The 57,671-nt window shown below is 59.4% G+C and carries 48 protein-coding genes and 1 tRNA gene (1 of these 49 running past the window's edge); 26 read left to right on the forward strand and 23 right to left on the reverse strand.

All coding sequences use genetic code 11. The annotated features are described in order from the left end of the window. Positions 1-154: 154 nt before the first annotated feature. From V8J84_RS10210 to V8J84_RS10230, 5 genes are all read right to left on the reverse strand, one after another. Positions 155-229 (reverse strand) — tRNA-Glu (locus V8J84_RS10210). A 103-nt stretch (positions 230-332) separates the two neighbouring features. Then, positions 333-2,099, reverse strand: a complete 1,767-nt coding sequence (recJ, locus tag V8J84_RS10215; protein ID WP_339930732.1) for a single-stranded-DNA-specific exonuclease RecJ — start codon at positions 2,097-2,099, stop codon at positions 333-335. 74 nt (positions 2,100-2,173) lie between these two features. After that, on the reverse strand, positions 2,174-3,136 hold the full coding sequence (gene glpX / locus V8J84_RS10220) for a class II fructose-bisphosphatase (protein ID WP_339930734.1): 963 nt from the start codon (positions 3,134-3,136) through the stop codon (positions 2,174-2,176). Positions 3,137-3,234: 98 nt separating this feature from the next. Continuing rightward, positions 3,235-4,521 (reverse strand): homoserine dehydrogenase, encoded by a 1,287-nt coding sequence (locus V8J84_RS10225; RefSeq protein WP_339930736.1) that lies wholly within the window; start codon positions 4,519-4,521, stop codon positions 3,235-3,237. A gap of 56 nt (positions 4,522-4,577) precedes the next feature. Then, positions 4,578-4,916, reverse strand: a complete 339-nt coding sequence (locus tag V8J84_RS10230) for a hypothetical protein (protein ID WP_339930738.1) — start codon at positions 4,914-4,916, stop codon at positions 4,578-4,580. 75 nt (positions 4,917-4,991) lie between these two features. Between V8J84_RS10230 and V8J84_RS10235 the strand changes: the two genes are divergently transcribed. Continuing rightward, a complete protein-coding gene (locus V8J84_RS10235) occupies positions 4,992-5,579 on the forward strand; it encodes a TetR/AcrR family transcriptional regulator (RefSeq protein ID WP_339930740.1) in 588 nt (195 codons plus the stop codon). Between the two features lie 64 nt (positions 5,580-5,643). Here the strand turns inward: V8J84_RS10235 and V8J84_RS10240 are convergent, their stop codons facing one another. Further along, positions 5,644-7,947, reverse strand: coding sequence for a hypothetical protein (locus tag V8J84_RS10240; RefSeq protein WP_339930742.1), 2,304 nt, complete (start codon positions 7,945-7,947; stop codon positions 5,644-5,646). Positions 7,948-8,171: 224 nt separating this feature from the next. Between V8J84_RS10240 and V8J84_RS10245 the strand changes: the two genes are divergently transcribed. Beyond that, a complete protein-coding gene (locus V8J84_RS10245; RefSeq protein ID WP_339930744.1) occupies positions 8,172-8,831 on the forward strand; it encodes a thiamine diphosphokinase in 660 nt (219 codons plus the stop codon). On the opposite strand, the gene V8J84_RS10250 is transcribed toward V8J84_RS10245, so the two are convergent. The 3 genes from V8J84_RS10250 to V8J84_RS10260 are packed head-to-tail and all read right to left on the reverse strand — an operon-like array spanning position 8,776 to position 11,775. Further along, positions 8,776-9,684, reverse strand: coding sequence for a DMT family transporter (locus V8J84_RS10250; protein ID WP_339930746.1), 909 nt, complete (start codon positions 9,682-9,684; stop codon positions 8,776-8,778). The genes V8J84_RS10245 and V8J84_RS10250 overlap by 56 nt on opposite strands. A 35-nt stretch (positions 9,685-9,719) precedes the next feature. Continuing rightward, positions 9,720-11,093, reverse strand: coding sequence for an L-serine ammonia-lyase (locus tag V8J84_RS10255; protein ID WP_339930748.1), 1,374 nt, complete (start codon positions 11,091-11,093; stop codon positions 9,720-9,722). 1 nt (position 11,094) lies between these two features. Beyond that, the gene (locus V8J84_RS10260; protein WP_339930749.1) at positions 11,095-11,775 is read right to left on the reverse strand and encodes a glutathione S-transferase family protein; all 681 of its coding nucleotides are present in this window, start codon (positions 11,773-11,775) and stop codon (positions 11,095-11,097) included. 164 nt (positions 11,776-11,939) lie between these two features. Between V8J84_RS10260 and rpiA the strand changes: the two genes are divergently transcribed. From rpiA to V8J84_RS10285, 5 genes are all read left to right on the forward strand, one after another. After that, positions 11,940-12,728, forward strand: a complete 789-nt coding sequence (gene rpiA, locus V8J84_RS10265; RefSeq protein ID WP_339930750.1) for a ribose-5-phosphate isomerase RpiA — start codon at positions 11,940-11,942, stop codon at positions 12,726-12,728. Between the two features lie 134 nt (positions 12,729-12,862). Continuing rightward, positions 12,863-14,326, forward strand: a complete 1,464-nt coding sequence (locus V8J84_RS10270) for an FAD-dependent oxidoreductase (protein ID WP_339932032.1) — start codon at positions 12,863-12,865, stop codon at positions 14,324-14,326. Between the two features lie 72 nt (positions 14,327-14,398). Next, the gene (gene hflK, locus V8J84_RS10275; RefSeq protein ID WP_339930752.1) at positions 14,399-15,565 is read left to right on the forward strand and encodes an FtsH protease activity modulator HflK; all 1,167 of its coding nucleotides are present in this window, start codon (positions 14,399-14,401) and stop codon (positions 15,563-15,565) included. Then, positions 15,565-16,443 (forward strand): protease modulator HflC, encoded by an 879-nt coding sequence (hflC, locus tag V8J84_RS10280; protein WP_339930754.1) that lies wholly within the window; start codon positions 15,565-15,567, stop codon positions 16,441-16,443. Before hflK ends, hflC begins: the two co-directional genes overlap by 1 nt. Positions 16,444-16,710: 267 nt before the next feature. Next, on the forward strand, positions 16,711-18,150 hold the full coding sequence (locus tag V8J84_RS10285) for a Do family serine endopeptidase (protein WP_445285973.1): 1,440 nt from the start codon (positions 16,711-16,713) through the stop codon (positions 18,148-18,150). Positions 18,151-18,209: 59 nt separating this feature from the next. Here V8J84_RS10285 and V8J84_RS10290 read toward each other — a convergent pair whose 3' ends face one another. Continuing rightward, positions 18,210-18,734, reverse strand: coding sequence for a peptidoglycan-binding domain-containing protein (locus tag V8J84_RS10290; RefSeq protein WP_339930756.1), 525 nt, complete (start codon positions 18,732-18,734; stop codon positions 18,210-18,212). 203 nt (positions 18,735-18,937) lie between these two features. On the opposite strand from V8J84_RS10290, the gene V8J84_RS10295 reads away from it, so the two are divergent. Both V8J84_RS10295 and V8J84_RS10300 read left to right on the forward strand, forming a co-directional pair. Next, positions 18,938-19,261 carry a 2Fe-2S iron-sulfur cluster-binding protein gene (locus tag V8J84_RS10295; protein WP_339930758.1) on the forward strand — a complete coding sequence of 108 codons (324 nt, stop codon included), beginning with the start codon at positions 18,938-18,940 and terminating at the stop codon, positions 19,259-19,261. Next, a complete protein-coding gene (locus tag V8J84_RS10300; RefSeq protein WP_339930760.1) occupies positions 19,261-19,989 on the forward strand; it encodes a VCBS repeat-containing protein in 729 nt (242 codons plus the stop codon). Before V8J84_RS10295 ends, V8J84_RS10300 begins: the two co-directional genes overlap by 1 nt. On the opposite strand, the gene V8J84_RS10305 is transcribed toward V8J84_RS10300, so the two are convergent. After that, positions 19,986-20,750: an adenosylcobinamide-GDP ribazoletransferase gene (locus V8J84_RS10305; protein WP_339930762.1), complete on the reverse strand. Its 765-nt coding sequence runs from the start codon at positions 20,748-20,750 to the stop codon at positions 19,986-19,988. The genes V8J84_RS10300 and V8J84_RS10305 overlap by 4 nt on opposite strands. A 77-nt stretch (positions 20,751-20,827) precedes the next feature. On the opposite strand from V8J84_RS10305, the gene cobT reads away from it, so the two are divergent. Continuing rightward, positions 20,828-21,838, forward strand: a complete 1,011-nt coding sequence (gene cobT / locus V8J84_RS10310; protein ID WP_339930764.1) for a nicotinate-nucleotide--dimethylbenzimidazole phosphoribosyltransferase — start codon at positions 20,828-20,830, stop codon at positions 21,836-21,838. 4 nt (positions 21,839-21,842) lie between these two features. Here the strand turns inward: cobT and V8J84_RS10315 are convergent, their stop codons facing one another. Both V8J84_RS10315 and V8J84_RS10320 read right to left on the reverse strand, forming a co-directional pair. Next, positions 21,843-23,729, reverse strand: coding sequence for a cation:proton antiporter domain-containing protein (locus V8J84_RS10315; RefSeq protein ID WP_339930766.1), 1,887 nt, complete (start codon positions 23,727-23,729; stop codon positions 21,843-21,845). Positions 23,730-23,887: 158 nt separating this feature from the next. After that, positions 23,888-26,650 (reverse strand): hypothetical protein, encoded by a 2,763-nt coding sequence (locus V8J84_RS10320; RefSeq protein WP_339930768.1) that lies wholly within the window; start codon positions 26,648-26,650, stop codon positions 23,888-23,890. 169 nt (positions 26,651-26,819) lie between these two features. Between V8J84_RS10320 and V8J84_RS10325 the strand changes: the two genes are divergently transcribed. Further along, positions 26,820-27,533, forward strand: a complete 714-nt coding sequence (locus V8J84_RS10325; RefSeq protein WP_339930770.1) for an SIMPL domain-containing protein — start codon at positions 26,820-26,822, stop codon at positions 27,531-27,533. A gap of 41 nt (positions 27,534-27,574) precedes the next feature. Here V8J84_RS10325 and V8J84_RS10330 read toward each other — a convergent pair whose 3' ends face one another. Together V8J84_RS10330 and V8J84_RS10335 are read right to left on the reverse strand one after the other, a co-directional pair. Then, entirely contained in the window at positions 27,575-28,867 is a 1,293-nt protein-coding gene (locus tag V8J84_RS10330) for an O-acetylhomoserine aminocarboxypropyltransferase/cysteine synthase family protein (RefSeq protein ID WP_339930772.1), read from the reverse strand. Positions 28,868-28,982: 115 nt separating this feature from the next. Continuing rightward, positions 28,983-29,501 (reverse strand): DUF2239 family protein, encoded by a 519-nt coding sequence (locus V8J84_RS10335; protein ID WP_339930774.1) that lies wholly within the window; start codon positions 29,499-29,501, stop codon positions 28,983-28,985. A gap of 181 nt (positions 29,502-29,682) precedes the next feature. Here V8J84_RS10335 and V8J84_RS10340 point away from each other — a divergent pair, with 181 nt between their 5' ends. The 6 genes from V8J84_RS10340 to V8J84_RS10365 all read left to right on the forward strand — a co-directional run bounded on the left by V8J84_RS10340 (position 29,683) and on the right by V8J84_RS10365 (position 36,497). Continuing rightward, positions 29,683-31,023, forward strand: coding sequence for a M16 family metallopeptidase (locus V8J84_RS10340; protein WP_339930776.1), 1,341 nt, complete (start codon positions 29,683-29,685; stop codon positions 31,021-31,023). After that, positions 31,023-32,330, forward strand: a complete 1,308-nt coding sequence (locus V8J84_RS10345) for a M16 family metallopeptidase (RefSeq protein ID WP_339930778.1) — start codon at positions 31,023-31,025, stop codon at positions 32,328-32,330. The genes V8J84_RS10340 and V8J84_RS10345 overlap by 1 nt, the downstream gene beginning before the upstream one ends. Positions 32,331-32,408: 78 nt before the next feature. Next, complete coding sequence (gene mutL / locus V8J84_RS10350; RefSeq protein ID WP_339930780.1) at positions 32,409-34,238, forward strand: DNA mismatch repair endonuclease MutL; 1,830 nt, start codon at positions 32,409-32,411, stop codon at positions 34,236-34,238. Next, positions 34,235-35,404, forward strand: a complete 1,170-nt coding sequence (locus tag V8J84_RS10355) for a DNA recombination protein RmuC (RefSeq protein WP_339930782.1) — start codon at positions 34,235-34,237, stop codon at positions 35,402-35,404. The genes mutL and V8J84_RS10355 overlap by 4 nt, the downstream gene beginning before the upstream one ends. Before the next feature lie 34 nt (positions 35,405-35,438). Continuing rightward, positions 35,439-35,828 carry a hypothetical protein gene (locus V8J84_RS10360; RefSeq protein ID WP_339930784.1) on the forward strand — a complete coding sequence of 130 codons (390 nt, stop codon included), beginning with the start codon at positions 35,439-35,441 and terminating at the stop codon, positions 35,826-35,828. 9 nt (positions 35,829-35,837) lie between these two features. Continuing rightward, on the forward strand, positions 35,838-36,497 hold the full coding sequence (locus V8J84_RS10365) for an HAD family hydrolase (protein WP_339930786.1): 660 nt from the start codon (positions 35,838-35,840) through the stop codon (positions 36,495-36,497). Between the two features lie 63 nt (positions 36,498-36,560). Here V8J84_RS10365 and V8J84_RS10370 read toward each other — a convergent pair whose 3' ends face one another. Then, complete coding sequence (locus tag V8J84_RS10370; protein WP_339930788.1) at positions 36,561-37,211, reverse strand: ChrR family anti-sigma-E factor; 651 nt, start codon at positions 37,209-37,211, stop codon at positions 36,561-36,563. A gap of 13 nt (positions 37,212-37,224) precedes the next feature. Then, entirely contained in the window at positions 37,225-37,749 is a 525-nt protein-coding gene (locus V8J84_RS10375; protein ID WP_339932036.1) for a sigma-70 family RNA polymerase sigma factor, read from the reverse strand. A gap of 255 nt (positions 37,750-38,004) precedes the next feature. On the opposite strand from V8J84_RS10375, the gene V8J84_RS10380 reads away from it, so the two are divergent. Genes V8J84_RS10380 through V8J84_RS10400 form a run of 5 tightly spaced genes read left to right on the forward strand, consistent with a single transcriptional unit; the run spans position 38,005 to position 42,608 of the window. Beyond that, positions 38,005-39,303: an NAD(P)/FAD-dependent oxidoreductase gene (locus V8J84_RS10380; RefSeq protein WP_339930790.1), complete on the forward strand. Its 1,299-nt coding sequence runs from the start codon at positions 38,005-38,007 to the stop codon at positions 39,301-39,303. Continuing rightward, a complete protein-coding gene (locus V8J84_RS10385; RefSeq protein ID WP_339930792.1) occupies positions 39,300-40,055 on the forward strand; it encodes a DUF1365 domain-containing protein in 756 nt (251 codons plus the stop codon). The genes V8J84_RS10380 and V8J84_RS10385 overlap by 4 nt, the downstream gene beginning before the upstream one ends. Continuing rightward, complete coding sequence (locus tag V8J84_RS10390) at positions 40,055-41,281, forward strand: MFS transporter (protein ID WP_339930794.1); 1,227 nt, start codon at positions 40,055-40,057, stop codon at positions 41,279-41,281. Before V8J84_RS10385 ends, V8J84_RS10390 begins: the two co-directional genes overlap by 1 nt. Before the next feature lie 4 nt (positions 41,282-41,285). Continuing rightward, on the forward strand, positions 41,286-41,858 hold the full coding sequence (locus tag V8J84_RS10395) for a DUF3833 family protein (RefSeq protein WP_339930796.1): 573 nt from the start codon (positions 41,286-41,288) through the stop codon (positions 41,856-41,858). Positions 41,859-41,861: 3 nt separating this feature from the next. Then, positions 41,862-42,608 carry an SDR family NAD(P)-dependent oxidoreductase gene (locus V8J84_RS10400; RefSeq protein ID WP_339930798.1) on the forward strand — a complete coding sequence of 249 codons (747 nt, stop codon included), beginning with the start codon at positions 41,862-41,864 and terminating at the stop codon, positions 42,606-42,608. 41 nt (positions 42,609-42,649) lie between these two features. Here V8J84_RS10400 and V8J84_RS10405 read toward each other — a convergent pair whose 3' ends face one another. Genes V8J84_RS10405 through V8J84_RS10415 form a run of 3 tightly spaced genes read right to left on the reverse strand, consistent with a single transcriptional unit; the run spans position 42,650 to position 44,952 of the window. After that, entirely contained in the window at positions 42,650-43,693 is a 1,044-nt protein-coding gene (locus V8J84_RS10405; protein ID WP_339930800.1) for a saccharopine dehydrogenase, read from the reverse strand. Further along, complete coding sequence (locus tag V8J84_RS10410; RefSeq protein WP_339932038.1) at positions 43,690-44,292, reverse strand: glutathione S-transferase family protein; 603 nt, start codon at positions 44,290-44,292, stop codon at positions 43,690-43,692. Before V8J84_RS10410 ends, V8J84_RS10405 begins: the two co-directional genes overlap by 4 nt. Positions 44,293-44,304: 12 nt before the next feature. Further along, positions 44,305-44,952 (reverse strand): histidine phosphatase family protein, encoded by a 648-nt coding sequence (locus V8J84_RS10415; RefSeq protein WP_339930802.1) that lies wholly within the window; start codon positions 44,950-44,952, stop codon positions 44,305-44,307. Between the two features lie 174 nt (positions 44,953-45,126). Here V8J84_RS10415 and recQ point away from each other — a divergent pair, with 174 nt between their 5' ends. From recQ to pbpC, 4 genes are all read left to right on the forward strand, one after another. After that, entirely contained in the window at positions 45,127-47,163 is a 2,037-nt protein-coding gene (recQ, locus tag V8J84_RS10420) for a DNA helicase RecQ (protein ID WP_339930804.1), read from the forward strand. Between the two features lie 64 nt (positions 47,164-47,227). Further along, the gene (yaaA, locus tag V8J84_RS10425; RefSeq protein ID WP_339930806.1) at positions 47,228-48,004 is read left to right on the forward strand and encodes a peroxide stress protein YaaA; all 777 of its coding nucleotides are present in this window, start codon (positions 47,228-47,230) and stop codon (positions 48,002-48,004) included. 106 nt (positions 48,005-48,110) lie between these two features. Beyond that, a complete protein-coding gene (locus V8J84_RS10430; RefSeq protein WP_339930808.1) occupies positions 48,111-53,474 on the forward strand; it encodes an alpha-2-macroglobulin family protein in 5,364 nt (1,787 codons plus the stop codon). Between the two features lie 3 nt (positions 53,475-53,477). Continuing rightward, on the forward strand, positions 53,478-55,496 hold the full coding sequence (gene pbpC, locus V8J84_RS10435; protein WP_339930810.1) for a penicillin-binding protein 1C: 2,019 nt from the start codon (positions 53,478-53,480) through the stop codon (positions 55,494-55,496). A 3-nt stretch (positions 55,497-55,499) separates the two neighbouring features. Here the strand turns inward: pbpC and V8J84_RS10440 are convergent, their stop codons facing one another. The 3 genes in view from V8J84_RS10440 to V8J84_RS10450 are tightly spaced (at most 22 nt apart) and all read right to left on the reverse strand, a layout consistent with a single transcriptional unit that may run on beyond the window. Continuing rightward, on the reverse strand, positions 55,500-56,552 hold the full coding sequence (locus tag V8J84_RS10440) for a threonine aldolase family protein (RefSeq protein ID WP_339930812.1): 1,053 nt from the start codon (positions 56,550-56,552) through the stop codon (positions 55,500-55,502). Between the two features lies 1 nt (position 56,553). Next, positions 56,554-56,967, reverse strand: a complete 414-nt coding sequence (locus tag V8J84_RS10445; protein WP_339930814.1) for a YcgN family cysteine cluster protein — start codon at positions 56,965-56,967, stop codon at positions 56,554-56,556. Between the two features lie 22 nt (positions 56,968-56,989). Further along, positions 56,990-57,671: the 3' portion of a bifunctional riboflavin kinase/FAD synthetase gene (locus tag V8J84_RS10450; RefSeq protein ID WP_339930816.1), read on the reverse strand. Its footprint extends 257 nt past the window's final position; the window shows 682 of its 939 coding nt (coding positions 258-939); the start codon falls outside the window, past its right edge — the gene reads right to left on this strand; it ends in the stop codon at positions 56,990-56,992.

Genomic DNA, 57,671 nt, shown 5'->3' on the forward strand with positions numbered 1-57,671 from the left:
AACACGGAAAAACAGCCCAAAAGGACGCTCCATACACCCCTGCAAAGCCGCAGAAAGCGCGTAAATTCCAACAACCGCAAACACAAATACGCGCAGCATCAACGGCCAATCGCCTGATAGAAAAGGTAAATATTGCATTTTTGAGGAGTTCCAGTGGCAGTCCCTAGGGGAATCGAACCCCTCTTTCCAGGTTGAAAACCTGGCGTCCTAACCGATAGACGAAGGGACCGCATCTGGTGAGGCTGCTTTTAGGCAAAGCGGGCAGGCGGGGCAAGTGGATTTTTGCACTTTTCAGACCCATCGCGCATTTTTTTGCAGGGCATTTTTATGACCTATTGCGACGCGGGGGCGGCGTCTTCGAGACGGAGTTGAACGCTTTCACGACCTTGCCACAGATTGATCTCCAGCCGGCCTGCAAGGTGAAAGCGCCCGCCAGAGTGATTGATCATAAGCGGGCCAAGGGGGCCGTCCATTGCGCCAAAACTGATTGCGTCGATACGTGCGCCAAGGCCGTCGCCAAACGTGACCTTCAAGTGATTTGCACCGACCTGTTTGGCGAACAGAATTTGGCAATCAGGAAAAACAAAGCGTGGGGCGGGCGCGCCTGCTCCGAACGGTCCTGCTTCGTCCAGCTGTCTGACAAGATCGGGTGTTGCAGCCGCGGGCATGAGTATGCCGTCGAGGCGTAGATCTGCGGGGCCAATGCTGTCCGCTCCCTGACGCGCGAGCAGTTCGCCGATGCGAGCCATTGCAGGTTCAAGCTGGTCGCGGGCAACGGTCAGACCGGCGGCCATTTTGTGACCGCCTCCCTTTTCCAATAAACCCTCTGCCGCGACGCGTTGGATAACCGCGCCCAGATCAATGCCGCTGACAGATCGGCCAGACCCCTTTCCTGTATCATCATCAAATCCAATGACAATCGCGGGGCGGTTCGTCGCTTCTTTCAGGCGTGCAGCAACGATCCCGACAACACCGGGGTGCCAGCCTTCGCCTGCTGCCCAGACGAGGGGGGCATCAAAGCCGCGCGCTTCTGCCTGTTCCAATGCAAGATCACGCACTTGCGCTTCGATGTCGCGCCGTTCGGTGTTGAGTTCGTCCAACCGCGCGGCAAGAGCGCTTGCTTCGTGCCTGTCATGCGTTGCCAATAAGCGCGCGCCGAGGTCTGCTTTTCCGATCCGTCCGCCAGCATTAACACGCGGGCCAAGTAGAAAGCCCAGATGGTAGCTTGTCGGCGCAGCATCCATGCCCGCCGCATCGGCCAATGCAACAAGCCCAATCCGCTCACGCCGCGCCATGACCTTTAGCCCCTGACGGACGAGCGCGCGATTAACGCCAATAAGCGGGGCGACGTCGGCGACTGTCGCAAGTGCTACAAGGTCAAGCAGAGCCATAAGATCAGGGCCGCGCTTGCCGCTTTCCTTGATCTGACGGTTGGCCTCGACCAGCATCAGGAAGACAACTGCCGCCGCGCAAAGATGCGCCAGTTCACCGCTTTCGTCCTGTCTGTTGGGGTTCACGACGGCATGAGCGGGAGGCAGCGTTTCGCCACCAAGATGGTGATCAAGCACGATCACATCAGCGCCAGCAGCAGCGGCGATGGGACCGTGCGAAAGCGTGCCGCAATCGACGCAAATGATCAGTTCATGCGACCGTGCCAGATCCGACATCGCGGCATCGTTGGGGCCATAGCCTTCGTCAATGCGGTCGGGAATGTAGAGGGTCGCACTTTGACCCATGTCGCGAAGCCATGTTATCAAAAGCGCAGCGGAACTACCGCCGTCCACATCATAATCAGCGAAAATTGCAATCTTCTGGCGGTTCTGCACGGCGGCCACAAAGCGCATGGCGGCCTTTTCCATGTCGCGCAGGCTGCGTGGGTCTGGCAACATTTCGCGAAGCGTCGGGTGCAGATATGCTTGGGCTGTGTCAGCGGTGACGCCGCGCTTGATCAAGGTGCGGCATAGCGGTGGGGGTAGCTTGGTGGCTTGGGCCAATGCCTCGGATAGCCGATCTTCGTCGGCCGTTGGCCCGACCCATCTGCGGCCAGTTGCGGAGGTGTCGATGCCAAGAAATGCAGGCTTATCTTGTGGGTTTGTCATGCCGACATACTAAAGACTGCGTTCGGGCAACGCCACGGTCCAATTCAGAAATCTGTGGGTAAGACCGGTGTGTGTCAGTCCGTGGGATTACGATAGCTCATGCGGCGCACTGATCCCGTCTTGGACCGCATCAGGATCGTTTCGGCGGTCACAAAGCCGACTTCGCGCTGGATACCGGGGAGTAGCGATCCGTCGGTCACACCTGTTGCGGCGAAAATGACATCGCCGGTCACCATATCATCGCGGGTATAGACGCGATCAAAGTTTGTGATTCCGGCCTTTTGTGCGCGTCCGCGTTCGTCGTCGTTGCGAAATTGCAGGCGGCCGAAAATTTGTCCGCCCATGCATTTCAACGCCGCCGCAGCAAGAACACCTTCCGGCGCGCCGCCTGAGCCCATATACATGTCGATGCCAGTTTTCGCGGGCTCTGCGCAGTGCATGACGCCTGCGACATCACCGTCCGTGATCAACCGGATCGCGGCACCTGTCGCGCGGATTTCGGCGATTACATCTTCATGGCGGGGGCGTTCGAGGACGCAGACGGTGATATCATTTGTCGAACACCCTTTGGCGTTGGCTAAGGCCGACACGCGTTCAGACGGCGACATGTCGAGTGTCACAACACCCGCACGGTAGCCCGGTCCGATGGCCAGCTTATCCATGTAAACGTCCGGGGCATGCAACATCGATCCGCGCGGCCCCATGGCGATGACGGCCAATGCGTTTGGCATGTCTTTTGCCGTCAAGGTCGTGCCTTCAAGCGGATCAAGCGCGATGTCAACGCCGGGGCCGTTTCCGGTGCCAACCTCTTCACCGATGAAAAGCATCGGGGCTTCGTCGCGCTCGCCTTCGCCGATGACAACCACGCCAGCGATATCAAGTTTGTTCAACTGGGTGCGCATCGCGTCCACCGCTGCCTGGTCGGCGGCTTTTTCGTCGCCGCGACCGATCAGAGGGGCGCAGGCGATGGCCGCTGCTTCTGACACGCGGGCCAAGCCAAGTGAAAGAGAGCGATCGTGAAATTCTGGGGCTGACATGGCTGATCCTTTGTGCATTCACCACGGGCCTAACTGCCGTCTGGCAGTGTCGCAACCGTGTGAACGCTAACAGCGATGCAGATTTCGTGGCTGTGTTGTCAGAGGTTTTCGATACGGATCGCGACGGGGCTTCCTGTTGCAACGCCTGTGTTCGCAATTTCGTCCAGCGCCTCGTCCAGTGCGGTCTTGGTCGTTTTGTGCGTAACAATCAAGACAGGGGCTGCCGCATCCTGATGTTCGTATTGGCGCATCCGGTCAATCGAAATGCCCGATTCTCCCAAAGCGCGGGCGATTTTCGCCAGTGCGCCGGGTTTGTCCTGAAGCTGTAGACGCAGATAATACGGGGCAGGGACCGCCGAGTGGGCAGCGCGTGCTTTGCGCAAATCTTTCGCGGGTTGCCCGAAGACTGGCATGCGGAAACCGCGTGCAATATCCATCACATCGCCCATCACCGCACTTGCTGTCGGCCCTTCGCCAGCACCAGCGCCACGCAAGACAATCTGGCCCACGCTGTCGCCCTCAAGCACAATCATGTTTGTGCCGCCTTGCAACTGGCCGAGCGGCGAAGTGTCCGGCACAAGGCAGGGCGACATGCGCTGCTCAAGCCCGCGGCCTGTCATTTGTGCGACACCCAGCAGCTTGATCTTGTAGCCCATGTCGGCAGCTTGCCGGATATCTTCGATGGTAACGCTGCCAATCCCCTCAAGCGTGACTGCGCCGAAATCGACCTGTGTGCCAAACGCAATTGATGCCAGCAGCGCAAGCTTGTGCCCTGCATCGATGCCGCCCACGTCCAGTTCCGGATCTGCCTCAAGATAGCCAAGCTGGTTGGCCTCATCAAAGACGGCTTCATACGACAGGCCCGCGTCTTCCATGCGGGTCAGGATGTAGTTGCAGCTGCCGTTCATCACACCCATCACGCGGGTGATGTCGTTGGCCGCCAGCCCCTCGTTCAGCGCTTTGATGACGGGGATACCGCCTGCCACTGCTGCCTCATATTTGATACTCCGGCCTGCGATTTCTGCGGCTTCGGCCAGCGCCTGCCCGTGCATCGCCAACAGCGCCTTGTTGGCGGATACCACGTCCTTGCCAGCGGCAATTGCGGCTTCTGTAGCTGCTTTAGCAGGGCCTTCGTCGCCGCCCATCAATTCTACAAACACGTCGATATCGTCGCGCTTGGCCAGATCGACCGGGTCGTCTTCCCAATCATAGGGCGACAGATCAACATCACGGTTCTTTGTTTTTGACCGCGCTGACACCGCCACAATCTCGATCCGACGGCCGCTGCGTTTTTCGAGCATATCGGCGTGGTTTTGCACGATGCGGACAACACCAACCCCGACAGTGCCAAGACCTGCAATTCCAAGGCGAAGTGGCTGTGTCATATGGCGGGTCCGTTCCTGATCTGTGGGCTTTTTAGGCTGTTATCGAATTTGGCGATCTACCGCAACGCAGCAAGATCAACACCGCGCCGCATTTCTGCGCGCGTGGCCGGGCTGATGACGGGGCCGCGCAACTGACCGGCACGGGCCTGCAATCCGGCGATCCTGCCGTTGGTCGCTGCAATAGAGGCCGGAGTGATCCGCGCTGTGGTTGCGGTTTCGGCCTGCGCCAGAAGCGGGCCAAGCGGGACGAGCGCGGGAAACGGCGTGTTGGCATCAACTTCGGGCACGGTGCGATCGATATCCGGAAAGGATGCGCAGGCGGTCAGGCACATCAGTGCAAAGCATAATGGCAAGCGCATGGGGAAAACGTCCGTGGTCAGTTTCGGCGCGACCATAGGGTGGCTGCGGGGGGCAGGGCAAGTTCATGCAAGGGGTTTTCAAATGAACGGACGTTCAGTTAAATGGCGCATATGGCACGCAAGCAAGGCTCTCACTCTGATATCACCGGACCCAAGGTGCGGGCGGCGGCACTGCGGCTGATTGCACAACACGGGTTTGCCGCCGTTTCGATGCGTCAGATCGCGGCTGAGGTCGGCGTTCAGGCGGGTGCGCTTTATAATTATACGCCAGACAAACAGTCGCTGCTGTTCGACCTGATGCAGACCCACATGGATGAATTGCTGCTCGCGCTCAAAGACGCAGAGATTGCGGGCACAGCGATGGAACAGCTTGAAGCGTTCACCCGCTTTCACATCCGTTTCCACATCCCGCGGCCCGATCAGGTGTTCGTCGCCTACATGGAATTGCGCAATCTTGCCGCTGAAAACTTTACCAAAATCGAACAGTTGCGCCGCACGTACGAGGATCAGCTGGAACGCATTCTTGGACTGGGCGAAACCGAAGGCGTTTTCAACTTGCCGGACAAGCGGATCACAACGCTGGCGCTAATCGCACTGCTGACGGGGGTGAACAACTGGTATCGCGAAGGCGGGCGGCTTGAGGTCGCGCGGATCGAAACAATCTATTGGGATTTGGTGCGCAAGGCAGTTGCATCTTAAATGAAAATACAAAAAGGGCGGCAGGTTTCCCAGCCGCCCTTTTTCGATTTGTTATGTCCCGGCTTTAGCCAGCGCGCTGTTCGGGGCGAAAGCGGGTTTGCTCCGAAACCTGAAAACGACCGTTGCGCACTTTGCTGATCCGGCCTTGACGCAGCAGCGTGCCGAAGGACCGCAGCCCGTCTTCACGGCTGAACGCCTCGTCAGAGGTCAATTGCACCTTCTTCATGATCTGCGGACGAGAGAAGTCTTCGACGCCTTCGACAAATGCGGTGTAGGCTGCTGCCGCTTCCAAAAGATCGGGAAGCTCTTTCGCGCCCATTTCTTCTGCAAACTCGGCGAAGCTTGTCGCATCAGACTGTGAAACAGCTTCCGACGACAGGGCCACACGTCGCGGCTGCACAGGTGTGTCCGACGCAGCAGGCTGATCGGCCTCTGGAGCGTCAATCCGCTGTGATGCAACCAGTTTCAAAGGTGCGGGGCGCGGACGTGCTGTGCGTGCCTCATCAGACTTTTCGGGGCGCGTGGGACGGGTCGGGCGCTGTGGGCGCACGGCCTGATCCAGATCTTCGCGGAACGCATCCTCTGTCTTTGCCTTTTCGGTGCTTTTGTCACCCAGCTGGCGGGCGGCTTCGGTGGCTGCCACTGCGGCCTTAAGCTGTGCAATCGCGTTGCGGCGGCGGCTGCCTTCCGGCTCGGACAAGGCCTCGTCGGTCTGGGACATGATCCGCGACATGGCCGCGTCGTCTGTCTTAGGCAGGATGCTACGACCGGGGCGTTGCGGTGTGACTGGCGTTTCGGCCATTTCGCGCTCTACCTCGGCAAGCTCTTCCTGCAGATCGGCTTCATCCTCTGGCGACAGATCACTTTGAGTGTGATCGCCAGCGTCGTCAGAGCCAAGAAGTTCATCTGCACCATCCAAGGCCGCGATGCTGGGGCTGGCGACAGGTTCGACGTCAGTTGCGTCGACATCATCGCTCAGAACTTCATCGGAGATGGCCTCATCCGCAGACACGTCATCAGCTGACGCTTCGTCGTCCTGTGCAAGATCAGCGAGCGTCTCTGCAACAGTCTCAAGCTCTGGCGCATCAATGACGTCTTGCGACTGATCATCTTGCTGCGCTGGAGCTGCGTCGTCCGCAGGTGCGTCTGCGCCAAGTACGCTGGCCACGAGATCATCGTCGGCAGGTGCCGGTTGGTCTTGAGCGGCAGCCGGATCTTTACGCAAGCGCACGATGCGGGCCCGAACAGTTGGCTTTGTTGACTTCGCTGCGATGTTTGACAGCATTTCGTCGGTCGTATCTTCAGCCTCAGCCTCAGCCTCAGCCTCAGCCTCAGCCTCAGCCTCAGCCTCAGCCTCAGCCTTAGCCTCAGCCTCAGCCTCAGCCTCAGCCTCAGCCTCAGCCTCAACGCCTTCGTCCGCTGGTGCATCAGCTGTCTCGTCAAGGTCCTCAGACACCTGATCCGCAGCCACTTCAGCCGCTGCAATGTCCTGAGCGTCGTCAGTCAGATCTTCGCTGATCTCGGCCGCTTCCATGACAGCTTCTTCTGCGGCTTCGGCGACAGTATCGATCTCAAGATCGGAGACGTCCTCAGCAGGTTCGTCAGCAACCTCAACTGCGATGTCGGCAACGTCGGCCAGTGGCTCCATCTGCGCGGGTTCATCGTTCAGGTCCTGCTCGTCCGACAGATCAATGTCGGCTTCGAACACGTCTTGTACAGTCAAATCATCAGCTGCATCGGCAAGCGACGGTGCATGTTGATCTTCGACAAAAGACGCTTGCTCAACGGGTGCGGCGGCCTTGCCAACAACGGCGCGAATGCGCTGCAATTTAGCGGCCACACTATCAGCGTCGGGATGAACGGGCGCAGCAGCAGGCTGGGCAGAAAGCGCTTGCGCCATAGAAACGGGTGCAGCGGGCGCATCATCAAAAGCGGATGGGGATGGAGCGAGCGGTGCATCCTTTGCAATGCTGTCGGCAACCGTGGCCTCGGCCTGTGCGACTTGGGCAACTTGTGCTGCGACATCAGCCTCCTGCGGAGGCGTTGCCGCGGGCGGCATGGCGGGGGCATCTGGCGCGGCTGCTTCTGGCACGACAACGTCCGGCGCAGGTTCTTCCATCGGGATCGCTGTTTCAGCAGCCGTAGGGGCCACGAAATCTGCAGGTTCATCAGACGCCGCATCAGGCGCTGCAAGCGCACTTGCTGCCCGAAGAACGATACCGCTGTCATCTGTCCGTGCTTCGACCCTGCGCGAAATCTCACGCTCGGCAATGCGTGCCAGCATGTCCGCGTCGGGGGTCGGGGGTTCGGCCCCGAAATACCTGTCATCAGCTGCCAAATCGCGGAAATACTCCGCAATGGCCTTCATCGTGGAGAAGGAATCGTCAAATCCCTCCAACGTGCACGAGAAAGTCCCGTAGGAAACCGTTAGAATCTTCGATGATCCTACCATGTTATTGCTCGCTTTCTCCCAATCCCAGTGACAGTTTGTTTACCATCAATTGGTTCGCAATCCGGAACAAGATAGGGTTTATGGCGGTATTATTTCGTGGCCAATTTGGGGAATGTTTCCCGAAAAGGAACCAATAGCCGATGACCGACCCCATTGTTCGCACACAAGCCCCTGTTGCCCTGATAGGTGGCGCCGATGTTGCACCGCAAGTGATTAACATATTGCAAAGCCATGCCGCAACATTCGTCGCCGCCGATGGGGGGCTGTCGCATCTGACCGCCGCCGGCATCGCGCCGGATGCCATTATGGGCGATCTGGATTCGCTTGCGGCGGGGATGCAGGGCAGGTTTGCCGATGTGATCCACCATCTGCCGGACCAAAATTTTACGGATTTCCAAAAGGCGACTGCGCACATTTCCGCACCGATTATTCTTGCGGCGGGTTTTCTGGGGGGCAGGCTGGATCATACGCTTTCGGTATTCTGGACAATGCACCGGCTTAAACTTGCGCATGTTATTTTGATCAGTGACGACGATGTCTGTTTTCTGGCGCGGCATACGCTGACAGAGCTGTCTTTACCCGTCGGGACACGGTGTGCCTTGTTGCCTTTCGGGCAAGCACGGGTTGATACGCATGGGCTGCGATGGGACATCAAGGATGCCGCAATGACAGCGTCACTGCCCAGTACTTCGAACGAGACGGCGCAGCCTGACGTGAGGATCCATCAGATGGGCGGGCTGATGATTACGCTGCCGCTGGCGGCACTGCCTGCCGCGATAGACGCTGTTCGCGCAGAATGATGTAAAGACCCGCCGCCATTGTGATGACGATTCCAACGGCTGCCAGCCCATTCGGAAGTGTGTAGAAAATCAGCCAGCCAATCAGCGTGCTGATTGGAATTTCAAGGTATTGCATCGGGGCAAGCGTGGCGGATGGCGCAAATCGCAGGCTCCACGTCATCAGCAGGTGCGCAAACGTGCCAAGCGCACCAAGGGCGAATAGCAGTATCCACGAGATTTGATCCGGCGCGACGTACGCCACAAACGGCAACTCGGGAAAAAGCAGCATGGCGGGTGCCATAATCGCAATGGCCTGAATGCCGCTGATGGCTTGCAGGGGAATGGCGTCGATTTCTTTGGCAATGCGTCGCGTGACCAGCATGAACAGGGCAAACACCACCGCCACGCCCAGCGGCATCAATGCGGGCCAGCCGACGGCGGCGAAATTCGGCTGAATCACAAGAAGTGTTCCCACAAACCCCACGGCGCAGGCCCACATGCGTTGCGCGCCAACCTCCTCGCCAAGAACGTAATGCCCCAGCAGCAGCATAATGAACGGCATGACAAAGGCGATGGCAACCGCGTCGGCCAGCGGCAAATACTGTAGGGACGAAAACATCAGGCTGATGCCCGCAATATGAAGGCATGTACGCAGAAGCGTGAATTTCAATAGGCCCGCAGGCAGGCGTAAAGATTTTCCTGTAAGATAGACGAGCGGGACCAGAATGGCGGCCTGAACAGCAAACCTGACAAACACCAGAAACCCGATCGAGATCGTTTCACCCAGCAGTTTGGCCATCGCATCGCCCAAAGGGGCGAGGACGCAAAAGCCGAGCATCAGCAGGATGCCAAGAAAGGGGCGATCTTGGGTCATCGGGCCAGCCTAGGGCTGTGTCGGGCGCTGCGCAATCAACAGTTTGGCACGTTCACGGCCAGCCCGCCCAAGGCTGTCTCTTTATACTTTTCCGACATATCCATGCCGGTCTGGCGCATCGTCTCGATTGCTACGTCAAGATGCACCAGATGCTGTCCGTCACCCCGCAATGCCAAGGATGCGGCAGACACCGCCTTGATACAGCCCAGCCCGTTGCGTTCGATACACGGCACCTGCACCAGTCCTTTGACCGGATCGCAGGTCATGCCCAAATGGTGCTCGAGCGCGATTTCAGCCGCGTTTTCAATCTGTTCGGGCGTCCCGCCCATCACGGCACATAGACCGGCAGCAGCCATGGCAGCAGCAGTGCCGACCTCGGCCTGACAACCGCATTCCGCGCCGGAGATCGAAGCGTTGAACTTGATCAAACCGCCGATGGCCGCCGCCGTCAGTAGAAAGTCTGGCACACGGGCCACGCTGGCCCCCGGAACATGATCGAGCCAATAGCGGATCGTGGCGGGAACCACCCCGGCGGCCCCGTTGGTAGGGGCGGTGACAACCTGACCGCCAGCAGCGTTTTCTTCGTTCACGGCCATTGCGTAGGTGGACATCCAGTCGTTGATCGTGTGCGGCGCGGGCTGGTTCATGCCACGTTCGGCAATCAGCGCATCGTGGATGCCTTTTGCGCGGCGGCGAACCTTCAATCCGCCGGGAAGAATACCGTCGGTTGTCAGCCCGCGATCAATGCAATCGTTCATGACCTCCCAGATGCGCGTAAGTCCAGTGTCGATCTCAAGCGCCTTCCGGCGGCTCAATTCGTTGGCGCGCTTCATATCTGCAATCGTCAGGTCAGCAGACTTGGCCATCACAAGCATCTCGGAGGCGGTTTTGAACGGGTAGGGTACGGGGGCACCCTCGTCGGTGTCTTTGCCTGCGGCCAGTTCCGCCTCGGTCAGGACAAAGCCGCCACCGATGGAATAATATGTCACCGTGATAATGGTATCGCCCTGCGCATCTGTCCCGTGCAGCTTTAGCCCATTAGCATGTCCCGCAAGCGGTGGTCCGTAATCGAACAGCAAATCAGCGCTGGGATCGAACCGCAGCGTGCCCAAGCCATCGGGCGCGACAGTCTTATCGGACTTGATGCGGACCAGTTCGGCTTCGGCTTTGTCGGCGTCATAATCGTCAGCGCGAAATCCCGCGAGGCCAAGGATGACGGCACGATCTGTGGCATGCCCCACACCGGTAAAGGCAAGCGATCCATGCAAGGATGCCTTTAGCCCCGCCACCTGAAACGGCTGCGCGCGCAGGTGATCCAGAAACCGTGCCGCCGCAACCATCGGGCCAATGGTATGCGATGATGACGGGCCGACCCCCACCTTGAACATATCAAAAACAGACAAGAACATGTTAAAGTGCGCTTCCTTCGGGTGGATTGGGTGGCGACGGCGATGTGAGAGGCGTTCTGCCAAGTCCCTCGGCCAAGACTGCGGCTTGCATCGCGGGGGTTTTTTCGAACCGCGCAGCAAAGTCTGACAGGTTTGGATAGGCAGCGAGGTCGAACCACGCAGCGTCACCGCCATAAAGTCCGCACCAGCGGATCATTGGGCCCACATAGCAAGCCAGAATACTGGGGCCGTCACGATCAAGCCAGGCAAGGTCCATACGATTCAGTTGGGCAAAATGACCCTTCAGGGTGTCGCGGGTCGCTGCGGGAAATGCAGCGTTGCCGTCATACAACTGCGGATAAAACAGCATCCGCAAGGTAGGGTGTAGAGTGTTCGATAACCAGAACAGCTGCGACAGGGCAGGCCCCCGTTCGGGCGAGGTCGCTGATGGAAACGCCACACCTTCATGTCTGTCGGCCAGCCAAAGCAGGATTGCCGCAGTTTCAAAGATTGAACCATCGGGCGTTTCAAGCGTCGGGATCAGACCGTTCGGGTTTAGCGCCAGATAGGCTGCGGATTTCTGGGCATTCGCGCCGCGATCAACCAGCCGCGTCTGGAACGGCTCCTCAAGCTGGGTCAGCGCCAGCCTGACGCAAAGCGATGCGTTATCGGGGGCAAAGTGCAGGATCAATGGCGCGGTCATGCTAGGACATTAGCCGCGATTGCGCGATGTGGCGCGAGGAATGCGACCACGGATGTCAGTTTTGCGTAATGGTCGGGCGGCGCGACGATTGTCCAGAACCCCCTCGCGCCGTGACGGGTTTTCACGTATACGCTTTGGCACGCCACAAGCCGGAGATCGCACCCATGTCATCGACCCTGTCCCCCATCGACAAAGCCAAATTTGCAGCCGCCAAACAGGCTTGCTCTTTTGTGTCCTCTGGCATGACGGTCGGGCTTGGAACAGGATCAACTGCTGCGTGGCTGGTGCGGTGTCTGGGCGACATGGTCCGCGACGAGGGTTTGCAGATCAGAGGTGTCCCGACATCATCGCGCACCGCGCAACTGGCGCGTGACGTGGGGATCGACGTGATATCGCTGGACGAAGCCAAGTGGCTGGATATCACCATTGACGGGGCCGACGAATACGATGGCAGTCTGAACCTGATCAAAGGTGGCGGCGGTGCGCTGTTGCAGGAAAAGATCGTGGCCACGGCCAGCGACCAGATGGTTGTGATTGCCGATATTTCCAAACAGGTTGAAACACTGGGGGCCTTTCCCCTTCCGGTCGAGGTGATCCCGTTTGGCTGGCAAACGACCAAAACGCTGATCGAGGAAACACTGATCGGAATGGATGTGCTGGGCCGGACCGCCAGCCTGCGGATGAATGGCGATAGCCCGTTCTTTACCGACGAGGGCAACCACATCCTTGATCTGCATCTCAACCGGATCGGCAATGCGCGACAGCTCAGCCTAGTGATTAACCAAATTCCCGGCGTTGTGGAAAACGGTTTGTTCATCGACATCTGTGACGTGGTGGTGATCGGCTATGGTGACGGACGTGTCGAAGTGCGCGATATCAACAAGGGATCGGTGTCGGAAAGCCAGATCGATTTTCTTGAGGACGAGAACCTTTTTTCCGATATTGCCGACTAAATAGGGGCTGCATCCCACGCCACGTGTCGGTGACATGAAGGTGTCAGAGTCGTGATCGGGCGCATCTTGTTGTAGTTGCCCGTGGCGGGCACTAGGTTACTGCGCAATGACACTTTAATACACGGATGACAGCGATGGCCTTTGACTATGATCTTTTTGTGATTGGCGGGGGCTCTGGCGGTGTGCGGGCCGCGCGGGTGGCGGCATCGCAGGGCGCAAAGGTCGCTCTTGCCGAAGAAAGCCGCCTTGGTGGCACCTGCGTCATCCGTGGCTGTGTGCCCAAAAAGCTGATGGTGTTTGCCTCGACCTATAAACACCACGTCGAAGACGCCAAAGAATATGGCTGGGATGTTGAGCCGGGCGCGTTCAACTGGAAGCCGTTTCGCAAGAAACTGCACGCCGAACTTGACCGCCTTGAAGGTGTGTATCGCAAGCTGCTGGAAAGCTCTGACGTTGATATCTTCGACACCCGCGCGCGTCTGAAGGACGAGCACACGATAGACGTTGGCGAAAAGACCGTAACAGCAAAGCATATTTTGATTGCTACCGGTGGTCGGCCCGTGCGCCCTGACATGGAAAACGCGCATCTGGGACTGGTGTCCAACGATATGTTCCTGCTTGAGGAACTGCCAAAATCAATTCTGATCATCGGCGGTGGTTATATTGCCTGTGAATTTGCCTGCATCCTGCACGGGCTGGGGGTGAAGGTGACGATCTTTAATCGCAAGGCTGCAATCTTGCGCGGCTTTGATGACGAGGCGCGTGGCCTTTTGCAGGAAAGCATGACCGCTCGCGGGATCGAAATTCACACTGGCACAACAATTAGCGAGCTTGCCCCCGTTGGCGAAAAGCCCGTGATCGGTGGCACCGGATCGGATGCGGCATCTGGCGTGCCGCCCACCGAAGCCGAAAAGCTTGAGCGTAACGAAAAAAGCGACACAGACGCCAAGGCCAGCGGTCCGGTCTGGATCAAGGCCAGCAACGGGATGGAGCGCGAATTTGACCACGTGTTCTTCGCCACAGGACGTGCCGCCAACAGCGATGACATGGGGCTGGAAGAGGCGGGCGTGAAAATCGGTCGCGGCGGTGCCATCGAAGTAGATGAATATAGCCAGACTGCCGTGCCGTCGATCTATGCCATCGGTGACGTGACCGACCGCGTGCAACTGACGCCTGTGGCAATCCGCGAAGGCATGGCCTTTGTCGAAACGGTCTTTAAGGGCAATCCAACGCCAGTGGATCACGAATTGATTCCATCCGCTGTCTTCACGCAACCCGAGCTTGGCACCGTCGGCATGACCGAGGAAGAAGCGGCCGAAAAAGAAGAGATCGAGGTTTATTGCACGTCGTTCCGCCCGATGCAGTCTGCATTTGTGGATCGCGATGATCGCGTGTTGATGAAACTGCTGGTCAGCAAGGAAACACGCAAGGTGCTGGGCTGTCATATCGTCGCAGACCACGCCGGTGAGATGATCCAGCTTGCAGGCATTGCCGTAAAAATGGGCGCAACCAAAGAGGATTTCGACCGAACGGTTGCTGTTCACCCCACGATGTCCGAGGAAATCGTGACCATGAAGGAACCGGTGCGCACAGCTTGAATTTGCGGCGCCAGAACACACATAGATTGATAAGCGGCCCGCACACGCGCGGGTGGTAATATAGGAAGCACAATGGCTGGAAATAACGGTGGCCCATGGGGCGGCGGTGGCAATAACGGACAAGGCGGCGGTGACGACAATGATCGTGATCGCGACGGTCGCAGGCCACCAAATGGCCGTCCCGGAAATGATGGCCCGCAAATCCCCGAGATTGACGAGTTGATGAACAAGGGCCGCGAGCAGTTGCGCGTCCTGATGGGCGGCGGCGGCAATGGCGGTCGTGGTCCAAATGGCACTGGTGGCGGCGGTGGCGGTTTTGCTGTCACACGCGGCATGGTCGGGCTTGGCCTGATCGGTGCAGCCGTGCTTTGGGGCATGGCATCGTTCTATACCGTGCAGCCCTCCGAACGTTCGGTCGAATTGATGCTGGGGCGCTACTCGGAAACCGGTGGTCCGGGCCTGAATTTTGCGCCATGGCCCATCGTGACCCGCGAAGTGCTTGAAGTAACATCGGAGCGTAACATCGACATCGGCACTAGCCGCTCGGGTATGGATGCAGGTCTGATGCTGACCGGTGACGAAAACATCGTCGATATCGACTTTCAGGTGGTCTGGAACATTTCTGATCCGCAGAAATACCTGTTCAATCTGGCCAACCCGCCACAGACAATCGAAGCGACTGCCGAATCCGCGATGCGCGAGATTATCTCGCAGTCCGAGCTTGCGCCGATCCTTAACAGGGACCGTGGTGCGATTGCCGACCGTCTGCGCGATATCACGCAAAACACGCTCGACAGCTATGACAGCGGTGTAAACATCGTGCGTGTGAACTTTGACAAGGCCGACCCGCCAGAGCCTGTGATTGCAGCATTCCGCGCGGTGCAGGACGCCGAGCAGGAACGTGACCGCCTGCAAAACGTGGCCGACGCCTATGCCAATCAGGTTGTCGCTGGTGCGCGTGGTGAAGCAGCACAGTTGCTGGAACAATCCGAAGCGTATCGTTCGCAGGTTGTGAACGAAGCGCAGGGTGAGGCATCCCGCTTCAGCGCGGTTTTGGCCGAGTATGAAAAAGCGCCGGAAGTGACGCGCAAGCGTCTTTATCTTGAAACGATGGAAGAGGTCCTTGGTGGCATCGACATCATTCTGCTGGACGAGGCCGATGGCGGCGGGCAGGGCGTTGTGCCGTATCTGCCATTGAACGAACTGCGTCGTAATACGACAACCGGAGGGTCGAACTAATGCGGAAATCAGCTTTTCTTCTTCCCGCCATCGCGGTGATCCTGATCGGTATCGCGTCGTCGGTGTTTATCGTGGACGAGCGTCAGAAGGTGCTTGTGCTTCAGTTTGGTCAGATTGTGCGCGTGCAGGAAGAACCCGGTCTGGGTTTCAAACTGCCCGTCATTCAGAACGTTGTGCGTTATGATGACCGCATCCTGAGCCGTGATCTTGATCCGCTTGAGGTCACACCATCCGATGACCGTCGTCTGGTTGTTGATGCTTTTGCCCGCTACCGGATCGCAGATGTGGAACGGTTCCGTCAGGCTGTTGGCGATGGTGGCGAAGAGGCCGCTGCACGCCGTCTGGATAGCATCTTGCGGGCTGAAACCCGCGAGGTACTGGGTTCGGTGTCGTCCAACGATATCCTGTCGATTGACCGTGCTGCACTGATGCTGCGCATCCGCAACGGTGCGATTGCCGAAGCGAACGCGCTGGGCTTGCAGGTGATTGACGTGCGATTGAAGCGGACTGACCTGCCACCCGAAAACCTCAATGCGACCTACGAGCGGATGAAGGCAGAGCGTGAGCGCGAAGCCGCAGACGAAATCGCCCGTGGTAACGAGGCTGCACAGCGTGTGCGCGCGACGGCAGACAGAACCGTGGTTGAACTGGTATCCGACGCAACCCGTCAGGCCGAGATCACACGCGGTGAAGCTGACGCCGAACGCAACGCCATCTTTGCTGACGCCTTTGGCGCGGACCCTGAATTCTTTGAATTCTACCGCTCCATGACAGCCTATGCCCGGGCGCTGAACCCTGGTTCGACAAGCATGGTGATGTCGCCCGACAGCGAGTTTTTCAATTATCTGAAAAGCGATCAGGGTGCCGCTGGCAACTAAGCCAAAGCGTCTAAACCATTCAAAAGGCCCTGCGTTTGCGGGGCCTTTTTTGTTGCGGGCAATTGTTACAACCCGTTCACGAAAACACCTGCGTCAACTCACACGCACGTGCGGAAGCGCGATCAGTATTTGTGTTGTGTCTTTTGTGTCCTACATAGACAAACATGTCATGGCGGCACGCAGGTGCTGCCCACGTATTTTATGTAGGAGAGATCCGTGACCTCAAGAGTAGTCGCACTTCAGGCCGAAAGGTCGACACCGCGCCAGATGATTGGCGCTTTGATGGGCGGGCTTGCGTTGATTGGCGCACTGGCCATCGCCGCACCAACCATGACAGAGGCGCAAACGCGCCCCGCAACATTCGCTGATCTGGCTGAGCAGGTAAGCCCTGCAGTGGTCAATATCACCACATCCACCACCGTCGCAGGCCGCACCGGCCCGCAGGGTATCGTGCCCGAAGGATCCCCGTTCGAGGACTTCTTCAACGATCTGGAAAATGGCCCCCGCGGTGAACCGCGCCGGTCGTCTGCGCTGGGCTCCGGCTTTGTGATTTCCGAGGACGGTTACATCGTCACGAACAACCACGTCATCGAGGGCGCAGACGAGATCGAGATCGAATTTTTCCCCGGTGATGGTCAGCCACCAGAGCTACTGCCAGCTGAACTGGTCGGCACTGACCCCAACACTGACATCGCCTTGCTGAAGGTCGAGTATGGCACACCGCTGCAATTCGTCGAATTCGGCGATAGCGATGCCGTGGGCGCGCGCGTCGGCGATTGGGTGATGGCAATGGGTAACCCGCTGGGGCAGGGCTTCTCTGTGTCCGCCGGTATCGTATCCGCCCGCAACCGTGCTCTGTCAGGCACCTACGACGATTACATCCAGACAGACGCCGCGATTAACCGTGGCAACTCTGGTGGTCCGCTCTTTAACATGGACGGCGACGTCATTGGTGTGAACACAGCGATCCTGTCGCCAAACGGTGGCTCGATCGGGATCGGCTTTGCCATGTCCTCCGGCGTTGTTGTGAACGTGGTCGACCAGTTGCAGGAATTCGGGGAAACCCGTCGTGGCTGGCTTGGCGTGCGTATTCAGGACGTCACACCAGACATGATCGACGCGATTGACGGTCTGGAATCCGCGCGCGGCGCACTGGTCACAGACGTGCCAGCTGGCCCCGCAGAGGATGCCGGAATGGAAGCAGGCGACGTGATCGTTACGTTTGACGAGATCGAGATCGAAAACACACGTGAACTGGTTCGCATCGTTGGCAATTCGCCCGTGGGCAAGGACGTGCCTGTGATCGTGCTGCGCAATGGCGAGACAGAAGACCTGATCGTCACGCTTGGTCGTCGTGAAACATCCGAGGCGACAGCCTTCCCCGCAGCCGGTGAGCCGGAAGAGCCTGAGCAGGCTGATGTGCTTGGTCTGACGCTGTCAGAGATCACGCCGGAACTGACAGAGCAGTACAGCCTGTCCGCCGAAAGCGGTCTGGTCATCACAGCCATCGACCCGGACTCGGATTCCGCGTCGAAGGGTCTGGTCGTGGGTGATCTGATCACCGAAGCAGGTCAGCAGGCTGTTGTGACTGTTGCCGACCTTGAGGAGCGGATCGAAGAAGCCCGCGAGGCTGGCCGCAAGTCGCTGTTGCTGCTGGTGCGTCGTGGTGGCGATCCACGGTTTGTGGCGCTTGTTCTGGACGAATAAGTCCTAAGGCAAATGTAATGAAAGGGGCTGCCTGCGGGCGGCCCCTTTTGCTTTGGGTATCAGTCGATTGGTGTGGCCACCACGCCCAGCCTGCGCGCGATATCGATTTCGATCAGGTTGCTTTTGATCCCGTCAGGCCGCTGGAATTGCCGGATCGCAGCACCCGTGGCCGTGTCGAGGGTGCCATTGATTGGTCCAGCATAGGCCCCACGCACCCGTAAAGCCCGCTGCAACGTCGCGACTCTTTCCGGCGTATAGGCGGGCGGGCACAGCGTCTCGAACCGTTCCCCTTCGCCGATGGCAAGCGTCTGCGGACGAGTGATCGTGCGATAGACGGGCGGTGCCGTGACGTTGCCCTCCGCATCCGTGGTTTCGGGGATCACCAATTCCAGTTCTTCGATGATGCTGGTTTCAGTCGGCTGGTCCATTCGCGCAAAGCATTGCCCGTCGACCGTAGTTTCAATCTCGCCAAGGTTCAGTCGGTCTACGGTGCTGGCCACAGACGCGGGGCCAATCTCGTCGTCCGGCATGCTGCAGGCGGTCAGCACAAGGGCCACACTGGCAAGAGTGAAGTATCGGGTCATGATGCTGGCCTTTTCGGCTCGTGACTGCTGGATATCAGATACCGCAAACCATGCGCCGCGCCTAGCAGTGGTCGCCTGATCGGGCGTGACCGGCGGGTGTTTGTCGCCTTCTTCCCACAAACCCGCCGCTTTGGACTGGCAGGAGGCCAGTATTGGCCCTAAATACGGTGCAACCGACAGTTTGCAAAAGGACACCAGAGCAAATGGCAAAGATCACTTACGTTGAACACGGCGGCAAAGAGCATGTCGTTGATGTCGCCAATGGCCTGACGGTCATGGAAGGGGCGCGCGACAACGGTATTCCGGGGATTGAGGCCGATTGCGGCGGTGCCTGTGCCTGTTCGACATGCCACGTCTATGTGGACGATGCATGGGTTGAAAAGCTGCCTGCAAAAGACCCGATGGAAGAAGACATGCTCGATTTCGCTTATGAGCCTGACGCGGAAAAGTCGCGCCTAACCTGCCAGATCAAGGTGACAGATGCGCTTGATGGCCTGCGTGTGCAGATGCCCGAAAAGCAAATCTGATGCGGCTGGCGGGCCTGCTGCTCGCGGTGGGTCTGGCCGGACCCGCAACCGCCGAGGTGCTTGGCGCCCGCTATGAAAGTCCGACGGATGTGTACGGTCACGGGGCCGTTGATGGCGGTGAATATGCGGCGCTGACGTTCCGATTGTCGGATGGCCGTGAACTGTCTGCGGGGACCTTTAGGACTGTTTACGAGGACACCGCGCCGCGGCTTGTCGATCTGGATCTTGATGGCTCTCCAGAAGTGGTGACGGTCGTGTCCTACTTTGATGCTGGCGCTGCCATTCGTATCTGGGATGAAATACCCAGCGCGGACCACCCCGAAGGCACGACAATGGCTGTTGTTGCCGAAACGGCCCCTATCGGCACGCGGCATCGCTGGCTGGCGATCGCAGGTGCAGCCGATCTTGACGGTGACGGCCGGATTGAAATCGCCTATGTCGATAGGCCGCATCTGGCCAAAGTGCTGCGGATTGTCGAGGTGCGCGCTGCAGCAGACGGCTGGAGCCTTGTGGAAGAGGCGGCAGCCACCGGCTTTACCAACCACAAATATCGCGATCCCAACATCGAAGGCGGCGTGCGACTGTGCAATACGCCCGAAATCATCACGGCCAGCGCCGACTGGACCCGTGTGCAAGCCTCGCGCTTGGTCAACGGGGCCATCGTCACCCGTGATGTCGGGCCCTACACTGGTCCCCAATCTATGACCGAGCAGCTGGACTGTTCCTAAAGGCTCGTCATCAGGATCAGCAGAGCCAATTCATTCATCTGCTGGGTTGCGCCAAGAATGTCGCCGGTTTGGCCGCCGATCTTCTGACGTGCGGTCGCGGCCCAGATGGATGTGACGACAAAACCGACTAGCACAATCCAGATTGTGATAACGCCAAGTGCCAACAGGCAGATCATAAAGGCCAGCGACAGGGCAATCCATGCGACCTGTGCCGGTGGACGACCGACGTGGCGACTTAAGCCATCTGGCCGTGCGTGGGGCAGGGCGGCCATGACAGGCACCATTGCTGCGCGGCTAACTGCGCCAATCGCGATCAGGGCAGGCCAGTGAAACTCAGCGGCGACGATGGTCGCCAAGGCCATCCAGCGCAATCCGATGCTCAGAACAAGCGCCAGCACGCCGTAGGTTCCGATCTGGCTGTCCTTCATGATCGCCAGTCGTTTTTCACGATCCCAGCCGCCCCACAGCCCGTCAAAGCTGTCGGCCAGACCGTCCTCGTGCATCGCGCCGGTCATCATCGTGATCGTTATCAGCGCAAGCCCCGCAGCGACGACCGGAGAGATGCCGATCCAAAGGGCGATGCTGATGATGAGAGCGGTCAGCGCACCAAGGCACGCGCCCGCCACAGGATAGGCCCATGCCGCCCGTGCGCCGCGTGCCTGTGCCTTTTCCATGTCCACGCGCAGCGGCAGACGCGACAGCAAGCCCAAGGCCGCCACAACGTCGGCGGGATCAATCAGGGTGGTGTCGCTTTTTCTCACGGGAATGCCCTTTTGCAGTCTTTCGCGCGCTGGCCTAATCGTTAGACAGGTCAAAACAAACTTGCAACGAGGGTCTGATGACGGCGTCTTTTTCCACTCTCGCGGAGTTCCGCGATGTTCTTTCACAGGCCCCCGCCGCCGATGCGGGTGCAACGGCAGCAGCGCAGGATCGCAACAGTCAGTTGACCAAGCCACCCGGCGCACTGGGCCGTCTTGAGGACCTTGCGATTTGGTATGCAGGCTGGCGCGGCACTGGTCGGCCAGAGCTGACATCACCTCAGGTTGTTGTTTTTGCAGGCAACCACGGTGTGTGCGCGCAGGGCGTTTCGGCGTTTCCACCCGAAGTGACCGTTCAGATGGTCGCCAATTTTGAGCATGGTGGTGCGGCGATTAACCAGTTGTCCAAGACCTTTGGCGCCAAGATGGACGTGCACGCGCTTGATCTGGACAATCCGACAAAAGATTTCACCCAAGACGCGGCCATGACGGAAGACGAGGTTGTTGCAGCACTGGTCACTGGCTGGAACGCCGTAGATGCCGATGCCGATCTGTTGGTCACTGGTGAGATGGGTATTGGCAACACGACCTCGGCCGCTGCCGTGGCGGCGGCTGTCCTTGGGGGCGATGCGGCCAAATGGACGGGTCGCGGAACCGGCGTTGATGATGCCGGACTTGTCCGCAAAACCGAGGTGGTCGCCAAGGGGCTTGCGCTGCACGACACCACCGACCCGCTTGAGGCATTGCGCTGTTTGGGCGGGAGGGAGCTTGCTGCGATGGCGGGCGCAATTGCTGCGGCCCGCGCACACGGCATTCCTGTCATTCTGGACGGCTTTATCTGTTCAGCGGCGGCATCGGTGCTGTTCAAGACTGCCGAAGGGGCGCTGGACCACTGCGTTGCGGGACACCTAAGTGCCGAGGGCGCGCACCGTGATCTGCTGGACGCATTGAGCAAAGAACCGATCCTGTCGCTTGGCCTGCGCCTTGGGGAAGGATCGGGTGCTGCCTTGGCCATTGGCGTGCTGAAAGCTGCCATCGCGTGCCATTCCGGCATGGCGACATTTGCCGAAGCAGGCGTGTCGGACAGCTAAAACACTAGCCCAGATGGCGGTTCTTGCGGGCCGCCGTTCGGGCCTCTTTGGTTTCTTGTGACGCGGCAAAGGCCGTTTCCAATTCCGCATTCAATTCGCGTGATCGGGCGACATAGGCTTTGTTCTCGGCCACTGACACGCCCGGTTTCCAAAGCTCTGCCAGTTCGCGCATCGTGTTGCGGTCGTGGTGGTAATACATCGTTTCGGCCTCTGCGGCCTCGTATTCCGTCAGCCCGAGATTTTCCAAGGCATAACGACCTGCGCGCAGGGAACTGTCGAACATTTCGCGGACGATGTCGTTGGCACCCGCGGCGTAGAGCTCGTAAACATGCACGCGGTCACGGGCGCGCGCAATGATGTGTAAATCGGGCCTGATCTTGCGGGCATAGGCCACCAGCTTGTTGGCCTGCTTTTTGTCATCAATCGCGACCACCAGCACCTTGGCTTCTTCGATCCCTGCGGCCTTGAGCAGGTCGGGGCGTGTCGGATCACCAAAAAAGCCGCGAAAACCGAATTTGCGCATTGCCTGGACCGAGGCCAGATCATTATCAACCACGACAGTTGAAAAGCCTGCCGATTGCACAAGCCGGTTCACAATCTGGCCAAAGCGCCCGATCCCCGCAATGACAACCGTGCCGCGTTCGTCGATCTCATCATGTGCCACGTCCTCACTCACGGACATTCGGCGGGTGATGACACCGTAAGCGATGAACAACAGGGGCGTGATCAGCATCGACAGGGCGGTGGCCAGCAGAAGCGTGCTCGACAATGCGGGCGACAAAATGCCCTGCGCGAGCGAGAACGAAATTAACACAAAGCCGAACTCACCCGCTTGGGCGAGGCCAAGTGTAAACAGCCAGCGATCCTTGCCGCGAATTTTGAAGATCATGGCAAGCGCGTAAAGAACGGCACCTTTGACCAGCATTACCGCCAATGTGACCGACAGGATCATGAGTGTTTCGTCGAACAACAGGACAAAATTGATGCCGGCACCAACGGTGATAAAGAACAGACCCAATAGCAGCCCCTTGAATGGCTCAAGGTCGCTTTCCAGTTCGTGTCTGAATTCAGAGTTGGCCAATACGACACCGGCCAGAAACGTGCCCAAAGCTGGTGACAGCCCGACCATCCCCATCAGCACCGCGATGGATACGACCATTAAAAGCGCCAACGCTGTATACATCTCGCGCAGGCGGGCGTGGTGGATATAGCGGAACACGGGGCGGGTCAGAAACACGCCGACAAGTATGATCGCCGCAATTGCGCCGATGGTAACAAGCGTCACCCCCCAACCGGGCAGACCTTCCACAAGGCTCAGCCCGTGGTGGCTATCATCATTGATGTGAAGCGATCCATCCGGTGCCATGCTTGCCACGGCCCCGACCCCTGCAAGGGGCAGCAAAGCCAGCATCGGGATAACGGCAATGTCCTGGGCCAGAAGCACGGAAAATGTGGATCGCCCGCCGCTGGTTTGCATCAGTCCCTTTTCGGCCAGCGTTTGCAGAACAATCGCGGTAGATGACAAAGCGAAGATCATGCCAATGGCCAAGGCCTCGGACCAGACAAAGCCAAGCGCCATCGCGCCAGCCATAATAATCAGCATCGTCAGCGTGACTTGCAGTCCACCAAGACCGATCAGCCTGTCGCGCATGCTCCACAACGTGCGTGGATCCAGTTCAAGCCCGATAAGGAACAGCATCATTACAACGCCAAATTCCGCAAAATGCTGTAGGTCCTGCGTTTCGCTGCCCACAAGTCCGGTCAGTGGCCCGATCACAATTCCCGCGAGCAGATAACCCAGTACTGATCCAAAGCCCAAACGTGCGGCCAAAGGCACCGCGATGACAGCGGCACCCAGATAGATCGTGGCTTGCACCAAAAACGTTTCCATAGGATCGATATTCCCGTTCGGGCGAAGATGCGCAATCGGTCAGATCAGAAAAGACCGAAAATGGTCGATTTAAAGGGGCAGAAAACGGGCTGCGGTGGCACGCAGTCAGTCAGATTATTGATCTGCCGTGGTCGCAAATGTGCGGCTTAGATCCTAACTTAGCCCGAGGGCAGCTGCAGCGCGTAAGTCTGGCCGCGCACCACATAGTTCAGGGCGGAATCGCCGATGGCTGTCACGCGACCGCCTTCAAGCGCGCTGCCCACCTCCACCTTGACGTAGCTGCCATTTGACAGCCGGATAAGCGCACGCCTGTCGTTGGGGCGACCATAGACGCCGATCAGGTTCACACTGCGCAGATTGATCGCGCTGTCGATGGTGGCGGCGGCGGCCACGCTACGCGGAATGGCCCCCGAAGGCCGCGCGGCGGCTGATGAGGCGACCGCTGGTGCAGATGCTTGCGTCGCTGGTTGTTGTTGCTGCTGCTGTTGGCGAGCGGCGTTTTGCTGTGCCGAAGCGACGACCCGCGAGAAATTGTTTGGCCGTGTATCGGGCCGCGGCGATGCGACGATGGCGTTACGTGTCGGGTTGACCAGTGCACTGGGCGGTGCGGCGGCTGCGATATTTGCGATAACAGATGCGATATCAGTTGGCGTTGCTTCTGGCGCTTCTTCTTCGGCAACAACCTCTTCTTCCTCAGGCTCTTCCTCCGGCGGCGGGGCCAAACCCTCTGGGCGCAGCGAAGGGCGCAATCCAGCAAGCGTCTCATCCGCGAAAGGCTGCGGCGGAGCCAGCCCGTCGGGTCGCACGGCAGGGCGGAGGCTGGCAAGCGACACGCCGCCAGCGGTCAAAATCTCGGCCGGTTCGACATCTTCTTCGGTTTGCGCCGCATCGTCAGGCGTATCGGTCAGGCCATCCGTGTCGGGCTGCGTCGCTTCTGCAATTGCATCCGCAATGCTTGAGGCGAGTGGATTTTCAGGCGCAACCGCGACATCTGTTTCGGTTGCGGGATCGGTGTCTGCGTTGGCATCTGTATCGGGCTCAGGCTCAGGCTCTGGCGCGGCGGGCCGGGGACGTGCCGGTGGGGTCACTGCGGGCGCTTTGGCATAGACCAGCACGCCGTTTGGCATGACCGTGCCGTCAGCAGACGCAAGAATAAATCCATCATCATCGCGCGGGATGATCGTGCCAGCGGCGGCGGGGTTTGGCGGCGCCAGAAACGGCGTATCGAGGCTTGCCGCTGCGGCAGCAAGGTCGCGCGGGCGGGTGGCTGGCGCGACGACGGGCACGTTGGCAAAGCTGCGCAACCCTTCAAGGGTGTTGCTTTCTGGCAGTGCAGGCAAACGCGGCGCCCGTTGCCAGACGCCAGTCGCGGCATAAATCCGGTCGGCCTCGCCGGGGCTCAGCACACGTCCGGGTACCGTTGTGACAATCGGGGTGGGCGGCGTTTCGTCGACGGGTGTCTCGGTCACGTCAGGTGCCACGGTCACTTGTTGGGTGGGGGCAGGTTCTTCGGGTGCCACGATGATTGGCGCTGTCACCTCGGGCGCAGATGCAAGTTCGCTTGGCGCGTTGTCACCAAAGCCGAACAGCCCAGCGATGCCGTCTTCATCCAGCGTGCTGGCCCAGAGTGCAACCAGCATAAGGAAAATCAGCAATCCGGCAGTCAGCATCAATCCAAGAAAGCGCGGCTTTCCCCCCACGCCAGCTGCCACCGTGCCGCCAAGCGGGCCAACACCCGTCGGAGGTGGCGGTGCCGCGGGTTTTTCCTTGCGCTTGGGGATCAGATTGCGCGCCGATGCGGCAATGGCCAAACCCTTGCTCAATCCGCTCTCACGCGGGGCAGGATCCGCAAGCGATGCTGCGGGTGCCGAAGCGGGCGCAGGTGGGGCGGCTGACGGCGCGATGGGGACCGCAGGGGTCATTGTGACCGGTGGTGCAGGCATGGGTGCACGCGGCTGCGGCGCATCATCCTCGGCAATTTTCAGACCATCTGCGGTGCCACTGTCCTGATCCCTGCGGCGCGAGAATACCGGTTCGGGCGGCATCTCAGCTGCAGTCGGAGGCGCTGGCGGAGCAGGAGTGTCTTCAACTTGTGCGCGGGCACGCGAGCTGAACACCGGCTCATCAATTTCAGGCAAGCTTGGCGATTTCGGCGCGTTTGCTCGTTCTGGTGCCTCTGGTGCCGCGAGGGGCTCGCTTGCCTCTGCGTTATCGTCGGTCGGATATTCATCGCGACCCGCCCGCGAGAATGTCAGGACGGGTTCACTATCTGGCGCGTCTTGCGCCTCACCCTCACCCACATCGGTATCATCCGGGGCGTCTTCCGGTTCCACGCGCGTGGTCAGCGGCATCGCATCGGTTGGCATGGGCGGGTTCGGCATCGTGGCCCGCCCGATCACGGTGACCGGATCAGGATCACGCGTGATGACGGCACCCTCACCCAAATGGGCGGGGGCGGCTTTGGTCATGCCAAAGAAAACTTCGGTGCTGAATGTATAGGGTTCGGCCACAGCCGCAAAGCAGACCGGCGCAAACCGGTGTTGCTCGGCAAAAGATTCGGCCTCGGACAATGTCTCGCGCGCGACGGCGGCAATATGGGTGCGTCCGCCGGACCGGTCAAAGTCGATCACCAGATCATCGACCGGATAGGGCGTGGCCCCTTGCAGCGCGTCGCGTACATCGTCGATTGTTGTCTGGGTGCTATCGATGGCCAGATATTTGATCTGGTCGTTGGGCAAAAGCAGTTTGGTGCGAATGCCGGACGGTTCCAGTTCAACGGCAGTGCGGCGCAGACGTGCAAGTGCCGCTGTCAAATCGGGGTCATCCAATGCGACCTCATCGACAAGATGCCAGCCACCGGAAACCCGGTGCATCAGCCTGATCCCGTCAAACGACAGCGAAAGCGCGAAATTTGGTGTCATGCAAAGGCTCTAACAGGTTGTTTGCGGTCGCTAAACGGGTTTCTACCCAGATTATGGGTCTAGCGCAAAAAGCCGCCAATTCCAAGGTTCCTGCGTTTCACGCCAAAGGATACCGGACTACGATACGTCATACCCGAACATGGTTAACAAAATGAACAGGACAAGATCGATGATCAATTCACCATTTCGCGGGCTCATGATTGCGGGCGTGATCGCGCTTGCCTCGTTGCCGATTGCTGCTTGGGCGCAGGATGATCCGGCCCAGATCACCGTGACGGGGCAGGGCAGCGCGCAGGTCGTGCCCGATATTGCGCTGATTACCATCGGGGTGAGCAACCGTGACGAAAGCGCGGCGCTGGCCCTTGCTGGCATGACCGACGGGCTGACAGGTGTGTTTGCCAGACTAAGCGCGGAAGGCGTTGATCCGGCTGATATGCAAACGGGCCTGATGCGGCTGTCGCGGCAATACGACAGCGGAATTTTGTCAAGCGGCAGCAGTCCGGACGGGTTCGAGGCGACAAGCACGGTGACCGTTCGTATGCGCGATCTTGATGGACTTGGCGGTATACTGGATGCGGTTGTGCGAGACGGCGCCAACACGCTGAACGGCCTGCAATTTGATGTCTCTGATCGTGCGCCCTACGTGCGCGCGGCGCGCATTGCTGCGGTCGCGGACGCACGTTTGGCCGCCGAGACACTTGCAACAGCGGCGGGGCTGGCGCTGGGCGAAGTGGTTGTCATGCAAGAGGGGGCAGGGCGCAGCAATCAACCGATGTTGGCCGAAATGTCCATGGCGCGGGGCGGTGATGTGCCTATCGCTGCTGGTGAAATCTCGGTCCTGCAGTCTGTTACCATCGTTTATACTTTAGTCGCCAAGGACTGATACGGCCCGCGCGGTTTTCCCGTGCAGGCCGCTCGTTCAGTTTAGGACACGGCCTTTGTAAGCGCCTGATCCAGATCGGCGATGATATCGTCCGCATCCTCGATCCCGATGGAAAGACGCACGATGCCCGGACCGGCGCCTGCCGCTTCCTGCTGTTCAGCAGTCAACTGGCGATGCGTCGTCGACGCGGAGTGGATGATCAGTGACCGCGCGTCGCCAAGGTTGGCAACGTGGCTGAAGATCTCAAGGTTATCCACCAGCTTGACACAGGCATCATAGCCACCTTTGACGGCAACGGTGAACAGCGCGCCCGCACCCTTGGGGCAGATTTTCGGCACTAGTTTGTTGTAAGGCGATGATGGCAGACCAGCGTAAGTCACGTAGTCAACACGCGGATCATTCTCAAGCCATGTGGCAACCTTCACTGCGTTTTCAACATGCCGATCCATCCGCAGGGACAGGGTTTCAATTCCCATCAGCGTATAGTGCGCGGCTTGCGGGTTCATCGTCATGCCCAGATCGCGCAGACCAATGGCAATACCGTGGAACGTGAAGGCAAGCGGGCCAAACGTCTCTGCAAACTTCAGACCGTGATACGCGGGTTCCGGCTGTGACAGCGACGGGAACTTGTCGTTCGCTGTCCAGTCGAACTTGCCCGAATCCACAACACAACCGCCAGTGACAGTGCCGTTGCCGGTCAGGTATTTGGTGGTGGAGTGCACGACCAGTGTCGCGCCATGTTCGATCGGGCGGCACAGGTATGGCGTAGCCGACGTGTTATCCACAATCAGCGGAATGCCCGCTTCGTCCGAGATAGCAGAAATCGCATCCAGATCGGTGATATGACCGCCGGGGTTTGCAATCGCCTCGCAAAAGACCGCGCGTGTATCGTCGTCAATGGCAGCTTTCACGGCCTCATGATCGTCGAAATCCACAAACTTGGCAGACCAGCCAAAGCGCTTGATCGTCTGGCTGAACTGCGTGACCGTTCCGCCATAAAGGCGCGAGGACGCGACGATGTTCAGGCCCGGTGCCATCAGCGGGAACAGCGCCATGATCTGTGCGGCGTGACCGGACGAACAGCAAACACCACCGACACCACCTTCCAATGTGGCGATCCGCTCTTGCAGGGCGGCGACCGTCGGGTTGGTCAGGCGCGAATAGATGTAGCCGACCTCTTGCAGATTAAAGAGTGCTGCGGCGTGCTCTGCGTCGCGGAAAACGTAGGCGGTTGTTTGGTAAATCGGCACCTGACGCGAGCCCGTGGCCGGATCGGGGCGTGCGCCTGCGTGAATTTGCAACGTGTCAAAGCCGTAGGATGGGCCGTCGGTCATTGGGTCTCTCCCTGATGTCTGTTTGGCCGATGTTTTGGATCAAACCCGTGCCATACGCAATGATTGCGGGGCGAAACGGACGAAATTGCCCCCAAATCGCGGGCAAGCCAGAATATTATTCCGCCATCACCCTGTCGGACCATCCTGCCAGCCGCATGGCGTAACGATAAATGTCGTTCGGCCATTTGGTGGCAATGGCGGCAAAGTCGTCGGGTTTGTCGGCAAAAAGATGTCGCAAGGCATCTTCATAGTGCGGCAAATCACCTGCGATTGCGCTGAGAAAGGCATAAGCGGCGTTGCGGGCGGCTTTCGGGTCCTTCTGATGGGCCGTGCGGCGCATCTCGTCCTCGACCAGACGGCGCAGGGCAGCAGATGCCCCTCCGCGTTGCTCCGATAGCCATGTCCAGTGCCGCGGCAAAAGCGTAACTTCGCGTGCCTTCACGCCCATCTTTGGCCGCCCGCGTGTCGGTGGTGGCGCATCGCGCAAATCAACGTCACGCACCTGACCGGTCGCATCGTCAAAGATCAAAAGATTGATCCCGCGCACAATGGCTGCACGCTGTGCTGCGATCATGGCGGCCATATCGCCGGCTGCTGTAATCTGCGTGCCCTCAAAGGCTGTGTAGTGTGTCATGTTTTCTCTCCTGCAACGGGCTAATAACACCCGTGCAAAAATAGTCAATAAAATACGGGTAAAATTAATCGACCGTAAACGCCACCATCGGGTCGCTCACGACCCTGTCAACGTGGCTTGCACATATGGCGCGATGGCCTAGCTATGACACAACGCAAAATCATGATCGGGATTGCTCTGCATGCGCATTTTGACGACAGCCTTTGCCGCGGCTTTGACGCTACTTTCGCCCTTGGCCGCCACCGCCGAAGAGGTGACGACCTACACGCTTGATAACGGCATGGAAGTGGTCGTCATCGAAGACCACCGCGCGCCGGTTGTCGTGCATATGGTCTGGTACAGGATCGGGTCAGCCGACGAACCTGTCGGCGCGTCCGGTGTGGCACATTTTCTGGAACACCTGTTGTTCAAGGCAACGGATGAGCTGGAGTCAGGCGAATTTTCCGCCACCGTCGCGGCGAATGGTGGGTCTGATAACGCGTTCACCAGCTACGATTACACTGCCTATTTCCAGCGCATCGCCGCCGACCGGCTTGAGTTGATGATGAAGATGGAAAGCGACCGCATGACCGATATCATGCTGACGCCCGAAGATATCGAGACCGAGCGGCAGGTCATTCTGGAAGAGCGCAACCAGCGCACCGAGAACAACCCCAACGCGCTGGCCCGCGAACAATTCCGCGCATCCCAGTACCAGAACCACCGCTATGGTGTGCCGATCATCGGCTGGAAGCACGAGATGGAAGAGCTGTCCTTGCAGGACGCGATGGATTTTTATGACCTCTACTATTCACCCAACAACGCGATCCTCGTGGTTGCTGGTGATGTGGAGCCTGATGATGTGCTGGCCTTGGCCGAAGAATACTATGGCGTGATCCCCGCCGAGCCTGATCTGCCGGAACGCCTGCGCCCCGAAGAGCCGCCACAACGTGCGGAACGCCGGATCACCTATGTCGATCCGCGTGTCAGCCAGCCATATCTGACACGATCCTACCTTGCGCCCGAACGTGATGCTGGCGCGCAGGAAGAAGCCGCAGCCTTGGTCTATCTGGCCGAGCTGATCGGCGGGTCGCCTTTCACATCCGCGCTGGGCACAGCACTCCAATTCGACACACAAACGGCTGTCTACACAGGCGCGGGCTACAGCGGCAGTTCGCTGGACGATAGCACCTTTGGCATTTCCGTCGCGCCATCAGACGGCGTTTCCCTAAGTGAGGCCGAGTCTGCGATGGATGCGGCGATTGCCGATTTTCTGGCCGCTGACATTGATCCCGCCCGTATGGAAAGCATCCGCACCCAACTGCGCGCATCCGAAGTTTACGCCAAAGATGACGTTCAGGGTCTGGCCCGCCGCTATGGTGCGGCGCTGACTCAAGGCTTGACCATTGAGGATGTGCAGGCTTGGCCCGAAATTTTGCAGAACGTTACCGCCGAAGACGTTAAGGCCGTCGCCGAAAAGGTGCTGGACCGTGATCAGGCCGTCACCGGTTGGGTCGTATCAACTCAAGAGGAGGCACGCTGATGCTGCGTATCGTACTGACAACTGCCTTCGCCCTGATGACGACAGTCGCCAGCGCGGCGGTCGACATCAAGACAATCACATCGCCCGGCGGCATCAACGCATGGGTCGTCGAGGAGCCGTCTATCCCTTTTGTGGCGCTTGAGATCCGTATCGAAGGTGGCACGTCGCTGGACGAGCCCGGCAAACGCGGTGCCACGAACCTGATGATGGCGCTGATCGAAGAGGGCGCTGGCGATATGACCGCGCAGGAATTCCAGACCGAACTGGAAAGCCTTGCCGCGTCATTCTCATTTCGCGCCTTTGACGACACCATTGCCATCTCGGCGCAATTCCTGAGCGAGAACAAGGACGAGGCGCTGGCCCTGTTGCAGACCGCGCTGACCGACCCGCGGTTTGATGATGATGCGATAGAGCGGGTCCGCGCACAGGTTCTGACTGGTATCGCAAGCGATGCCAAATCCCCCAACAGCATTGCGGGCGCCGCTTTTGATGCGGCTGCGTTTGGCGATCACCCCTACGGATCTTCGGCTGATGGCACTGTGGAAAGCGTCAACGCCTTGACCCGCGACGATCTGGTCACGGCGCATCAGAACGCGCTGACACGGGACCGCATCTTTGTGTCAGCGGTGGGTGATATCACAGCCGATGCGCTTGGCCCGCTGCTGGATGATCTGCTGGGCGGTCTGCCTGCCGAGGGTCCACCGCTGCCAGATGATGTGGCATTCGGATTGGATGGCGGGATCACTGTCATCGACTTTGAAACGCCGCAATCGGTAGCACTTTTTGGGCACGAAGGGATCAAGCGGGATGATGAGGATTTCTTTGCCGCCTATATTCTGAACCAAATCCTTGGCGCTGGCGGGTTTGAAAGCCGCCTGATGCAGGAAGTGCGCGAAGAACGCGGGCTGACCTACGGGATCAGCACGTTCCTTGTCCCCAAAGAGCACGCCGAACTGATGCTGGGGCAGGTGGCATCCTCGAACGCGACAATCGCCGAAGCGATTGAGGTCACCCGCAACGAATGGGCCCGCATGGCCAATGAGGGTGTCACGGCAGAGGAACTGGAAACCGCCAAGACCTATCTGACGGGCGAATACCCGCTGCGGTTTGACGGAAACGACGCCATCGCAAACATCATGGTTGGGATGCAGATGATCGGTCTGCCCACCGACTACGTGGTGAACCGCAACGATTATGTCGATGCCGTCACGCTGGATGATGTCAACCGCGTCGCCGCTGAACTGCTGCAACCGGACAATCTTCATTTTGTCGTTGTCGGCCAGCCAGAGGGGCTGTCGGACCAGTAAATTGTCCACAGGTTTTTGGCTTAAGTCCGCCAGAACCCCTCTACCCAAATCAGGGCGGGCCATGCTACAGATTGTGGCATGGCCATAGCAGACCCCCAGATAAAGCCTCAACCTGTCATCCGGCAGCTTGATGATGCCGCAATCAACCGTATCGCCGCCGGCGAGGTGTTGGAGCGGCCTGCCTCTGCTGTCAAAGAACTGGTTGAAAACGCGATCGACGCCGGTGCCACCCGCATTGAGGTGGTGATCGCGGATGGTGGCAAGACGCTGATCCGCGTAACCGATGACGGCTGCGGGATCGCGCCGCATGATCTGCCGCTTGCTTTGTCCCGCCATGCGACCTCAAAAATCGACGGCTCTGACCTGCTGAATATCCACTCCTTCGGGTTCCGTGGCGAGGCGCTGCCCTCACTTGGTGCTGTCGGGCGGCTGACCATCACATCCCGCGCCAGCGGTCACGAGGCGGCAACCATCAGCGTTGCAGGCGGTCAGGCGGCGGCGGTCAAGCCAGCAGCGTTATCAAACGGCACAGTCGTCGAATTGCGCGATATGTTCTACGCGACCCCCGCGCGGCTGAAATTCCTGCGCACTGACAGGGCCGAGGCGCAGGCCGTCGGTGACGTAATCAAGCGCCTTGCGATGGCAGAGCCATTTGTGACCTTCATCCTGCGCGATGCGTCAAACGGCGACAGCCGCACCACCTTTCGGGCCGACGCGCAAACCGGTGATATGTTCGGCGCGTTGCATGGTCGCTTGGGCGGTGTGATAGGGCGGGAATTTTCTGAAAACGCACTGCGCCTTGATGCGGAGCGTGACGGCTTTCACATGACCGGTTATGCAGCGCTTCCCACATATTCGCGGGGCGCGGCTGTCGCGCAGTTCCTGTTCGTCAACGGCAGGCCTGTGCGCGACAAGATGCTGCTGGGCGCGTTGCGGGCGGCTTACATTGACGTGTTGAGCCGTGACAGGCATCCGGTTGCGGCGCTATTTATTGATTGCGATCCGACACTTGTGGATGTGAACGTGCACCCCGCAAAATCCGAAGTTAGGTTCCGTGATCCGGGCACCGTGCGCGGCTTGATTGTCTCCGGATTGCGCCATGCGTTGGCCGAGGCAGGGCATCGCGCCTCCACAACCGTCGCCACGGCAACACTGGGCGCGATGCAGCCGCAACCGGCTGGTGCGCGGGTGTATCAGATGGATCGCCCCAGCTTTACCGCGCGGTCCATGACCTTTCAGGCGCAGGCCCCTTACCATCCACCGCAGCAGGGCTTTGCCGAGGCACCATCAGCCCGCGTCGAACCCGTGCTAAATGATGCGCCGGATGATTTGCCTTTGGGGGCGGCGCGCGCGCAGGTGCATGAAAACTATATTATCGCGCAGACGCAGAACGGCATTGTGATTGTCGATGGTCACGCCGCTCATGAGCGGCTCGTCTACGAAAAGCTGAAACGTCAGATGGCTGAAAACGGCGTTGCGGCGCAGGCGCTTTTGATCCCCGAAATCGTCGAGATGTCCGACAACGAAGCAGCACAGCTTATGGACGTTGCCGACGAACTGGCGCGGTTCGGTCTGACGATTGAGCCATTCGGCGGCGGTGCGATTGCCGTGCGTGAAACGCCCGCGATCCTTGGCGAAGTGAACGCCACGGCGATGCTGCGCGACATTCTGGACGAGCTTGCGGATCAGGGTGACAGCGCGCGCGTGCAGTCCAAGATCGAGGCGATCCTGTCCCGCGTGGCCTGTCATGGATCAATTCGCACAGGCCGCCGGATGCAGGGCGCGGAGATGAACGCGCTGTTGCGCGAAATGGAAGCGACACCCATGTCCGGCCAGTGCAATCACGGTCGGCCCACTTACGTAGAACTGAAGCTGAGCGATATCGAACGGTTGTTCGGCCGCACATGATCCAGATCGGCGGCGAAAGCTATAGTTTCAGCGATCCGCTTGTAATCGCGGCGTTGTGCGCGATTGCCGTCATCGCGCTTATTTTGATCCTCTTGGTGACAGCCGTGCGCCGTACAGGCCGGTCTTTTGAAATGGCTGAAATTCTGGCCAGCCAGATGGGCGGCTTGGGCAGTCGCGTCGAGATGATCTCGAACGGGCAGCAGCAGTTATTCGGCGGGCTGAACGCGGTGACAGAAGCGCAGGCGCAGCAGCAGGCCAAAACCATCCAGCTGGTCGAGCAGCGCCTGGCACAAGTCACCGAAGCGATGAACGTGAACCTAAGCGCATCATCCCAGCGCACCGCGCAATCGCTTGGCGAATTGCAGCAGCGGCTCCAGACGATTGATAAGGCGCAGGACAACATCACCAAACTGTCGGGCGACGTGCTGTCTTTACAAGACATCCTGTCGAACAAGCAGACACGCGGCGCATTTGGCGAAATTCAACTGACCGACATCGTGGGCAAGGCGTTGCCAGCCGATAGTTTCACGCTGCAAGCCACGCTTTCCAACGGAAAACGGGCCGACTGCCTGATCCATCTGCCGAACCCGCCCGGACCGATTGTGATCGACAGTAAATTCCCGCTTGAGGCCTACGAGGCACTGCGGTCCGCGAAAACAGACTGGGACGCGAACGAGGCGGCCAAAGCCATGCGGGTCGCGGTCAAGAAACACATCCGCGATATCTCGGAAAAATATATTTTGGATGGCGAGACAGCTGACGGTGCGCTGATGTTCCTGCCGTCCGAAGCGGTTTATGCCGAACTGCACGCCAATTTCCCGGCACTTGTGCGCGAAGGGTTTGAGGCGCGGGTTTGGATCGTTTCCCCGACCACCTGCATGGCCACGCTCAACACCATGCGCGCGATCCTGAAAGATGCACGCATGCGCGAACAGGCGGGGGCCATCAGGACCGAATTGTCGAAAATGCACGGTGATGTAGAGCGCCTGATGACCCGCGTCGCCAATCTGGACCGGCATTTCGGGCAGGCGCGCAAGGACGTGGACGAGATCCTGATCAGCGCTGAAAAAGCAGGCAAACGGGCAGGGCGGCTTTATCATTTTGATTTTGCCGAGGACGCCGCACAGGATGAAAACGTCGTGCCCCTTGCGCCGCCCAAAGGGTAGGGGCAAGGTGGCGATGAACCAAAGGAACGGTCTGATGATGAAAACGGTAGCAGCAACGGCAATGATCGCGCTTTTGGCGGCCTGTCAGGGCACGGGTGATCGCGCGGCTGTCGTGGCCGAGCAGTTTGTCTGGGACGCCACGCAGGACGTGAACCGCTTTTATGCCGATACCTTTCAGGATGCGCCGTTTGACAGTGGTCCGGTGTCGGTTCTCACCGAAGAACATGGCGAACTGCATACCTACACGCTAACGCCGTGCCGCGCCGGAACGCGCGTTTGTGGCACGCGAGCGGGGCATTTGTCGCGCAATGCTGACTTCTATATCCTCACGGGCGCTTATCACGGGCGCACCTTCTACTTCTCACCCGGTGGGGATGGCTTTGTCAAACGCGGGTCGCATTATATTCCCATGGCGTGGAACTAAGCGGTTACCATGATCAAAGCAGCGATGTTCGACATGGACGGGCTCTTGCTCGATTCCGAACGGATTTACATGGATGCATTCGAGGCTGTGGGGCGGGCCGCCGATCTGCCGATAATGCATCGGCTGCCGGATATCTTTCGGATGATGGTTGGCAAACGTGACGCCGACAGCGGCGCAATCCTTGAACGTGAAATTGGCCCCTACATTGCCCGCGACAGGTTCGATGCGCTGTGGCACGCCGAGATCACAGGGCGCATGGCAGGCGATATTCCTGTCAAAAAGGGCGCGATCAAGCTGCTGACCGCTTTGAAAGACGCGGACATTCCGGCAGGTGTTGTGACATCAACCCTAAGCGCCAAAGCACACTCCCATCTGGAGCGTGCAGGGCTGCGGCATCTGGTTGATCACATCATCGGCGGCGATCAGGTGCGTGACGGAAAGCCATCCCCCGAGGGATATCTGGCGATGGCAGCGCATCTGGGAGCATCACCTGATAGCTGTGCGGCGTTTGAGGACAGCGACACCGGCACGCGTGCGGCTGTCGCATCGGGTGCGCGGGTGGTTCAGGTGCCTGACATCATGGCACCGCATGCTGACGTGCTGGCGCTGGGCCATCACGTCGCACCAGACCTGATCACCGGGGCGCGGCATTTGGGGTTGCCTGTCTGACGGATACGAAAAAGGGGCGGATGACCGCCCCTGCTCGTTCAATTCTGTGGTTCGCGGAACCGCTTAAATGCGGGCGAACTTTTGTGCCAGACGCGGGATCAATCCTTTGAACACCAGCGGCGCATCGCTTGCTGCCAGACAGATGCAATCCTCACCAGCTTCAGCAACAGGCGTGTGGTTCAGGTCTTCGTTAGCCACTTCCACGTCGCCCGCGGCAAAGCGGTCATGTTCGTCCACAAACGCGCCTTTCAGCACAAGCGTTAGCTCCGTTCCGTTGTGACCATGGTCAGGCACCGCAGTGCCGGCCGGAATGCGCAACAGACGCACCGATGCGTCATCACCGGTTTGCAACACCATCTGGCTGACACCGCCACCGATCTTGCGCCACTTCACATCCTTAAGGTCGCCAGACACGTAGTTCTGCAAAGGCGTCGGGAAAACACCGCTTTCACGCGGAGCTTCTACTTCGGCTTCATCGGACTTTTGCTCAATAATCATGCGCAGTGTGGCGGCAAGGCTTTCGTCCGACATCGCCACGGGTGCAACGTCATCAACCAGTTCACCGCCCACAGCATCAAAACTGCCCAACTGGGCGCGACATTCGTCACATAGTGAAATATGCGTGGCCACGACGAGGCTGAACGCTTCGGGCAGAGTGCCCGCAGAATAGCGCATCAGCAGATCGTCAGTCAGGTGATGTTTAATCGTCTTCATCGTCGTATCATTTCTATCCCATGGAGTGGCGCAACCGATCGAGCGCCAATCTGATTCTGGATTTGATCGTGCCAAGTGGCAGGCCGGTCTGCGCGGCGATTTCGCTTTGTGACAGGTCGCCAAAATAGGCTTTCTGGATCAGGTCCCTTTGTTTTTCAGGTAGGCTGGCTAATGCCTCCCCAAGCTTCATCGTCTCTTGTTGGAGCGCCAGCGCGTCGGCCTGATCAGGCTCGCTCTCCGGTCCCCACGGCAGGTCCTCTGGTTCGGGCCGCCGCTGTTTGCGCAGGATGTCGATTTTACGGTTGCGGGCGATGGTGAATATCCACGTGGATACGCTCGCCTTGGCCGGATCAAACAGGTGCGCCTTGTTCCAAAGGGTCACCATGACCTCTTGGGTGCATTCTTCCGCGAGGTCCGGTGTGGCCCCCGACTTCATCAAAAACGCCTTCACGCGTGGTCCGAAATACGCAAAGATTTCGGCAAAAGCTCCCTTATCCTTGTGATCGCGAACCGCACGGATCTGTGTGATCCACGCCATGCGTTTTGCCGTTTTTTCGTCGACCACCTTTGGCCCTTCCACTTTTGGCAACGCTGTAGCGGCACGCATTTGCGCCCGCTGAACAATCGCCGCCTCTGGTTTGGCGGAAGGGTGTTTGGTCGTCAACATGACAGTATTACGCAGGCAAGGCGCTGCCGGATCACACCATCGGCAAAAAAATGTTGAAACTCATCCAGCCATGGTTTCGTGACGTAGATACATATAAGACGATCAGGCTAACGGAGCTGACACTACATGCCATTTGAGACCGCGACTGCCGCGCCACGTAAAATTGCCGTCATCGGCGCAGGAATTTCAGGCATGGGGGCGGCGCATCTTTTAGCCAAAGATCACCGCGTTGTGCTATTCGAGGCCGAGGGCCGCTTGGGCGGTCACGCCCGCACCCGCATGGCCGGACCGAACCGCGATACGCCTGTTGATACAGGTTTTATCGTGTTCAATTATGCCAATTATCCCAACCTGACCAAGTTGTTCGACCATCTTGATGTGCCCGTTGTGAAAAGTAACATGAGCTTTGGCGCGTCCTTTGACGGGGGCCGGATGGAATACGGGTTGGAGAGCCTTGATGCGCTTTTCGCCACGCGGTCAAACATCGTGAACCCGAAGTTCCTGCGCATGGTGCGCGACATCTTCAAGTTCAACAAACACGGGCTTGCCGCCAGTGAAGACCCCGATCTGACGATTGGCGGACTACTGGAAAAGCTGAAGCTGTCTGATCATTTCCGCGATCATTACCTGCTGCCATTCTCAGGCGCGATCTGGTCGACGCCCAAAGAAAAGATCATGGATTTCCCAGCCTATGCGCTGCTGAAATTCTTTGACAACCACGCGCTCTTGGGCGCGACTGGCCAGCACCAGTGGTACACGGTCGAAGGCGGCAGCAAATCCTACGTGGATCGGCTTGGTCAGGATATGTTCAAGCGCGGCGTTGATCTGCGTCTGGGTGCGCCGATTGATGCGGTGCGCCGCACACCTGCTGGCGTCGAGGTCAAGGCGCAGGGTGCCGAGTTCGAGAGCTTTGACGAAGTAATCTTTGCCACCCATTCCGACGACACGCTGGCGATGCTTGCAGATGCCACACCCGCCGAGCAGGAAACCCTGGGTGCTGTGAAATACCAACCCAACAGCGTCGTGCTGCACTCTGACACGACCGTTATGCCAAAGCGTCGTCAGACGTGGTCGTCTTGGGTATATACCGAGGATCGTGGCCGCAACACCGACCAGATTGATCTGACATACTGGATGAACTCGCTTCAGCCGTGGCTGAAGGGCGACGACTATATGGTCACGCTGAATACCACCCGTGACATTGATCCCGCGCTTGTCTGGGACGAGGTCAGCCTGCGCCATCCGGTCTACGATCTGGCGGCACTCGATGCACAAAAGCGCGCGGCAATGATGAACGGCAGCAACCGCACGTGGTTCTGTGGTGCGTGGATGAAGAACGGCTTTCACGAGGACGGGTTGTCGTCTGCCTATGACGTCGTGCATGCGCTCAACGCGTTGGAGCGGCTGGACGTCGCCGCCGAGTGACAGCAACCGTCGATCATATCCAGGGCGAGACCTACCACGGCAGGCGGGGGGCGGTGAAAAACGCCTTCCGCTATTCGATTGATTACGTCCTGTTGGATGCCGAAGCCGATGTCGCTGGCCCTTCGCTGTTCAAGCGCAACGGGGCAGGGGTCATGTCGCTACACGACAGTGACCACGGCGGCACCCGCAAGGCCGGATCTGGGGCCAAGTGGGTCCGCGAAGTATTGGCCGCGCATGATCTGGATATGACGGGGCGGATTGACCTATTAGCGCAGCCGCGCCTGTTGGGGCACGTGTTCAATCCAGTGTCGTTCTGGCTGTGCCACGACGATGCAGGGGTTCTGCGGGTGGTGATAGCAGAGGTCAGCAACACGTTTGGCGACCGTCATTCCTACCTGTGTCACCACGACGACATGCGCGAAATTACCAAGGCGGATACGCTGGAAGCGCAAAAGATTTTCCACGTCTCCCCGTTTCAGCCAATTGAGGGTGGCTACACCTTCCGCTATGACATCCAGTCGGATAGCATCCACATCATCATCGACTATTCACGCGGTAACGGCGGGCTCATTGCCACGCTCAAAGGCGCGCGCAAGCCGATGACGAACGGCAGTATTCTATGGTCTGCCATCCGCCGCCCCTTTGGATCGCGCCGCGTGCTGACGCTGATCCATTGGCAAGCGATCAAGCTGTGGTGGAAAAAGGCGACGTTCCGGTCACGGCCAGAGCCGCCGCAAAACGAGGTAAGCTAATGTCTGCCAAAATGACGCGGCTGCCCGCGTATTCCCTGTTTGCCGCTGTGATCAGCGCGGCGGGACTGCCGATCTATATCTATGCACCCAAGATGTACGTGGATGAATACGGCGTCACGCTGGCCGCCTTGGGCGCGATGTTGTTTGGCTTGCGCTTGTTCGACGTGGTGCAAGACCCCGTGTTGGGCTGGATTTCGGAACGGCTCGGCAAAGGCCGCCCGCTCGCGGTGGCTCTTGGCGGAGCGTTGCTGGCGATCTCCATGATCGGGCTTTTCGCGGTGGAGCCGCCGATTGCGCCGCTTTGGTGGTTCGGTCTGACACTCGCCGGGCTGTTCTCGGCGTTCAGCTTTCTGACCATAAACTTCTACGCCCAAGGCATCGCCAAAGCGGGCGACGACCCGCAGGGCCACGTCAAACTGGCCGCGTGGCGCGAAACGGGATCGCTGCTAGGCATCTGCGTGGCGGCCGTCGCACCGACCTTGCTGATGGGCTATGCCTTTGATGCCTTTGCCACTTTCGCCTACGGCTTTGCTGCCGTGACGGTCATCGCGATCTTGTATATCTGGCCGGAATGGTCGTCGCGCGTTCAGGCCGAACCCACCCCGATCAAGAAAATCTGGGGTGACCCTGTTGCGCGGCGCTTGCTTTTCCTCGCGCTCGTCAACGCCACACCGCTGGCCGTGTCCTCCACGCTCTTCCTGTTTTACGTGGAAAGCGTGCTGGGTAGCGTCGGCTGGGAAGGAGCGCTTCTGGTGCTGTTCTTCCTCGCCGCTGCAATATCCTCGCCGATGTGGTCCGCTCTCGCTCGGCGCTACGGTGAAAAGCGGGTTTTGCTGGTGGCGATGGTGCTGGCGGTGGTCTCATTTGCCTACACGCTCACTTTAGGCGAGGGCGATGTGATCCTATTTGCCATCGTGTGCGTATTATCAGGAGCAACCATAGGCGCGGACCTTACGCTTTTGCCCGCCATGTTTGCCAAGAGGATGAGCGTCGTCGCCCCAAACGGGGGGCAAGGTTTCGGGCTTTGGTCACTGGTCAGCAAATTCACGCTGGCATTTGCCGCTGTTGTGCTGCTGCCGTTGCTAGAGGGCGCAGGATTTCAGAGCGGTGAGGTGACACAACCCGAAGAGGCGACACAGATGTTGACGGTGCTTTACGCGCTGGTGCCATCACTGTTGAAACTTGTGGCAATCGCCTTGCTGGCGGCCACGAAATTGGAGGACTGACCCGATGTGGATCGTCCCGTATATCTTGATCGGCGCAGGTCTGACGCTGTTTGCTGTGCTGATGAAGGAACGCTACCTGTCGTTCTGGGCGCAAAAGCCTGCCGATTACACCGATGGCCCGATGTTCGACATCCGCGAACGGTTCAATGGACCGATTGTGTGTGAGGGTGTGATCTATGGCCCGACGGGCCGCGTGACCTCGCGCTTTGTTGCGGATTTTGAGGCCTCGTGGAACGGCAATGTTGGCAAGATGACCGAGACATTTCATTATGATAGCGGCAACGTGCAAAACCGCGAATGGACGCTGACGCTGGGCAATGATGGTAAGATCAAAGCCGAAGCGCCTGACTTGGTTGGATCAGGATCAGGCGAACAGTCCGGCTCGTCGGTTGTGCTAAACTACAAGATCAAGCTGAGTGATGAGGCGGGCGGCCATGTGCTGGACACCACCGACTGGATGTATCTGATGGAAAACGGATCAATTATGAACCGATCCCAGTTTCGTAAGTTTGGTATTAAGGTGGCGGAACTGGTTGCAACCATGCGCCCCAAAAATGAAGTGTACGCAGGAGAATAAACCGTGAAAACGTGGCAGGGAAAACGATACTGGCTGATTGGCGCAAGCGAAGGGTTGGGGCGCGAGACAGCAAAACTTCTCAGCCGTGCAGGCGCTGAAGTGATCGTCTCTGCCCGTTCCGAGGATCGTCTGAAATCGCTGGTCGAGGAATGTCCGGGCAAGGCGTCATACGTCACCGTTGACGTGTCAGACCGCGAGGCGGTCGAAGCTGCGGCCAAAGAGGTCGGCGATATTGACGGTATGGTCTATCTGGCTGGCGTTTACTGGCCGATGAAAGCCAGCGAATGGGACAACGAAAAAGCCGACCTGATGGGCGAGATCAACTATCTGGGTGCGTCGCGCTGCGTGGGGGCCGTGATCGGCAACATGCTGGCACGCGGGCAAGGCCACATCGTGCTGACCGGATCGCTGTCGGGTTTCCGCGGGTTGCCGGGTGCCATCGGCTATTCTGCATCCAAGGCGGGTCTCATGGCGCTGGCAGAAAGCATGCAGGCCGATCTGCGCACCAGTCCCGTGCAGGTGCAGGTCATCAATCCCGGCTTTATCAAAACGCGCCTGACCGAAAAGAACGATTTCAACATGCCGTTTATCATGGAGCCCGAAGAAGCCGCGCGCGAGTTTGTGGAGCATATGAACACGGATGAGTTCAAGAAAAGCTTTCCACTGGTGTTTTCTTGGGTCTTCCGTCTGTCACAATTCATGCCGGACTGGATGTATTACCGATTGTTCGGGACCAAATATCAGGACTGATAGAGCAAGCGCCGGATCATCACGATCCGGCGTTTTGCGTTTTAGACGTTCTCAACAAACAGATCGCGCGCGCGCAACCAGATGCTGTCAGGGTCGCGATCGTATTCCAGCAGATGCGGCAAAAGCTGTTCGGCGAAATCTTCGCTGCTTTCTTTGGGGAGCATGGCCGGAAGATTGTCGATGGCGGTGACATCCAATAGCGGATCACCATGCACGCGCAGGGCAGGGCGCTGCCACGTTGTGGTGCGATCATAGACTTTGACGGGCGAAAACTCGCTTTCGGGATCGCACGCGATATCGCCGATCACGCGCAGCGCCCGGTCACTGTCTTTGGCGGCATTTGCAGCGACAAAAACCGGTGTGCCGGGGTGGGCCAGAATGCAATTGAGAAAAATCTGATGGGTCAGAATTTCGGGGAAGGGGCCACCGTTCTCGGTTTCATTCTTGTCCCATTTGGTCGTCTTGATGCCCACCGCGTCACAAAACGCAGCTGCGCCCGACCCCACCCGCCCCAAAGCGCCAATAATCATGGCGTCCGGCGCATCGCCAGTCATCCGGTTGCGCAGGTCTGACACGAGAGCCTCTGCATTGGGATAGGTCGACACTTCACCAGCAAGCTGGCCATCGTTTTGCTGGGCAAGCCAGCAATGCAGCGCCACTGCCGCACCGGCATAGCCCGCCCAATACCCAAAGGCTGCCACACGCTTGCCGCCGGCATGCGTCAGATATTCCAGATCAAGCAGCGTGCCGCCGCCCGCCTTGAACCGATCAAGCAGTTTGCGACCTGACGCCTGCCCCTTATAGGCATGCCCGAACATGATATGACGATGATGCAGCGGCGTGTCCGCCTCCGGCAATTCCTTCAGCCCGAAGATGACAGCATTGTCCGGTGCGTCATGCCAGCTTGCCTGCGGGGCAATGGCGCAGCCTGCCTCTTTGTATGCGCTAATCGGGATTGCGCGTTGCAGGCTTTCCTCAACTGTTATGTCGAACCCGGCCGCGATAAGTTTGGCCGCGCCGTCGGGCGTGATGCCTGTGCGTTCTTCGTTGGCGCGTTCTTCGGCGCGGATCCAGAAATGGGTCATGACAACATTCCTTTTGCCATCACGGCAAGGACAGACGGACGGGTGCGCATCCGGATCAGGTAGGCCGCCAGTTTGGGATAGATGGTGATGTCAACGCCATCGCCTTCAAGCCATCCCAACACAACAGTCATATAGGCATCCGCGAGCGTGAAATCGTCGCCCAGAACACAGGGATCAAACGGATACTGATCTTCCAGATAGGCGCAGCAATCGGCCATGTTCTGCGGCACTTTCGCTTTCATGTCGTCAAAGCTGGACTGCTCGTCAGCCCAGCGGTGGCCGCGCATCTTGTGGGCATGGGCCACATGCATGGTGGACGCCAGATAATACATCGCCTCGCGCATGCGCGCAGCCTGATAGGCATCATCCGGCACAAGGGCGGGGGCTGCGTATTCTAGCACTGCACCCGTTTCGGTGATTATGCCCTGTGGCGTTTCCAACGCCGGGACACGCCCCTTGGGGTTGATGGCGCGGTACGCCTCGCCTTGTTGGGCACCGCTGGCGAAATCGACACGGATCGCCTCGTAAGGGGTGTCGGTTTCCTCAAGCGCAATCGCGACTGCAATGGAAATCGTGCCGGGGCTGTAATGCAGTTTCATCATGGCGGTGTCCTAGTAATTGGTGCGCGCGGTCAGCCTGTCGGCATGATCCAGGTGCGGTGCGGAATTGAAGGTTGCCAAGATCGGGCCATGGGGCGTGACATGGATGCGATGCACCGAGGTATTTAGGATCGGCAGCGCGATCTGGGCCATCTTGGGGATATCCAGATGCAGGATATGCGCCACAGCGCGGGCAATCACGCCGCCTGACGTAACACACAGGATACGCTTGCCGGGTTGGGCGGCCTCTGCCAGCACATCGGCCACACGCTGACCGAAGGCGTCAAAGCTTTCCGTGCCCTTGATATGCCCGTCACGCCACGCGGTCAGTGTGGCGGGGAAATGCGTTGCAAAATCCTCTGGCCCGTCGCGCTTCATGTCGGGGGCGTGGGCATCCATCTCGGCGGTCAGGTCGTAATACGTGATCTCGTTCAAACGTGCATCGGTCTGCACATTGCCAAACCCAAGGCCTGCCGCCGTTTCCTGCTGGCGGCGCAGTGTACCTGCGAAAACCTGATCAAACGCGCCGTCATGTGCGGCCATCCATTCGCCCAGCCAGCGCGCCTGCTGATGGCCAAGCTCAGTCAGCTTGTCATATCCCGCCTCGTCTGTGGCCGCCGAATTCGCCTGCCCATGCCGGACCAGTGTGATTTCACCCATGCGTGTCTCTCCCTTTGGCCTACAGCTAGAGCGTCAGGTGGTGGGGCGCAAATTGCTTTGCATGATTTTTTCCGGTGGCACGGGCAAAATCCAATTTGCCGCAGTTGTTTGCCAAGCGGTTTTCTGCGACTGTCAGGCAAGAGCAGAACAAAAAACAACAACAGGTCAAACGTGATGAGCGCTGCCACGCTACTCCGTGATGTTTTCGGCTTTGACGCCTTTCGTGACGGGCAACAGGATATCGTCGATGCGGTAATCGACGGGCGCAACACGCTTGCGATCATGCCAACCGGCGGCGGCAAATCCTTGTGCTTTCAACTGCCCGCATTGGTGCGTGACGGTGTGACGGTGGTGATTTCCCCGCTAATTGCCCTGATGCGCGATCAGGTGCGCGGACTGCAAGCCGCTGGCGTTGCGGCGGGTGCACTGACCTCTGGCAATACCGAAGAGGAAACCGATGCCGTCTGGGCGGCGCTTGAGGCGGGCACGCTGAAGCTGCTTTACATGGCGCCCGAACGGCTGGGCGCGTCGGGCACTGTTCAAATGCTGCGCCGCGCAGGTGTGAGCCTGATTGCGGTGGACGAGGCGCATTGCGTGAGCCAGTGGGGCCACGATTTCCGCCCCGACTATCTGCGGATCGGCCAGTTGCGCCGTGATCTGGATGTGCCGCTGGCGGCCTTTACTGCGACGGCGGACGCCGAAACGCAGGCTGAAATTATCCAGAAACTGTTTGATGGCCAGCAACCTGCCAGCTTTCTGCGCGGTTTCGACCGCCCGAATATCCATCTGGCATTCGCCGTAAAAGACGGCCCGCGTGCGCAAATCATGAATTTCGCCGCCGCCCGCAAGGGGCAATCCGGCATTGTCTATTGTGGCACGCGGGCCAAGACCGAAACCCTGGCGCAGGCCCTGCGCGAGGGCGGTCACTCTGCCTGCCACTACCATGGCGGAATGGAAGCGCAGGACCGCCGTGACGTGGAACGCCGTTTCCAGCAAGAAGACGGTTTGATTGTCGTGGCCACGGTGGCCTTTGGTATGGGCATCGATAAACCCGATATCCGTTGGGTCGCGCACGCCGACCTGCCCAAGTCGATTGAGGCGTATTATCAGGAGATTGGGCGCGCGGGCCGTGACGGTGCGCCTGCCGAAACGCTGACCCTGTTTGGCCCCGATGACATCCGCTACCGCCGCCAGCAGATTGATGAGGGGCTGGCCCCGCCTGAACGCCGCATGGCAGACCACGCGCGGCTGAATGCGCTTCTTGGTTTGTGCGAGGCGCTGAAATGCCGCCGCGAAAAGCTGTTGGGCTATTTCGGCGAGGCAGAGGTTACTTGCGGCACTTGCGATCTCTGCGACAAGCCCGCCGAAGTGTTTGACGCGACAACACCGGTGCGCATGGCGCTGTCAGCCGCCTTGCGGACCGAAGAATGGTTCGGTGCGGGTCATTTGATCGATATCCTGCTCGGGGCCAACACTGATAAGATCCGACAGCGAGGACACGAAACGCTGCCGACATATGGCGTTGGCCGTGATTACGACAAACGTCAGTGGCAGGCGATTTTCCGGCAAATGATGGGGCATGACCTGATGCGTCCCGACCCCGACCGGCATGGCGCGCTGCGCATGACAGACAAGGCCCGCCCGATCCTGCGCGGTGAGGAAGAAATCACCCTGCGACGTGACACGATCCGCGCCGCTCGCGGCTCTGGTCCCAAGGTGCGGATGCTGGTCAGCGAAGAGGACGCGCCGCTTTTGTCCGCGCTCAAGGCAAAACGCCGCTTTCTGGCCGAACAGGCAGGCGTGCCGGCCTATATCATTTTCAATGATCGCAGCCTGATTGAAATGGCCGAGGCCAAGCCGCAAACGCTGGACGATATGGCAAAGATCGGCGGCGTTGGTGCCAAAAAGCTGGAAAGCTACGGGCGCGATTTTCTCGAAGTGGTTGCAGGCGCGCAAGAGGATGTGCACCCGCAACGCCGCAAGCTGGCCGGCCGTGGCGAGGGCGAAATTTACGACAGGCTTTTGTCTGTCCAGTCGCAATTACAACGCGGACCGCACGGCGCGGACAAACCCATGAGCCTGAGTGCGTCGCAACTTGCCAAAGTGGCCCAGTTGCGTAGTGCGGATATGGACGGTCTGACCCGCCTGATCGGTGACCGCTACGCCGAACGCTTTGGTGATGCATTTCTCGAGGTGCTTGAAAGCGGCTGACCGCTGGCAAAACCTGCAAACCGCAATACATCACCCTACACGCCCGAACCAAAGGACCGCTGCCATGCTGACCGTTATTTCGCCCGCAAAATCGCTTGATATGGCGCCCGTCGCGGTTGCGCCAACCCAGCCTGATTTTCAGGACGATGCGGTGCGCCTGTCCAAGACGGCCAAGAACCTGACACTGGGTGATCTGAAAAAGCTGATGGGCATCTCGGATGATCTGGCACGTTTGAACCGTGACCGTTTCCGTGCCTTTGCGGCGGCTCCTGCCGATGATATCGTCAAGCCCGCTGCCTTGGCGTTCAACGGCGATACCTATCAGGGTCTCGAGGCCAAAACCCTGTCGGAGGATGATCTGATCTGGGCGCAGGACCGCCTGCGCATTCTGTCGGGCCTCTATGGCTTGTTGCGTCCTCTGGATGCGATCCAGCCGTATCGTCTCGAAATGGGTAGCCGGCTGAAAACGCGGCGTGGCACGTCGCTTTATGACTATTGGGGCGACACCGTTGCAAAGGCGTTGAACGCGCAAGCGGATCACGTTGGAACCCAAACGCTGGTGAATTGCGCCAGTCAGGAATACTTTGGCGCGGCAGATCGCAAGGCGCTGAAACTGCAGGTCATCACGCCGAAATTTATGGAAGTCAAAGACGACAAACCCCGTATCGTCAGCTTTTTCGCCAAGCGGGCCCGCGGTGCGATGGCCCGCTATATCGTCCAGAACCAACTGACCGACGCAAACGATATCAAGGCGTTTGATACAGGCGGTTACAAGTTTGAGCCAGCCTTGTCCGGTGACACCGAAATGGTGTTCCTGCGCGACTATCCGCAAGCGGACTAGATACGTTTTCTGCACAAAACCTACGGAATACCTCACCTTTCGCGGCATTGCCCGAATCTGAAACCCGTGCCACCATCGAAGGCATATTTCAGATCGGAGCATTCGCATGTCGCATTTCGCCCGCGCATTTATTGCCATTTCTGCCGTGTTTTTTGCAGCCCTCACGGCCACCGCCCAAACCAGTGAAGTGGTGCCCGACAAGCGGATCATCATTACGCGCAACGTGGATTTTCTGGGCAGCGACCTTGCCAATATCTTTGATACTACCCTTGCAGCCTGCGAGGCGGCCTGTCTGAACGACGCATCCTGTCAGGCGTTCACATTCAATGCCCGCTCGAACGCCTGTTTCCCCAAACGAACGGTGACAGAGTATTCCCCCTACGAGGGGGCGATTTCAGGGCAGGTCTACCAAACCAGCCCGATCTACCTGCAACAGGCCGCCAGCCGAGCGGCTGATCTGGATTTTCTGACGTCGGGCGATCTGACTGGTGCTTACACGCTTGCACAATCGATCGGGCGTGACAGGTCTGAAAACTCGGGTCTTCAGCGCACATCCGGTGCTCGTGTGGCCGAAACCGATGTGAGCGCCGATTGGCTGGCCTATGCCAGCGCGATCCGCACCAACAGCAATTCGAATGTGCGGGGTCGTATGACCCACGCCGCCGTGGCCGGATATCTGCGTGCCGTCACCGACGCGGACCGCGCTGATGCGCTTTACGAACTTGCGCTGGGCCTTGAAGAGCGTGGTCGCGGACGCACGATGATCCCTGCGCTGCGCCTTGCAAATGATGTCAGCCCATCCGCCCGCCTTGGCGATGCGCTTGATGATGCGATCGGCAAATACGGTTTTCGCGTCACGGATACGCAGGTTGAAAGCGACAGCGCCGATCCCCGCATCTGTGCAACGTTCAACGAAGAGCTGGTCAAGGCAGGGGTGGATTACACACCGTACGTCCAGCTTCCCGATCCGGCGCTTGTGGTGCAGGTAAACGATGGACAGCTTTGCATTTCGGGTGTCCAGCATGGCGAACGGTATCGCATCGTGCTCCGCCAAGGTCTGCCGGCTGCCAGCGGCGAAGTGCTTTTGCGCCCGACCGATCTCACGCTCTATGTGCGTGATAGATCGCCAGAGGTGCGCTTCACGTCCCGCTCTTACGTGCTGCCGCGTTTGGGCGATATCGCCGTGCCCGTTGAAACGGTCAATCTGGCAGAAGTGGATCTGACCCTACGCCGCATGTCTGACCGCAACCTGATCCGTGCCATGCAGGAAGGCTATTTCAACACTCCGCTTTATGCCTACGACGAAGAATACATCGAACAGCGTTTTGCCGCGACCGTCTGGGAAGGGACCGCGCAGACCGGCACGGATCTGAACCGCGATGTGCTGACCCGCATTCCGCTGCAAGACGTTCTGGCGGGTGAGCCCGCTGGCATCTACGTTCTGTCTGCCGCCGTGCCCGGCGCTGATCCCTATGATAATCCGCCTGCGACCCAGTGGTTTGTGCTGTCTGATCTGGGCATCGCCACATATCTGGGCGTGGACGGGCTAACGGTTTCCGTGCGCGGGCTGGGAGATGCCGCAGCCAAGGCGGGGGCCGAGGTTACTTTGCTGTCTGACGGCAACGCCGTTTTGGGCACGGCCACAACCGATGCGCAGGGCGTTGCGCGGTTCGAGGCCGGTCTGACGCGCGGTCTTGGTGTGAATGCGCCAGCCCTTGTGACCGTCGCCGATGCCGCCGGTGATGATGCGGCGTTTCTGTCGTTGAAATCTGCCGCGTTTGATCTGTCAGATCGTGGCGTCGAAGGCCGCGAACCCGCACCACCGATGGATGTCTTTCTGGCAACGGATCGCGGGGCTTATCGTGCGGGCGAAATCATCCACGTGACTGCCCTGATGCGGGATGCGCAGGCGGGCGTGCTGGCTGATGTGCCGCTGACTGCGATCCTGACCCGTCCTGACGGGGTTGAATACAGCCGCACGACCTCCGTGGACGGGATGGCGGGTGGTCATGTCTTTGCTTTGCCCGTGGCCAGTTCTGCCCCGCGCGGCACGTGGCGGGTCGCGCTGAAAGCGGATGTCGATGCGCCAGCCCTTGCGTCACAGTCTGTGCTGGTTGAGGACTTCCTGCCAGAGCGGATCGACTTTGATCTGGACTTGCCCGACACAATCACACTGGGTGATGCGGTGACACTTGGCATTGAGGCGCGCTATCTGTTTGGCCCTCCCGCCGGTGATTTGGGCATTGAGGGCGAGGCGCTTTTGCGTGCGGCCACTGATCTGCAAGGCTTTGAGGGCTATGCGTTCGGGCGCTACGATGCGCCGATTGATGCGGAACTGACCTATCTGGACGGTGGCCGCACGGCGACCGACGGAACAGCGACCGTTGATGTGGTCTTGCCCGAATTGTCAGCGAACCAGCCGCTCGAACTGCGTGTGACTGCGCGCGTGAACGAAGGGTCTGGCCGACCTGTCGAACGCCAGATCACCACCCCCGTTCTGCCCGGCACCGACATGATCGGTATCAAGCCGCTGTTTGACGGTGTGGTCGGCGAGGGCAGCAGCGCGGAGTTTCAGGTCATCGGGCTTGGACCCGATTTGCAAGCCGCGCCAATGGATATCCAGTGGACGCTCAACCGCGTCACAACGCGCTATCAGTGGTATTCGCTTTATGGCGACTGGAACTGGGAACCTGTGACGCGCCGCGAAAGGATCGCTACAGGCACAGGTCGTCTAGGCGATGCGCCACTGACCGTTGGCGCGACCGTCGATTGGGGGCGCTATGAACTGGTGGTAGAAAGGACAGGCGCGGATTATCTGACCTCTGCCGTCAGTTTCTATGCAGGTTGGTATGCGCCAGCCGAAACAACCGATACGCCTGATCTGCTGCAAGCATCCCTTGATGCCGAAAGCTATGCCATTGGTGACACGGCCAATTTCCGCATCGTCCCTCGGTATGCAGGCACGGCGGTCGTGACAGTCATGTCGAACCAGCTGATTGCAATGCAAACCGTGCAGGTGACGGAAGGCGAAAATGTCATAGCGCTGCCCGTCACAGCCGAGTGGGGTGCAGGCGCGTATGTCAGCGCCACCGTGATCCGCCCGATGGACGCCGATGCTGGCCGCAATCCTGCGCGCGCACTGGGGCTGGGCTACGCGGCCGTTGATCCTGCCGAAAAGGCACTTTCCGTCAGCATCGACGCACCCGAAACGGCCCAACCGCGCGGCCCGCTTGACGTTGCCGTGCAGGTTGATGGCGTGCAGGCAGGGGGCACGGCCTATGTCACGCTTGCGGCTGTCGACGTTGGTATTTTGAACCTGACGGGGTTTGATGCTCCTGATCCGTCCGGCCATTACTTTGGTCAACGGAAGCTCGGCGTTGAGATGCGCGATCTGTACGGGCGACTGATTGACGGGATGAACGGCACCATGGGCACTGTCCGCTCTGGCGGTGACGCGATGGCCGGAATGTCGATGCAAAGCCCACCACCGACAGAAGAACTGGTCGCCTATTTCGAGGGTCCGGTCATGGTGGGCGCGGATGGGCGGGCAACGGTGTCGTTTGATTTGCCAGCCTTTAACGGCACCGTAAAGCTGATGGCTGTCGCATGGTCAGCCACAGGCGTGGGCGAGGCGGAGGCTGATGTGCTGGTGCGCGATCCGGTTGTGGTCACCGCTTCTGTCCCGCGGTTTCTGGCCCCCGGTGATCAAAGCCGGATGCTGCTTGAGATTGTTCACGCTGATGGCCCAGCAGGTGACATGGGCCTGACGATTGCTGCCAATGGGTTGGCGCTCGCGAATTTGCCGCCCGCGACGATCACCTTGGGACAGGGCGCAAAGCTGGTCTATGCTGTGCCCTTCGGCGCATTTGACACCGGCGTGCATGATATTTCGGTGACGCTGACCACGCCTGACGGCCAAGTGCTGGAAAAGTCGCTAACCGTGCCGGTTGTTGCCAACGATCCCGAGGTCAGCCGTATCTCGCGGTTCACGCTGGCGTCTGGTTCAACATTCCGTTTCGACAGCAATGTGTTTGATGGCATGGTCGCGGGCACAGGTCACGCCACACTGTCGGTCGGGGCCTTGGCCCGATTTGATGCGCCAGGCCTGTTGGCATCGCTTGACCGTTATCCCTACGGCTGCACCGAACAGATCACATCCCGCGCGATGCCGCTGCTTTATCTTGATAGCGTCGCTGCGGCGATGGGGCTGGGAAGCCGCGGACAACTGTCAGACCGTATTGCACAAAGCATCACAGAGGTGTTGGCCAACCAGTCCGCCAACGGCGCCTTTGGTCTGTGGCGGGCAGGCAGTGGCGATATGTGGCTTGATGCCTATGTTACCGATTTTCTAAGCCGTGCACGGGCCGAGGGGCATGTTGTGCCCGACCTCGCTTTCCGCAATGCCATTGATAACCTGCGCAACCGCGTAAACTACTACCCCGACTTTGACAGCGGCGGCAGTGATCTGGCCTACGCCATGATGGTACTGGCCCGCGAGGGGGCCGCTGCCGTGGGTGATCTGCGCTATTATGCGGATCAAAAGGCGGATGCGTTTAGCGCCGTGGCACTGGCGCAGCTTGGCTCTGCTCTTGCGCAATATGGCGATCAGCGCCGTGCCGACATGTTGTTTGGCGCGGCTGGCCGCAAGCTTGCGATCAACTACGCAACAGCCGAACGCGCGATCTGGCGCGCTGACTATGGCACCTATCGCCGTGACACGGCTGCGGTTCTTGCGCTTGCGGTCGAGGCGGGGTCAAACGCGGTGGACCGCGATACGCTGACCCTCGCGCTTGCTGGCGACACAGGCCGCGCCAGCACGCAAGAGGCGTCTTGGACCCTGCTTGCGGCAAACGCATTGATCCGGGACCTGCGCACCGAAGGCATCACTATCGACGGACAAGTCCCTGATGGCCCCATCTTGCAGGTGCTTGAAGACGATACCACCGGTCGCGCGATCGCCGTGGCAAACGCCAGTCCGCGTGACACCGAAATCACGGTGACAACCTTTGGCGTGCCTTCCGAAGAGGTGCCAGCAGGCGGCAACGGATACGCGATCCGGCGGGAGTATTTCACCACCGATGGCGTCGCTGTCAAAGCCACCAATGTCGCTGCCGGAACGCGACTGGTGACTGTGCTGACAGTGACACCGTTTGGCAGGCAGGAAGGGCGGCTTATGGTCAATGATCCGCTGCCAGCGGGGTTTGAGATCGACAATCCGAACCTGCTTCAGGGCGGCGATATTCGCAGCATGGACTGGCTTTCCCCCATTCGCGGCGAAAACGCTGAATTCCGTTCAGACAGGTTCCTTGCGGCGGTTGACTGGCGCTCGGATAATCCGTTCCAACTGGCTTATATCGTGCGGGCCGTGTCGCCGGGTAACTTCCACCATCCGGCAGCCAGTGTTGAGGATATGTATCGTCCGCAGTTGCGTGCGCGGACAGATGCGTCCCGTGTGGTCGTGACCGAGTAGACGATGAATCGGCTTGTCATCCTTGCGCTTGCGCTGTGGCTGGCAGCCGCCGGACGGGACCAGTTCGACAGTTGGATCGACAATACGGTCCCGCCGCCGCTTGAGATCGCGCAATCGGTCGAAGTGCGTGACATGCACGGCGATTTGCTGCGCGCCTACACTGTGGCGGACGGGCGATGGCGGATGCAAACCGCGCTGGATGAGGTCGATCCGGCCTATATCGCCATGCTGCTGCGCTACGAGGACAAACGGTTTTACGACCACGCGGGCGTTGATCCTGTGGCACTTATGCGCGGGGTTGGGCAGGCGCTGTGGCATGGTCGGATTGTGTCGGGCGGATCCACGTTGACAATGCAGGTCGCCCGCCTGTTGGAGGATGGCAGCACCGGCACGTGGGGCGGCAAGTTGCGGCAAATCAGGCTTGCGCTTGCTCTGGAGCGCCAACTCGATAAGTCCGATATTCTAACGCTTTACCTTAATCGCGCGCCTTTTGGCGGGAATATCGAAGGTGTGCGGGCCGCGTCATTGGCGTGGTTCGGCAAGCCGCCCATACGACTGACACCTGCGCAATCGGCGCTGCTTGTCGCGATCCCGCAGTCGCCGGAAAGGCGCCGCCCTGATCGTGATGCACAGGCTGCAACCGCCGCCCGCGACCGCGTGCTGGCGCGGATGCTGGGGGCGGGTCTGGTGGACGCTGAAACCTATGCCGGTGCCACGATCCGCGCTGTGCCAGACACCCGCTATGCTGTCCCTGCACTTGCGCCGCATCTCGCGGACCGCGTGATCGCCCAAAACCCTGACACAGTGCAGCACGCGCTGACGCTGGATCGCACGGTCCAGCGCGCGCTTGAAAACCTCGCGTCCGATGCTGTCGCAGGGCGAAGCGACCGTGTGCAGGTGGCAATTCTGGCACTGGATCATACATCTGGCGAAATCGTGGCTTCGGTCGGCTCTGCTGCCTATCGCGCAGACGGGCGGGCCGGATTTATCGATCTGACGCAAGCGATGCGCTCACCGGGATCAACGTTGAAACCGCTGGTGTACGGGATCGGATTTGATCAGGGGCTGATCCACCCCGAAACACTGATCGCGGATCGTCCGACAGACTTTGGCGGCTATGCCCCGCAGAATTTCGACGGGCTTTATCGCGGTGAACTTCGCGTGCGCACGGCATTGCAACACTCGCTGAACATTCCGGTTGTCAGCGTGCTTGAGGCGATGGGGCCGCAGCATCTGATTGCAGGGCTCAGGCGGGCAGGGGCCGCACCGGAAGTGCCGGGCGGGCGTGCAGGATTGGCCGTGGCATTGGGCGGCGTTGGTGTGACGCTGGAAGATCTCGCGCGGAGCTATGCCGCGATTGCCAATGGGGGGCTGGCTGTGGATGTCCGTTGGCAGTCCGAGCCGTCAGGAGCATTTACGCCGCACCGCGTGCTGGGCGATGTTGCCGCATGGCAGATCGCGGATATTCTGCTTGAGGTCCCGCGCCCGGTGGGCGTTCAAGGCACCGGTATCGCTTACAAAACCGGTACCAGTTACGGCCACCGCGATGCGTGGGCGATCGGTTTTGACGGGCGGCATGTCGTGGCAGTCTGGATGGGGCGGGCGGATGGCACGCCTGTGCCGGGGGCATTTGGCGGTGATCTGGCAGCACCTGTGATGTTCGCAGCTTTTGACCGGATCAAGCCGCAGATTGACCCTATCGCGGCCCCGCCTGCTGCCACGCTCTTGCTGCCGACTGCGCAGTTACCGCAAGCCTTGCAGCGATTTCGCCCGCGTGGGGTGTCAGCAGAGCAGGGCCCGCGCATCGCGTTTCCGCCCGATGGCGCGGCACTTGAAGTGGACCGTCTGACCGCCAAAGTGCGTGATGGGCAGGCGCCCTTTACATGGCTGGCGAATGGTACGCCGGTGTTGACCAGCCATGCCCGCGAGGTTGATCTTGGCGTGCTGGGGGCGGGTTATTCGGCGCTGACGGTCATTGATGCGGCGGGTGACACAGCCCGCGTTCAGGTGCTGCTTGAATAACGCCTAGCTGCCGTCGCGCAGCACGGTCAGGAACTGGTCCACAGCCTCTGGCGTGGCGGACCAATCGGTGACCAGACGGGCGATCAGTGGTTCGTCAGGATCGCCCGCGTGGGCATCACCGTCCCAGACATAATAATTGGCACCGGCATCCAGCAGACGTTTGTGATCGCGACGTGGATAACGGGCAAAGATCATGTTTGCATCAGGTTCGAACAAAAGCTCGGCCTGATTGTGCTGTCGCAGACCTGTCGCAAGTTGTGTGGTGCGGGCGTTGGCCTTGGCCGCCAGATCGAGCCACAGATCGTCTTTCAGATAGGCCGCCATTTGGGCAGAGAGGTAGCGGTGCTTGGAGAAAAGATGCCCGCCACGCTTGCGGCGCAGCTCGAACTCCCACGCTAGTTTTGGGTCGAAAATCACGCATGCCTCGACCCCCATCAGGCCGTTTTTGGTGCCGCCAAAACTGACAGCGTCCACGCCGGATTTCCACGTCATTTCGGCTGCGGTGCAACCCAGCGACACCAGCGCGTTGGTGAAACGCGCGCCGTCCATGTGGACAGGGCAATCGAATTCCTTGGCGACAGCCGTCAACGCGCGCAATTCTTCGAGACTGTGCACAGTGCCTTTTTCGGTGACTTGCGTGATCGATACCGGCCCACGCTGAGGGCCATGCACGCCGCGCGATTCTTCATTCGCGATAGCGGCGCGCAGGGCGTCGGGTGTCATTTTGGCATTGGTCGCAGGCACAAGCGTCAGCTTCGCGCCGCTGTAAAATTCGGGCGCGTTGCATTCATCCTCGTGGATGTGGGCCATGGGCGAGCAAAAGATCGTGTCCCACGGGTTCGCCATTGTGGCCAGCAGAATTGAATTTGCGGCTGTCCCCGTGGCGACCAGATACACGGCGGCGTCTGGAGCTTCGAACGCGGTGCGGATTTGGGCGGTCACATCGGCCATTGCCTGTTCCGCGCCATAGCCAGAGGTGTAGCCCGCGTTGGCGTCAACCAAGGCTTGCATGACAGACGGATGCGCGGGGCCTGCGTTATCGGATGCAAAAAACATATCAGGTTGGCTCCTCGATGATGTGGTCGTCCCAGTCGTCTTCGTCGACCTCGAATTCCGGCACGGTCATGCCTTTGACAGATACGCCCGCACGGTGCACCGATGCGGGATCACCGGACACAAGCGGATGCCAGTCGAACAATGGTCGCCCTTCGTATAGCAGACGGTAGCCGCAGGTTTGGGGCAGCCAATACAGGTTTTCTTTCAACGTCTTGGGCGTCAGCACGATACATTCGGGCACGAACTGGTGGCGGATGGGATACTGCGTGCACAGGCAGGTGGCATCGTCCAATAGACGACAGGCGACACGGGTCAGCGCGACCTCTCCGGTGTCTTCGTCTTCCAGCTTGTTCAGGCAGCATTTGCCGCAGCCGTCGCAGACGCTTTCCCACTCGGTGCGGGAAAAATCGGCCATCGGTTTTGTTTCCCAGAACCGGTCAGACATCGGCAAGGATATTGCGGGCGCGCAGGCAGTCGGCATCCATCTGGGTGATGAGCGCATCAAGGCCGTCAAATTTTAGCTCAGGGCGCAGGAATTCAATCAGGGCGATGGAGATTTCGGCCCCGTAAAGATCGCCGGAAAAGTCAAAGATGAATGTCTCGCAGTTCGGCACATTTTCCCCAAACATCGGACGCACACCAATGGAGGCGGCACCGTGATAATCGCCCGTATGAGGCCCGTCCCGCACGGTGGCTTTCACCGCGTAGACGCCGAATTTGGGCTGGTGCAGATCGGTGATCGACATGTTTGCCGTCGGATAACCCAGATCGCGGCCACGTTGATCGCCACGGATAACTGTGCCTTCGATCCGGTGCCAGTGGCCTAGCATATTTGCCGCCGCGCGAGGGTCACCATCGGTCAGCGCCTGCCGGATTGCGGTTGACGAAACTGCCGTTGTGCCGCTGGTCAAAAGCGGCGCGATGGTCACGCCAAAGCCCATTTCTTGCCCGAAGGTTTCAAGGTCTGCGGCGGTGCCAGCCCGATCCTGACCAAAGCAGAAATCGCTGCCGACGACGACGTGTTTCAGGCCCAGACGGTCAGCGATAATCGTCTGCGCAAAGTCACGCGGGGGCAAGGCGGCGAGGGCTGCATTGAACGGCACTTCATAAAGTCGCTCA

This window comes from Yoonia sp. 208BN28-4, from assembly GCF_037543925.1.
Classification (GTDB): domain Bacteria; phylum Pseudomonadota; class Alphaproteobacteria; order Rhodobacterales; family Rhodobacteraceae; genus Yoonia.

Bases quoted from the DNA above. Each gene is read 5' to 3' on its own strand.
- recJ (WP_339930732.1), bottom strand. From the start codon at position 2,099: ATGACAAACCCACAAGATAAGCCTGCATTTCTTGGCATCGACACCTCC.
- glpX (WP_339930734.1), bottom strand. From the start codon at position 3,136: ATGTCAGCCCCAGAATTTCACGATCGCTCTCTTTCACTTGGCTTGGCC.
- V8J84_RS10225 (WP_339930736.1), bottom strand. From the start codon at position 4,521: ATGACACAGCCACTTCGCCTTGGAATTGCAGGTCTTGGCACTGTCGGG.
- V8J84_RS10230 (WP_339930738.1), bottom strand. From the start codon at position 4,916: ATGGTCGCGCCGAAACTGACCACGGACGTTTTCCCCATGCGCTTGCCA.
- V8J84_RS10235 (WP_339930740.1), top strand. From the start codon at position 4,992: ATGGCACGCAAGCAAGGCTCTCACTCTGATATCACCGGACCCAAGGTG.
- V8J84_RS10240 (WP_339930742.1), bottom strand. From the start codon at position 7,947: ATGAAGGCCATTGCGGAGTATTTCCGCGATTTGGCAGCTGATGACAGG.
- V8J84_RS10245 (WP_339930744.1), top strand. From the start codon at position 8,172: ATGACCGACCCCATTGTTCGCACACAAGCCCCTGTTGCCCTGATAGGT.
- V8J84_RS10250 (WP_339930746.1), bottom strand. From the start codon at position 9,684: ATGACCCAAGATCGCCCCTTTCTTGGCATCCTGCTGATGCTCGGCTTT.
- V8J84_RS10255 (WP_339930748.1), bottom strand. From the start codon at position 11,093: ATGTTCTTGTCTGTTTTTGATATGTTCAAGGTGGGGGTCGGCCCGTCA.
- V8J84_RS10260 (WP_339930749.1), bottom strand. From the start codon at position 11,775: ATGACCGCGCCATTGATCCTGCACTTTGCCCCCGATAACGCATCGCTT.
- rpiA (WP_339930750.1), top strand. From the start codon at position 11,940: ATGTCATCGACCCTGTCCCCCATCGACAAAGCCAAATTTGCAGCCGCC.
- V8J84_RS10270 (WP_339932032.1), top strand. From the start codon at position 12,863: ATGGCCTTTGACTATGATCTTTTTGTGATTGGCGGGGGCTCTGGCGGT.
- hflK (WP_339930752.1), top strand. From the start codon at position 14,399: ATGGCTGGAAATAACGGTGGCCCATGGGGCGGCGGTGGCAATAACGGA.
- hflC (WP_339930754.1), top strand. From the start codon at position 15,565: ATGCGGAAATCAGCTTTTCTTCTTCCCGCCATCGCGGTGATCCTGATC.
- V8J84_RS10285 (WP_445285973.1), top strand. From the start codon at position 16,711: ATGATTGGCGCTTTGATGGGCGGGCTTGCGTTGATTGGCGCACTGGCC.
- V8J84_RS10290 (WP_339930756.1), bottom strand. From the start codon at position 18,734: ATGACCCGATACTTCACTCTTGCCAGTGTGGCCCTTGTGCTGACCGCC.
- V8J84_RS10295 (WP_339930758.1), top strand. From the start codon at position 18,938: ATGGCAAAGATCACTTACGTTGAACACGGCGGCAAAGAGCATGTCGTT.
- V8J84_RS10300 (WP_339930760.1), top strand. From the start codon at position 19,261: ATGCGGCTGGCGGGCCTGCTGCTCGCGGTGGGTCTGGCCGGACCCGCA.
- cobT (WP_339930764.1), top strand. From the start codon at position 20,828: ATGACGGCGTCTTTTTCCACTCTCGCGGAGTTCCGCGATGTTCTTTCA.
- V8J84_RS10315 (WP_339930766.1), bottom strand. From the start codon at position 23,729: ATGGAAACGTTTTTGGTGCAAGCCACGATCTATCTGGGTGCCGCTGTC.
- V8J84_RS10320 (WP_339930768.1), bottom strand. From the start codon at position 26,650: ATGACACCAAATTTCGCGCTTTCGCTGTCGTTTGACGGGATCAGGCTG.
- V8J84_RS10325 (WP_339930770.1), top strand. From the start codon at position 26,820: ATGATCAATTCACCATTTCGCGGGCTCATGATTGCGGGCGTGATCGCG.
- V8J84_RS10330 (WP_339930772.1), bottom strand. From the start codon at position 28,867: ATGACCGACGGCCCATCCTACGGCTTTGACACGTTGCAAATTCACGCA.
- V8J84_RS10335 (WP_339930774.1), bottom strand. From the start codon at position 29,501: ATGACACACTACACAGCCTTTGAGGGCACGCAGATTACAGCAGCCGGC.
- V8J84_RS10340 (WP_339930776.1), top strand. From the start codon at position 29,683: ATGCGCATTTTGACGACAGCCTTTGCCGCGGCTTTGACGCTACTTTCG.
- V8J84_RS10345 (WP_339930778.1), top strand. From the start codon at position 31,023: ATGCTGCGTATCGTACTGACAACTGCCTTCGCCCTGATGACGACAGTC.
- mutL (WP_339930780.1), top strand. From the start codon at position 32,409: ATGGCCATAGCAGACCCCCAGATAAAGCCTCAACCTGTCATCCGGCAG.
- V8J84_RS10355 (WP_339930782.1), top strand. From the start codon at position 34,235: ATGATCCAGATCGGCGGCGAAAGCTATAGTTTCAGCGATCCGCTTGTA.
- V8J84_RS10360 (WP_339930784.1), top strand. From the start codon at position 35,439: ATGATGAAAACGGTAGCAGCAACGGCAATGATCGCGCTTTTGGCGGCC.
- V8J84_RS10365 (WP_339930786.1), top strand. From the start codon at position 35,838: ATGATCAAAGCAGCGATGTTCGACATGGACGGGCTCTTGCTCGATTCC.
- V8J84_RS10370 (WP_339930788.1), bottom strand. From the start codon at position 37,211: ATGAAGACGATTAAACATCACCTGACTGACGATCTGCTGATGCGCTAT.
- V8J84_RS10375 (WP_339932036.1), bottom strand. From the start codon at position 37,749: ATGGCGTGGATCACACAGATCCGTGCGGTTCGCGATCACAAGGATAAG.
- V8J84_RS10380 (WP_339930790.1), top strand. From the start codon at position 38,005: ATGCCATTTGAGACCGCGACTGCCGCGCCACGTAAAATTGCCGTCATC.
- V8J84_RS10390 (WP_339930794.1), top strand. From the start codon at position 40,055: ATGTCTGCCAAAATGACGCGGCTGCCCGCGTATTCCCTGTTTGCCGCT.
- V8J84_RS10395 (WP_339930796.1), top strand. From the start codon at position 41,286: ATGTGGATCGTCCCGTATATCTTGATCGGCGCAGGTCTGACGCTGTTT.
- V8J84_RS10405 (WP_339930800.1), bottom strand. From the start codon at position 43,693: ATGACCCATTTCTGGATCCGCGCCGAAGAACGCGCCAACGAAGAACGC.
- V8J84_RS10410 (WP_339932038.1), bottom strand. From the start codon at position 44,292: ATGAAACTGCATTACAGCCCCGGCACGATTTCCATTGCAGTCGCGATT.
- V8J84_RS10415 (WP_339930802.1), bottom strand. From the start codon at position 44,952: ATGGGTGAAATCACACTGGTCCGGCATGGGCAGGCGAATTCGGCGGCC.
- recQ (WP_339930804.1), top strand. From the start codon at position 45,127: ATGAGCGCTGCCACGCTACTCCGTGATGTTTTCGGCTTTGACGCCTTT.
- yaaA (WP_339930806.1), top strand. From the start codon at position 47,228: ATGCTGACCGTTATTTCGCCCGCAAAATCGCTTGATATGGCGCCCGTC.
- V8J84_RS10430 (WP_339930808.1), top strand. From the start codon at position 48,111: ATGTCGCATTTCGCCCGCGCATTTATTGCCATTTCTGCCGTGTTTTTT.
- pbpC (WP_339930810.1), top strand. From the start codon at position 53,478: ATGAATCGGCTTGTCATCCTTGCGCTTGCGCTGTGGCTGGCAGCCGCC.
- V8J84_RS10440 (WP_339930812.1), bottom strand. From the start codon at position 56,552: ATGTTTTTTGCATCCGATAACGCAGGCCCCGCGCATCCGTCTGTCATG.
- V8J84_RS10445 (WP_339930814.1), bottom strand. From the start codon at position 56,967: ATGGCCGATTTTTCCCGCACCGAGTGGGAAAGCGTCTGCGACGGCTGC.